Source organism: Azospirillum agricola (assembly GCF_020005195.1).
GTDB lineage: Bacteria > Pseudomonadota > Alphaproteobacteria > Azospirillales > Azospirillaceae > Azospirillum > Azospirillum agricola.
The window spans coordinates 1,030,840-1,088,510 of sequence record NZ_JAIFZR010000004.1 but is presented as its reverse complement, the minus strand read 5'-3'; the positions used below and the strand labels follow the sequence as shown (position 1 = coordinate 1,088,510).

Annotated in this window: 34 protein-coding genes (1 of these 34 running past the window's edge); 23 read left to right on the top strand and 11 right to left on the bottom strand. The window is 72.0% G+C overall.

The features are described from left to right. Positions 1-233 precede the first annotated feature (233 nt). The 11 genes from JN22_RS13480 to JN22_RS13430 all read left to right on the top strand — a co-directional run bounded on the left by JN22_RS13480 (position 234) and on the right by JN22_RS13430 (position 16,019). Positions 234-941: a Crp/Fnr family transcriptional regulator gene (locus JN22_RS13480; protein ID WP_085554394.1), complete on the top strand. Its 708-nt coding sequence runs from the start codon at positions 234-236 to the stop codon at positions 939-941. 115 nt (positions 942-1,056) lie between these two features. Further along, positions 1,057-2,523: a cytochrome c oxidase accessory protein CcoG gene (gene ccoG / locus JN22_RS13475; RefSeq protein WP_085554393.1), complete on the top strand. Its 1,467-nt coding sequence runs from the start codon at positions 1,057-1,059 to the stop codon at positions 2,521-2,523. A gap of 238 nt (positions 2,524-2,761) precedes the next feature. After that, complete coding sequence (locus JN22_RS13470; protein ID WP_143268289.1) at positions 2,762-3,073, top strand: PepSY domain-containing protein; 312 nt, start codon at positions 2,762-2,764, stop codon at positions 3,071-3,073. A 423-nt stretch (positions 3,074-3,496) separates the two neighbouring features. Next, a complete protein-coding gene (locus JN22_RS13465; RefSeq protein ID WP_085554391.1) occupies positions 3,497-4,024 on the top strand; it encodes a hypothetical protein in 528 nt (175 codons plus the stop codon). A gap of 22 nt (positions 4,025-4,046) precedes the next feature. After that, a complete protein-coding gene (locus JN22_RS13460; protein WP_085554390.1) occupies positions 4,047-5,153 on the top strand; it encodes a TRAFAC clade GTPase domain-containing protein in 1,107 nt (368 codons plus the stop codon). A gap of 33 nt (positions 5,154-5,186) precedes the next feature. After that, positions 5,187-6,986 carry a hypothetical protein gene (locus tag JN22_RS13455; RefSeq protein WP_085554389.1) on the top strand — a complete coding sequence of 600 codons (1,800 nt, stop codon included), beginning with the start codon at positions 5,187-5,189 and terminating at the stop codon, positions 6,984-6,986. Further along, a complete protein-coding gene (locus JN22_RS13450; RefSeq protein ID WP_085554388.1) occupies positions 6,983-9,085 on the top strand; it encodes a hypothetical protein in 2,103 nt (700 codons plus the stop codon). The genes JN22_RS13455 and JN22_RS13450 overlap by 4 nt, the downstream gene beginning before the upstream one ends. A 20-nt stretch (positions 9,086-9,105) precedes the next feature. Beyond that, positions 9,106-12,471 (top strand): ATP-binding protein, encoded by a 3,366-nt coding sequence (locus JN22_RS13445; RefSeq protein ID WP_085554387.1) that lies wholly within the window; start codon positions 9,106-9,108, stop codon positions 12,469-12,471. Positions 12,472-14,564: 2,093 nt separating this feature from the next. Then, positions 14,565-15,047 carry an EndoU domain-containing protein gene (locus JN22_RS13440; protein WP_179166149.1) on the top strand — a complete coding sequence of 161 codons (483 nt, stop codon included), beginning with the start codon at positions 14,565-14,567 and terminating at the stop codon, positions 15,045-15,047. 8 nt (positions 15,048-15,055) lie between these two features. After that, entirely contained in the window at positions 15,056-15,415 is a 360-nt protein-coding gene (locus JN22_RS13435; protein ID WP_143268287.1) for a hypothetical protein, read from the top strand. Positions 15,416-15,449: 34 nt separating this feature from the next. Next, positions 15,450-16,019 (top strand): hypothetical protein, encoded by a 570-nt coding sequence (locus tag JN22_RS13430; protein WP_085554385.1) that lies wholly within the window; start codon positions 15,450-15,452, stop codon positions 16,017-16,019. Between the two features lie 6 nt (positions 16,020-16,025). Here the strand turns inward: JN22_RS13430 and JN22_RS13425 are convergent, their stop codons facing one another. The 7 genes from JN22_RS13425 to JN22_RS13395 form a co-directional block, all read right to left on the bottom strand. Further along, positions 16,026-17,540 (bottom strand): S41 family peptidase, encoded by a 1,515-nt coding sequence (locus tag JN22_RS13425; RefSeq protein ID WP_085554384.1) that lies wholly within the window; start codon positions 17,538-17,540, stop codon positions 16,026-16,028. A gap of 7 nt (positions 17,541-17,547) precedes the next feature. Beyond that, complete coding sequence (locus JN22_RS13420) at positions 17,548-18,081, bottom strand: hypothetical protein (protein ID WP_085554383.1); 534 nt, start codon at positions 18,079-18,081, stop codon at positions 17,548-17,550. Between the two features lie 48 nt (positions 18,082-18,129). Further along, complete coding sequence (locus tag JN22_RS13415; protein WP_143268286.1) at positions 18,130-18,774, bottom strand: hypothetical protein; 645 nt, start codon at positions 18,772-18,774, stop codon at positions 18,130-18,132. Positions 18,775-18,802: 28 nt separating this feature from the next. Then, positions 18,803-20,701 (bottom strand): formylglycine-generating enzyme family protein, encoded by a 1,899-nt coding sequence (locus JN22_RS13410; RefSeq protein WP_085554381.1) that lies wholly within the window; start codon positions 20,699-20,701, stop codon positions 18,803-18,805. A gap of 3 nt (positions 20,702-20,704) precedes the next feature. Continuing rightward, a complete protein-coding gene (locus JN22_RS13405) occupies positions 20,705-22,600 on the bottom strand; it encodes an FtsX-like permease family protein (RefSeq protein WP_085554380.1) in 1,896 nt (631 codons plus the stop codon). Beyond that, the gene (locus JN22_RS13400; RefSeq protein ID WP_211099647.1) at positions 22,597-23,334 is read right to left on the bottom strand and encodes an ABC transporter ATP-binding protein; all 738 of its coding nucleotides are present in this window, start codon (positions 23,332-23,334) and stop codon (positions 22,597-22,599) included. The genes JN22_RS13405 and JN22_RS13400 overlap by 4 nt, the downstream gene beginning before the upstream one ends. 76 nt (positions 23,335-23,410) lie before the next feature. After that, positions 23,411-25,438, bottom strand: a complete 2,028-nt coding sequence (locus JN22_RS13395; RefSeq protein ID WP_143268285.1) for a vWA domain-containing protein — start codon at positions 25,436-25,438, stop codon at positions 23,411-23,413. Between JN22_RS13395 and JN22_RS13390 the strand changes: the two genes are divergently transcribed. The 12 genes from JN22_RS13390 (at position 25,419) to JN22_RS13335 (ending at position 41,601) form a co-directional block, all read left to right on the top strand. Then, positions 25,419-25,574, top strand: coding sequence for a hypothetical protein (locus JN22_RS13390; RefSeq protein ID WP_179166148.1), 156 nt, complete (start codon positions 25,419-25,421; stop codon positions 25,572-25,574). The two genes, JN22_RS13395 and JN22_RS13390, sit on opposite strands and share 20 nt — an antisense overlap. A gap of 321 nt (positions 25,575-25,895) precedes the next feature. After that, positions 25,896-26,600 (top strand): formylglycine-generating enzyme family protein, encoded by a 705-nt coding sequence (locus JN22_RS13385; protein WP_143268284.1) that lies wholly within the window; start codon positions 25,896-25,898, stop codon positions 26,598-26,600. 310 nt (positions 26,601-26,910) lie between these two features. Then, on the top strand, positions 26,911-32,001 hold the full coding sequence (locus JN22_RS13380) for an AAA family ATPase (RefSeq protein WP_223677704.1): 5,091 nt from the start codon (positions 26,911-26,913) through the stop codon (positions 31,999-32,001). Continuing rightward, the gene (locus tag JN22_RS13375) at positions 31,998-33,572 is read left to right on the top strand and encodes a response regulator (RefSeq protein ID WP_085554376.1); all 1,575 of its coding nucleotides are present in this window, start codon (positions 31,998-32,000) and stop codon (positions 33,570-33,572) included. Before JN22_RS13380 ends, JN22_RS13375 begins: the two co-directional genes overlap by 4 nt. Further along, a complete protein-coding gene (locus JN22_RS13370) occupies positions 33,550-34,176 on the top strand; it encodes a response regulator transcription factor (protein ID WP_085554375.1) in 627 nt (208 codons plus the stop codon). Before JN22_RS13375 ends, JN22_RS13370 begins: the two co-directional genes overlap by 23 nt. A 295-nt stretch (positions 34,177-34,471) precedes the next feature. Continuing rightward, complete coding sequence (locus JN22_RS13365; protein ID WP_223677703.1) at positions 34,472-35,332, top strand: helix-turn-helix transcriptional regulator; 861 nt, start codon at positions 34,472-34,474, stop codon at positions 35,330-35,332. A gap of 136 nt (positions 35,333-35,468) precedes the next feature. Next, complete coding sequence (locus tag JN22_RS13360) at positions 35,469-36,305, top strand: alpha/beta fold hydrolase (RefSeq protein ID WP_085554374.1); 837 nt, start codon at positions 35,469-35,471, stop codon at positions 36,303-36,305. A gap of 133 nt (positions 36,306-36,438) precedes the next feature. Beyond that, a complete protein-coding gene (locus tag JN22_RS13355) occupies positions 36,439-37,125 on the top strand; it encodes a hydrolase (protein ID WP_085554373.1) in 687 nt (228 codons plus the stop codon). A 106-nt stretch (positions 37,126-37,231) separates the two neighbouring features. Continuing rightward, entirely contained in the window at positions 37,232-37,516 is a 285-nt protein-coding gene (locus tag JN22_RS13350) for a XapX domain-containing protein (protein WP_085554372.1), read from the top strand. Between the two features lie 101 nt (positions 37,517-37,617). Then, a complete protein-coding gene (locus JN22_RS13345) occupies positions 37,618-39,477 on the top strand; it encodes an amidohydrolase (protein ID WP_223677702.1) in 1,860 nt (619 codons plus the stop codon). Between the two features lie 28 nt (positions 39,478-39,505). Next, positions 39,506-39,967, top strand: coding sequence for a DoxX family protein (locus JN22_RS13340; protein ID WP_085554370.1), 462 nt, complete (start codon positions 39,506-39,508; stop codon positions 39,965-39,967). Continuing rightward, the gene (locus JN22_RS13335) at positions 39,964-41,601 is read left to right on the top strand and encodes an MFS transporter (protein ID WP_085554369.1); all 1,638 of its coding nucleotides are present in this window, start codon (positions 39,964-39,966) and stop codon (positions 41,599-41,601) included. Before JN22_RS13340 ends, JN22_RS13335 begins: the two co-directional genes overlap by 4 nt. Positions 41,602-41,623: 22 nt before the next feature. Here the strand turns inward: JN22_RS13335 and JN22_RS13330 are convergent, their stop codons facing one another. The 4 genes from JN22_RS13330 to JN22_RS13315 form a co-directional block, all read right to left on the bottom strand. Next, positions 41,624-43,264: a cyclic peptide export ABC transporter gene (locus JN22_RS13330; protein ID WP_085554368.1), complete on the bottom strand. Its 1,641-nt coding sequence runs from the start codon at positions 43,262-43,264 to the stop codon at positions 41,624-41,626. A gap of 66 nt (positions 43,265-43,330) precedes the next feature. After that, positions 43,331-50,818: a non-ribosomal peptide synthetase gene (locus JN22_RS13325; protein ID WP_085554367.1), complete on the bottom strand. Its 7,488-nt coding sequence runs from the start codon at positions 50,816-50,818 to the stop codon at positions 43,331-43,333. Between the two features lie 73 nt (positions 50,819-50,891). Next, positions 50,892-52,823, bottom strand: coding sequence for an asparagine synthase (glutamine-hydrolyzing) (gene asnB / locus JN22_RS13320; protein ID WP_085554366.1), 1,932 nt, complete (start codon positions 52,821-52,823; stop codon positions 50,892-50,894). Between the two features lie 5 nt (positions 52,824-52,828). After that, positions 52,829-57,671, bottom strand: the 3' portion of a protein-coding gene (locus tag JN22_RS13315) for a hybrid non-ribosomal peptide synthetase/type I polyketide synthase (protein WP_085554365.1). The gene runs 9,845 nt beyond the window's last position; 4,843 of the gene's 14,688 nt are visible here — the last part of the coding sequence; the start codon falls outside the window, past its right edge; the stop codon is at positions 52,829-52,831.

The following is a 57,671-nucleotide window of genomic DNA, read 5'->3' as shown; positions in this document are numbered from 1 at the left end:
CGTTTTCCGATCGTACCGATCCATGCGGAGCATAGCGGCGCTTTCCGGGAGTCGCCAGACATTCCCATGGAAAAAATGTGGGAATACGGGCTTCGGCAGGGTCCGCGCGGCTCCCCTTCTCATCGGGGCCGCCGCTCCGGCCTTCCGGAAAGGCGGCCTTGCCAAGTGCGCGCTTGCCTGGAGGCGCGCGCTGCCGCAGGCTCCGGACCAGCACCACCGCTGGAGACCCTGTCGTGCATCGCTACCGGACGGATGCGGCTTGGCTGGGCACCGCCCGATGCCGGAACTGCGCGATACGGGATCTCGTCCTGTTCGGCGATCTGCGCGATCCCGACTTCGGCCTGATCCAGCTCCCCATCGACGAGCTGAGGATCGAGCCGGGCGCCGCGCTCTACCATGTGGGCGAGGATGGTGGGTCGCTCTACACGATCCGCAGCGGCCTGGTGAAGCTGGTGCAATTCCTGCCCGACGGGACGCAGCGCATCGTCCGGTTGCTGCGCCGCGGGGCCGTGGCCGGGCTGGAGGTGCTGGTCGGCCGGCCCTACGAGCACACGGCGGTGGTGTTGCAGGAGGCCGAGGTCTGCCAGCTCCCGCGCGCGGTGGTCGAGCGGCTGAGCAAGGAGACGCCGCGCCTCCATGCCCGGCTGATGGAGCGCTGGTACCAGTCGCTTCACCAGGCCGACGACTGGCTGACCGCGCTGTCGACCGGCAGCGCCCGCCGGCGGCTGGCCCGGCTGTTCCTGAAGCTTGCCGCGGATTGCCCCGGCGAGCCCGTCCGGCTGTCCGGCCGCGAGGATCTGGGGGCGATGCTCGGTCTCGGCATGGAAACGGCGAGCCGGACCATCGCCGAGTTCAAGCGCGCCGGACTGGTGCGCGAGACGATGCCGAACGTCTTCGTCTGCGACGGGCCGGCGCTGGAGGCCGTGGACCGGGAGGGATAGGAGGAATCCGGCCTCCGTTCCGCGCGGTTTGCGGATTCGCAAAGGCAGGGGAGCCGCGGCGGCCTAGCGTGGCGGACAACCCGCAAGGCGGGTCCGACACCAAGGACGAGCGACCATGACCGTTTCCAGCGCCAGCGAGCCGCGCGGCGATGCCGCGCCGCCCGGAGGTTCCCTCTTCGCCGAGCATGCGAAAATCTACCCCAAGTCGGTCAAGGGCACGTTCCGCCGGCTGAAATGGCTGGCGCTGGTCGTTCTGCTGACCATCTACTACGTCCTTCCGTGGCTGCGCTGGGATCGTGGCCCCGGAGCGCCGGATCAGGCGGTGCTCGCCGACATCGCGAACCGCCGCCTGTATGTCTTCTTCATCGAGCTGTGGCCGCAGCAGATCTATTACCTGACGGGCCTCCTGATCCTCGGCGCGGTCGGGCTGTTCCTCGCCACGGCGCTGGCGGGCCGCGTCTGGTGCGGCTACGCCTGCCCGCAGACGGTGTGGACCGACCTGTTCCTGTGGGTCGAGCGGCTGATCGAGGGCGACCGCGGTGCCCGCATCCGTTTGGACAAGGCCCCGTGGTCGGCCGCCAAGCTGGCGAGGAAGGCGGCCAAGCACGCCGTCTGGCTGCTGATCGCGTTCGCCACCGGCGGCGCCTGGGTCTTCTACTTCACCGACGCCCCGACGCTGGTGGGCGACGTGCTTCACGGGCGCCTGTCGTCCGACGCGCTGCCCTTCGCCGCCCTGTTCACCGCGACCACCTACCTGCTGGCCGGGATGGCGCGCGAGCAGGTGTGCGTCTACATGTGCCCGTGGCCGCGCTTCCAGGCGGCGATGGTGGACGAGGACAGCCTGATCGTCACCTACGAGGAGTGGCGCGGCGAGGGGCGCGCGCGTCTGCGCAAGTCCCAGAGCTGGGAGGAGCGCCGGTCCGAGGGGAACGGCGACTGCATCGATTGCGGGGCCTGCGTGCAGGTCTGCCCGACCGGCGTCGACATCCGCCAGGGGCCGCAACTGGCCTGCATCGGCTGCGGCCTGTGCGTCGACGCCTGCGACGACGTCATGGCGCGCATCGGCCGTCCCGGCGGGTTGATCCGTTTCGACACGCTGAACGGGCAGATCGCCCGGAGCGGAGGAGCGACGCCAAGCTTCCGCCCGATCCGGCCCCGCACCATCGTCTACGCCACGATCCTTGTCACCGTCGCCGGTCTGATGATCGCCGGGCTGCTGTTCGGGGCGCGGGTGAGCGTCAGCGTGCTGCGCGACCGGGCGCCGCTGTTCGTCTCCCTGTCGAACGGCGAGATCCAGAACGCCTACACGCTGAAGATCCTCAACATGGTCCGTGCCGGCCGGGACTATCGGTTGGAGCTCGTCGGCATTCCCGGTGCCGAGCTGAGCCTTGCCGGTGCGCCGGAGGGCGCTTCGCGCAGCCTTGCCGTTCACGCGGATCCGGACAGTGTCGCCACCCACCGCATCCTTGTCCGTGCCCGCGCGGAGGCGCTGAAGGGGGCGTCGACGCCGGTGGTGTTCGTCGTAACCCCATTGTCCGGAGACGCCGCCGTTCGGCACGAAACCGTCTTTCTCGCGCCTTGAGCCGCCATGGGCGTCCGCCGGACGGCGGTCGCCGGCGGTGCCCAAGCCGGTTGTCCAAGCCGGCTGCGCATGTTGGCGGTCCATCCCGGCGGTCTCCGCCCCGGACGTCGATGATGCGCCCGATGTCCGCGCCCCTTCACCTGAACCGAAGCTGAACGGGCCGTTCAGGGATGGTTCAAGCGCCCTGCGGCAGGATCGGCGTCATTGGATGACAACGAACCGCAAGGAAGGACGCATCATGAACGCCGTCAAGATCGCCACCGCCGCCCTGGCCACCCTCGTCCTCGGTGCGGGCGCCCATGCGCTGGCGCAGACCGCCACGCCGGCCGCCCCCGCACCGACGCAGACGCAGACCGCGTCCGTCGCGACGCCGATGGCGATTCCGGAACTGGTCAACCGGCTGTCCGGGCAGGGCTACAGCGACATCAGCGAGATCGAGCGCAAGGGCGACAAGCTCTACGAAGTCAAGGCCCGCGACGCCCAGGGGCGCAAGCTGGAGATGAAGGTGGACGCCCGCACCGCCGAGATTCTGCACAGCGAGCAGGATTGACCGTCGCCGTGCCGCTGTCCGGTCGGGCCGTCGGAGCCCGCCCGGACAGCGGCACCGTTCCGTCGCCTGTTTCCTGATGCCGGCGGACCGGCCCGTGTTGGGCCGCGCAAGGGCCCTTGGCCGATTCCGGTGGGCGCCCCAAGCCATGTTGCGCGGAATGTCCGCGCGCAGGCGAGTCGGTCAAGCCGGCCGGGCCCGGAGCCGGTGGAAGCCTCCGGCAAGGGCACAGTTCCCCCCTCGCCAGGAACCAATCCAGCCTCGGGCACAACATCCGCCTGTCAAATACTGGGTAAAAATCATACATTCGAATTCATGAATTCGAATGTATGATTAAGGAAAATATTGAAATACTTTTCATTGAAGATGAAAAAATTAGTGGATAGCATCCAGATATATTGAGCTTATCCATAGGAGACATCGCGAATGATGCCCGAGGATATCGCACGTCTGGTGCGCGAAGCCTGCTCGGAGATTGCCGAGGGCGTGACATTCGAGGACACCGGGGACGGCGAGGGGATGAGCACCGGCTTCCTGGTCGGGATGGACGGCGGCGAGGGCGAGGCGGAGTCGTTCTCCGTGACCTTCGGAATCAACGCGCCGGCCTACGAGGGCACGCAGAACCGGGAGTATCTGACCATCTCGTGGTGGATACCCGGTGAACAGATGCTCTCCGCTTCCCCGCTCGGGGATCCGGCCCTCTTCCCCATGCTGAACGAACTGAACCGTGAACCCGGCATCAAGTGCCGCCTGGATCTCGATGACAACCGCAACCTGCCGAACGATTTCATCGTCGTCGAAACGGAACTGCTGACCCATCGCCTGGATCGGCGGGCCATCGTCCATTCCCTCGACCGCCTGCTCGACTTCGTCAGCTACCACGCGGCGCAGATGCGCCGCCATCTCACCGCGGAACTCGACGGTTTGCAGACCACGGCGGCCAGCCGCGCCTGATCCTTTGCCGAAAGGGGCCATCATGAGCGCCAAGCAGCCGGCCGGGGCGGCGCCGACGCCGCCCGCGTCGCCCGCGTCGCGGCGTGTGCCGAAGGTCGGAATCGTCGGGCACAGCCAAGCGGGGAAAAGCACCTTTCTCGCCGTTCTTCTCGAGGCGCTGGTCCAGCGCGATTACCGTGTCGCCGTCGATCCGGCGAACAGCGCCTATCGCGATGAACTGACCGGATTCATCAACTTCGGCTTCTTTCCGCCGAAGACCCCGCTCGACGAGAAGCACCGCCGCGTCAGCCTGCATATTTCGAGCGACGTCCACCGCGCCGGTCTGGAGGTCGAGTTCTTCGACCACGCCGGCGAGATCTTCGAACGCGATCCCGACCGTTCGATCGCCGGCTGGTCCGAGAGCCGGCGGCAGGACATCCTGAAGGATCTTCAGGCCTGCACGGGCCTGATCGTGCTGATGGACCTCGAAGCCGACCCGGATCTGCTGCTGCGCACCTTCACCAACACCGTGGTCGACCTACAGGGGCTGCTGGTCCGGTCGGGCGGGAACGGCCAGTCGCAGCAGAAGCTGGAACTGCCGATCGCCCTGCTGTTCACCAAGGCCGACATGCTCGGCTGGCAGCGCCGCCAGCGCATCCGGGACGCGCAGCGCTGGATCACCGAGCAGAGCCGCTACCGGAAGCTGACCGATCGCGTCAACACCTACTGCGCGAACGCGCATTACTATTTCTGCTCGTCGACGGGCTGGATCGAGGGGCGCCCCAACATCTGCACCGTCGTGCGTCCCCGGCCGCTGCCCGGTTCCAGCGCGAGCCTCAACGTTCCGGAAACCGAGCTGCGCGGCGAGAACATTCCCGATCCGGCGCTGAGCGCGGGGGAGATCGCGCGGGCGGCCACGCAGGACAACAGCACGCGCCTGCGCTTCATGACGGAGCTGCCGGTGTTCAACGACCCGCTCCGGCTGATGGCCGCGTCGGATCTGAAGCGTCGGATCCCGCCCGAAGCCGACCGCCTGGGCGTCCTGACCCTGTTCGGCAGCCAGGGCGACGGCGGACGCCGCAACACCACCGTCACCGCCTGGAACATCGTCGAGCCGGTGTTGTGGGCCGCCGGCCTCGAAGCGCGGTGAGACCGGTCGCGCATCACCGCTGAAGGAGCGTCCATGAAACTCTACGCCATCCTGCCGCTGCTGGCGCTGACCGGCGTGGCGACGCTTCTTCCCGGCCTCGCGCGGGCCGACGAGCTGCTGATTTCCGGACGCAACGCCGGCGTCGAGGTGGTCGCGGCGGGCGATCCCTGGTGCGCGCGCGTTGTCCGGGTCCAGCTTCGCCTGAACCCCAAAAGCCAGCTGGTGGGGAACGTGGCGCTGCAACAGCGTGTCGTCCAGAATCTCGGCCCGCGGATCGAGGCGGACTGCCCGGCCGCCGAAAGCCTGAGAGCGGAGGCCACCGACCAGCGCGGCGCCCCCCTTCCCGGCGCGGCGCCGCTGACGGCGCAGCGGTCCGGCGGCTGGGCTCCCGTCGTCGGGCCGGCGCCCCCGCCGGCCGCGGCGCCCTCCACGGCGGCGCCCGCAGCCGCAGCCGCGCCCGCCGCGGTCCCCACGCCGCCGCCCTCCGCACCGCGTCCGGCTGCACCGGACCCCGGACCCGCCCCGTCGGCGCCCCAGGCTGCCGTCGCGGCACCGCCGCCGGTCGCCGCGCCCGCCGATCCCGCCCCCGTCACCTCCTTCGGTCTCGACTTCTGGCTGGAGATCGGCTTCGCGCTTCTGCTCGGCGGTCTGGCCCTGGGGCTGCATCTGGTTTCGACCTCGCAAACCGCGGACGCGTTCCTCGACCAGCCCCAGGCCCTCCGGTCGCTGCGCGAGGTGCTGTTCAGCCAGCGCGGCAAGGCGTCGGACGATGGGCGCAACCTGGTGTTCATTTCGGGCGACGAGATGAGCCAGGAGTTCAAGATCGCCCTGAAGCGCGGGGTCTTTCTCCATGACGGCAACATGCGCCGCTGCTGGATGGCGCATGTGCCGGTCCCGCCGGGCGCCATCGCGCGGGTCGGGGCCGCCGCCGTCTCCGGCTCCCGCATCCTGGACACCGGCCGGCTGATTACCCTGCTGGATGAGAATTTGGGGGCCGAGCTGACGGTTTCGGTCATCGAGCGCGGCGCCCGCTGGCAGGTTCCGTTGCAATCCCCGCTGGAAACCAGGGACGGCTACCGGGTCCGCCTCCATCTCGCCGTCCACAGCTGGGTGCCGGTGCCCGCCGACGATCCGAGGCTCGGCAAGCTGTTCGAGAATTACCGGCACTACCGCAGGCAGGTCGGCACCTGGGGGCTGGAGGCGTTGCAGACGGTCTTCTCCACCCGGACCTACGACGAGATCATGCGGAACGGCGACGAGACGCTGGAGCAGATCAACCGCCGCTGGCTTTCGGAGAAGCGGCGGCTGCTGCCCGATCTCGACGGGGTGGTCGAAACCCAGTTCACCGGGCTCGTCGTCAAGCCACGGCAGGAGGCCGAGGAAACCCGCTTCACCCGGATTTTCAACAAGATCAGCTCGATGGAGCGCATCCTGGACCAGCGCGTGCTCGAATCGAAGGTCCTGCTGGACCGGCTCACCGACCGCACGGTCCAGGCGATCAGCCGCATCGACGCCGCGATGGCCGCGCTGGACGGCCCGGTCGTCAAGGGCAGCGACGGGACGAGCGGCAAGCAGCCCTCCTTTGCCGAGGGCATGGTGGCGAACACCCGGCACATCGCCGGCACCATGACGCAGTCGCGCGACGGCGACGCCCTGGTCCGGCTGGTGCGCACACCGTTCCAGACCGCCAGGACGACCTTCGAGCAGGCGGCGGACGAGTACATCGCGGCATGCGCCGACCTCGCCACCGTGGTCCGCGGCGTGCGCCAGGAACAGACGCGAAGCGTCGCCAAGGAAAAGACCGCCGCCTCCAAGGCCGAGGAGTTCGCATGAGCCGCCCCCTGCCATTCTCCAGGCGGCCGTCCTGGGCGCCATCCTGGCGGGTCGACGCCGCCGTGGTCCGCTTCGCGATGACCGTGGCGCGCCTGCGCCTGTCGGTCCTGACGGTGTTCGCCGCCCTCTACGGCGTGCAGATCGTGCTGTCGGTCAAGGCTCCGGCCGAACTGGTCTGGCTGGCCCCCACGGGGGCGGCGCTGCTCGCCGCATGGGCCTTCCTGTGCTGGCAGGTCGCCCGGCGAAGCTGGCCGCGGATCGTCCATCTGGCCGATGTGATCCAGCCCTTCGGCCTCCGGGCGGCCATTCCGCTGCGGATGCGTCATCTGGCCGGTCTGGTCGCCGTCATGGCGGTTCCCGGCTGGATCGGGCTTCTGGGGGCGATCGTCTTCGCTTCGCTGGTCGTCCATTTCCCCTGGGACGGGCGGACCGCCTTCGACAGCCTGCGGGCCTCGCTGAGCGGTCTGGCCGTGCTCTTCGCCGGCTGTGCGCTGGTCGGACCGAGCGGGCTGGATCTGGTGCCGTTCCTGTCGGCTGGCGCCGCGCTCGCGGTGGCCGGCGGCCTGTACCTCGTCTCGATCGTGCTGTTCCTCGAGATCAACGACGGGCGCAAACCCGGAGGGGTCCGGATGTTCACCATCGAGCAGAGGTCGCTGGTCGGCGCGGTCCCGCCGCTGGCGCTGCTCGCCTTCCCCGACGCCGGTCTGGCCCTGGTCCTGGCCGGGGGCATGTTCGTGGTGATTCCGCTGGCCGTCCTGCTGGTGAATCTTCTCAGCCTGCGCGGGGCGCGGGCCGACGCACGCCGCAGCCTCGACACCGGGGACATCCGGATGCAGCTCAGGATCGGCGACAGCGAACTGCTGGGCCTGGAGGATGTGGTGCGCGAGAGCGACGGCTATTTCCGTCTCTGCGCCCCGCATTTCGCGCGCGTCGATCCCACCCGGGCCCGTCCGGGCGCCGGGCCGCGCGGGATCATCGGATGGATCGGCGGAGGCGACGACGGCCCACTGCCGTCCGCCCTGGGCGACGTGCTGGTCTTCCGCAATCTGGGATGCCGTCCGGGTCCCTTCCTGCGGCTGCACGACGACCGTTGCACCGCGGCGCGGCGGGCGCTGATCCAGGCGGCGCCCGACCTCGATCTGCCCGGCCTCGAACAGCTGCGCGACGAGTTCGACGACGAATGGGACGTCCGCCTGATGTCGGCCAGCGTTCCGGCGGCGGTCGGCAAGCTGCCGTGGGAGCAGCATGAGCTGGTGGTGATTCCGGCCGTGTGGGCCGGGACCCTGGTGTACCCGCCCGGCACCGGCCTGCATGACGGCGACGGCCTGCCCTGCCATCTCGACGCCGTCCAGGTGCGGGTGCAGATCCGCCCGGCGATCCTTCGGGCGGCGGCCGATCCCGACGCCGCCGATGCCGCCGGGCGGGAGCTGCTCGCCGCGCTGCTGGCCAACCACCGCCGCATCCTGCCCGGCGTCTACGAGACCATGCACACCTGTCTGGTGCGCGAGCTGCGGAGGTTCGCCCTGCCGCTGCTGTTCGAACACGAGGATCGCGAGGTTCTGGCCGAGGACACGCTGAAGAGTCTGCCGCAGACCCTGACCCGCACCGTGGTGGAGCGCCTGCCGCAGCCGCTCGCCCGGCTGGTGGAGGTGCAGGTCCTGTCGGTCGCCCAGCCGGACACGACCATCCTGTCCGACCAGCAGCGGCAGACGATCGAGCGTCTGCGGACCGTCGAGAGGAACAAGAGCATCGAGCGCTTCCGCAAGCTGAACGATCTGATGTCCGTGATCCGCGAGTATCTCTACAAGAGCTCCCCCGGCGACGGGCGGTTGGCGAAGAGCACCGAGCAGTACAGCCGGCGCCAGGGGATCGTCCTCGACATCCAGAGGGCGGCCGAGGAATGCCGCGTCACCCTCAACAGCCGTCTCCAGCAGGCGGGGGCCGGACAGGACACCGGGATGACGGACCGGGCGGTCGAGGCGATCACCGAAAGCTATCAGGAGTTCCGCGCGTCCTACCTGCACCGCAGCGCCGAGATGGAGCACGCCTTCCAGGGGATCCAGGAAGCGTTCCTCGACAAGAGCGACAGCGCGCACTGACGGCGGGAGCGGGGGCGGCCATGCGGATCATCGAGCCCGGCATCCTGGCCGGTCGCACGCCGGACGCGGGGACGCCGGCCGGGCATCCGCCCGGCGGCTGGGATCGCTGCCGCTTTCTGACCTACGCCGGCGCGACCAGCGACGCCGACCTGCGGGAGGAGGTGGTGAAGCCGGCCTGCTGGGTTTCCGGCGTCCAGCATGTCGTCTGCGGCCTGGAGGTGCCCCATCTTCCCGAGCCGTTCGCCGGCGCGCTGACCGGCGGATCGCGGGCCGAGATCCTGCGGCAGAACCGCCGCCGTTTCCACGACCAGTTCGGCCGCGTCGTCGGCGCCCTCTACACGCCGGCGGTCTACCGGGCCAACGCCCACGAATGGGACGTCGGTCACCATGTCTTCGACATCCGCCTCCTCAACAGCGCGGTCGGCGCGCGGGACGGGGCGGGCGGCTCCCCGATGGAGAGGCTGGGCAGCGTCGCCCCGACCCAGCTGCGGCTGCTGATCCTGGTGCGGGTCGCGGTGCGCCTGCCGAGCGGTTCCCCGCCGGACGAGGCGCGCCTGCGCGCGCTGGGCCGCGCCGTGGATCTGGCGCGCAAGGCGTGCCGGCAGATCCGCGCGCTGGCCCCGCGCGAGCTGACCCTGCGCGACATCCACTGGGCGTTCGACACGGCCGATTCCGCGCAATGCCCGCCCGGCCCGGCCGCCGGGCGCGACGACAGCGTCCAGTGCTGGCTGACGCCGGGGCAGGCCTGGCTCGGCCCGGCGGAGGAGGGGCTGGGCATCGCCGACATCCGGCGGTCCTACGCGCTGAACGTCCCGCTGCCGCCGCTGCGGCGCGACCGCTACATGGAGCAGTTGCAGCCGCCCGCCGGGCGGACGGGCGATGCGCTGTACGCCTTGCCCGTCCCGCTGCCGGCGACCGGCTCCTCGCTGATGGCGACGCTGGCCGCGCTGACCTCGACCAGCCGGCCGGCCGGCCTGTGCCTTCGCCTGCAACCGACGATCAAGACCGATCTGGAGGCGAAGGCGATGCACGAGCGCCTCAAGACCCTGATGGATCTGGGGATCGAGAACGCGGCGACCCGGCATCTGGCGGTCACCCTGCTCCAGGAGGAGCTGTTCCAGGCCGCCATCCAGGTGGCGTCGACCGACGCGGACGCGCTGAACGAGATCGCCGCCAGCTACACCGGCGAGAACAGGCCCGACGGCCCGACCCCGGTTCTGGAAAGCCCGCGGCGCTTCGCCCTGGTCTCGCCGCTGGCCGCGCCGGAACGGGCGGTCGCGGCGTTCAACCTGGGATTCCTGGAGTTCATGCCGTGGGGCGCGGTGTCGAACGAGCTGCACGAGCGGACGCTGCTCGCCGGCAACCGGCCGCCCCCGGCCCCCGGCCTCGCCTTCGTCGGTCAGGCGTTCGCCCTGGAAAACCAGGAGGTTTTCCTGGCGCGCGACGCCGAGTTCGACCCTCGGCTGGCGCGCCAGCGCATGCTGATCACCTTCGACGAGGCGGTCGGCCTGTGGCGGCTGCCCGTGGTGGATCCGGGTGGCCAGGCCGGGGTCGCCAGCCGCCTGCCCAACCCGTTCGAGCAGTTGCCGGAGGAGACGCCGGACGACGGCGACGCCATCAGCATGGGGGTCGTCCAGCATCGTGGGCGGGCGACCGGCCAGCATTTCCGCCTGCCGCTGATCCGGCCGAAGCGTGTCACACCGAACCTTGCCGGCGTCGGCGACCGCGTGCTGATGGTGGCGGGCTCGCCGGGATCGGGCAAGACGAACTTCTGCCTGTCCTTCCTCGGCCAGCTCTGGGACAACCGCCCGCGCGGCGGTGCCGCGCCGCGCGCCAAGTATCCCTATCTGGTGATCGATCCGACCCGCGGCAACGAGTTCCGCCAGGTGATGCGCTACGCCGGCGACGACCTGCTGATCTTCACCGTCGGCGACGGCCGCTGCTCGGGCTTCCGGTTCAACCCCTTCATCGTGCCGCGCCAGGTCAGCGTGCAGACCCATGTCAGCCGCCTGATGTCGTGCTTCAAGGCCGCCTACCACATGTGGGATCCGCTGCCGGCGATCTTCGAGATGGCCATCAAGCGCGCCTACCAGGGGCGGCGGCGGCCGCTGTGGGACAAGCGCCATCCCGGCGCGCCGTGGCTGGCGGCGGAGGATTTTCCGTCCGACCCCGGCGAGCCGTTTCCCGATCTGGACGACGTGATCGGCGCCATGGGGCGTGGTGGCGGCGGTGCCCCGGAAGAGGGGCCGGAGCTGTGGAGCGTCGACGGCCGGCCCACCGTGATGCACGAGCAGCGCGGCCTGTGGGGCGGCCAGACCGAGAACGCGGCGACCATCGTCGCCTCGACCTTCCTGCGGCTGGGCAGCCTGCGCGACAGTTTCGGCCACATCCTTGGGGTGGGGCGGGGCACCGACCCGCTGGTCGACATCGCCAAGCTGCTGGAGCGGCCGGTGGTGTTGGAGATGGGCATGGTGGGCGACAGCCAGGCCCTGTCCCTGATCATGGCCTTCCTGCTGTCCTGCCTGCGCGGCACCATCGAGACCACCGGACCGGCCCTGCGCGGCGCGGCGCGGGCCGAGGGCGGCGGCTGGCTCAACATGCTGGTCATCGAGGAGGCCCACCTCCTGCTGTCCGCCGAGGGCGGCGGCGGCGGGAAGGACGCGGGCAACTCCAAGGCGCAGGCCGCCGAGGACATCAACAACATGCTCGCCGAGGTCCGCAAGTACGGCCAGGGCGTGATGCTGCTGGACCAGCGGCCGGGGTCGCTGGTGGGTGGCGCGATCGACAACGCCTACGCCATCTGCATGCACCGCCTGAACGAGGAGAGGAGCTTCGCGCAGTTCAGCCAGCTCCTCAACCTCAGCGCCGACCAGCAGCGTTTCGCGCGGACGGAGCTGCGACCCGGCGAGATGATCACGCTGGACCGCCGCAGCGGGCTGCCGGTGCTGGTCCGCCCGCCCGACGAGGGGACCAGCGACGCCAAGCTCGACGACGCGAGCGTGCGCGAAGCGATGCTGGCGCGGCGCGAGGCGGTGCGTCTGGAGCCCGCGCCCCGGCCGGATCCGGGGCCGGCTCCGGGGCCGGATCCGAACCCCCCGGAGCGTCCGCCCGCGGCGGAACCGGATCTGCCGGCGGCGATCGTCGCGCATGGGCTGGGCGAGCGGTTCGGCAGGCTGCGCGATCAGGTGGCGGGCCTGCCGGATGAGCCTCCGAGCGGACGCGGCGCCTGGACCCTCTACGATTCGGCGGGCCGGCTCCGCTGGGAGCTGGGGCGGCATGGTGTGCGGGTCTCCACCCGCGACGTGCTGGCTCTGGCCGTGGCGGCGGCCGGCCGGCCCGACCCGCTGACCGATGCCTTGCTGGCCGCCGTGAAGGAAACCGCCTGATGCGCCCGCGCCCCCCTTCGCCCCGTCCGCCGGCCGCGCGGCCCGCGGCTGTCCGGCCACCGCCGCCACGGCCCCGCGCACGGCCGGCGGCACGCCCTTCGGCGCCACGTCCGGCGCGCCACGCCCGCGTCACCCGTTCCACGGCACGGCCAGCCGCGGCGCGCCGGCCGCAGGCGCGTCCGGCTGCCGCGCGCAGGACCACGCCGCGGCCCCCGCGGCCCCGCAACGCCCCGGTCCGTGTCCAGACGCGGCGCGGCCGGACCGTCCGGACCCGGCGGCCGGGTGCGGTGGCGACGCGCCCCCGCCCCCGACCGGCCCGCGCCCGTCCGACCCGCGCCACCCAGCCGCGCCGGGCTGGGCCACGCCCGCCCGCGCGGCGCCCGTCCGCCCGTCCCGCGGCGGCGCGAACCGCCAGACCGCCCCGGCCGGCCACTCCGGTCGCCCGTCCGGTCCATGCCCCGGCGCCCCGGCTGCGGCGCGAGCGGCAGGCCCGTGCCCAGCCCAGCCCCCGCCTGCGCGGTCCCGGCCGGACGGCGGCCCGGACGGCGAACCGGCCGCGCCAGCCCCGGCCACCCGCCGCCCGCCGTCCGGCGGCGGTTCGGCCGCACCCCCGCCCGCCGGGCGGGACGGCTGCCCGCCCGGTCCGGGCACGGTCCGTCCGTCCGTCGCGCAGCCGTCCGGTGGCGGCGCGGCCACCCCGTCCGCCCGCCGTCCGCCGGGTCGATGACAGCCGGGTGCGCGCCACGCAGCGCCCTTCGGTCAGAACGGCCCGCCCGCCCGCCCGTCCAGCGGCGCGCCGGCCGCGTCCGGCCCGGCCCAGCGTCTTGCGGCCCAGAGCCATAAGGCCGGGCTCCACACGGCAGCGACCGACGGGGCCGACGGCGCAGCGTGGGCGTGTCCGTCCGCCCCATGCCCGCCCGCCGGCCGGCCGGCCGGCGAGGATCCTTCCCTCGCAAACGCGCCGGGCGGCCACCCGGACGGTCCGCCCGCCGGCCAGCCTGCGGGCGGACCGTCCGCGCCCGGCGACGGCCAAACCCGCCCAGGCCCGCCGGGCCGTGGTCCGTTCCAACCCGGTTGCGCCGCGACGGGGCCGGACGGCGCGTCCACCGCAAGCCGCCGCGCCACGCCGCGCGTCACGGCCGTCGGCGGCGCGTCCTCCCCGGGCGGCGGTGCGGCCGGCGGCCACGCGGGGAGCCGGTGCGCGTCAGGCTCCGCCGCGCGCGCGCCAGGCACGGGGGACTGGGCAGCGGCCGGCCGTGCTGCGTCCCGCCGCCCGCCGTCCGGCGGCGGCGACCCGCCCGACCCGCGTCCGTCCCCCCCGCGTGCCACCGGCTCGCACGCCGCGCCCGCCGGGCCGGCGTCTCCCCGCGCCGTCGCAGCCGAGGCCGGCCATGGCGCAGCGGGCCCGGCCACCGGCCACGCGGGCGATCCTCGACCGCCCTCCGCCCACCCGCCAGCCGGGAGTCGCCCGGCCACGCGTGATTCCACCGCGCGCGACCCGAACCCTGGCGCCGCGGCCACGGCGGACCCGCGCCCAGGCGCGGCCGGTTGCCCGGCCGGCGCAGGCACCGCCCCCACGATCCCGGACATTGCCGCTTCGACCGCCGGCCAGCCGTGGCTCCACCGCGCCACGGGTCCGGCAGACCCGGCCGATGCCGCCTCCTCCAGGAGGGGGCCGGCAGGCGCCTGTCCGCCCGCCCGCCTCGGCCCGCCTGTCCGCCCCACGAGCGGTCGCGACCCGGATGGTCAATGCTCCCGCCCCGGAGCGTCGGGCGGCGCTGGTCACCCGCCCGCTTCCCCATCCCCGTCTGGCCACCGCGCCCGGCCCGCGCCCGCAAACCACCGCCGGCGTTTCCGCGACACGTCCGGGGCGGGCACGGCCGCCGTCCGGCATGGCCTCTCCGGTGCACGCCACCGATGGGCCGCGCCGTCCGGGCGGCACGACCGGCCCCGGTGTCGGCCCCGGTGTCGGCCATGCGACGACGGCGCCCCCGGCCGTCCCGCCGCCGGCGGCCGGCGGAGGCGGGCCACGCCCGCCGGGGGGAGGTGAGCCGCCGCCGCCGCGGGGCGGCGGTTCGCCCGGATTGGGCAGGGTGCCCCTGGCCTCCGGGACATCGGTGCGGGATGGAACGGCAACGCCCCTTCCGGCGGACATCGCTTCCTTCTTCCGTGGAATTCCACTGACACCCGCGCTGGGGCACCATATCCAGCACGCGGAAGTAAGAGGCGAAGGCAACCGGCTCGTCGGATTCCACCACGCTCCCAACGGCGTGGTGCCACGCGACATCACAACCGTGTCGCGCGAGGCGCCCGACAGGAACGGCGTGTACAGGATCGTCTACACTCATGCCTCGGCTCCCGGCGCCGGTTCCAAGGGGACGACCATGTTTCCCGACCGGATGTCGCATCAGGAGATCATGAATGCCGTCCGTCATGCCCTCGACAACCCGACCCACTGGAATGGAACATCCTACTTCGAAGGCCCGTCCGGTCATGGTTTCACCATAGGCGGCCATATCCGTGACGGCGTGATAGGAACCGCCTTCCCCATTTCCGAGACGCCGTTCAAGACATAGGTTTCACGATGCCCACGGAAAAACGACACAGCGACCTTGTGAACATCGGCGTCGACGACGCGGGAAGACTCGTTCTGTACCCAACGGAAAAATCTCGGGATAATTTTGCCGATCTTTCTCTCTATATAAAAACAGATCTAAACAACGGTATGGCTATCAAGATTATTTCGTCGGAAATGTGCTCTGTCGAGAATGGATTGAAAGAAAAATCACAATACAGTGGCGATATGTATTATACGGATATATATAAAAATAAAATAGTTGTTGGAAATCTATTCGAAGATGAACCGATATTTGCGCTGTCGTTTGATGAGATGATGGATATCATCATTGATCTGAAGAATGTCTCTGTTAAGCAGCGGCCATGATTCCCCCCTTTGTCCGGCGGAAGGTCACCCGATCATGCTCTACCTTCTCTACATCTACGTGCGCGAGATCCTCGGCCGGAATGTGACGCGGCTGGTGACGTCGGAGCTGATCGTGGCCGTGGCCGTCGGGTTCCTGTACGGGTACGGCGTGCTGACGGCGGATCTGGTCGGGCACAATGTGCCGGTCGCGCGCTTCACCGAACAGGTGCTGGCCCTTGCCGGCATCGGCCTCGGCGCCTGCCTCACCGCCGTGACCATGGCGGTCCGCCTGTCCGACGCCGATTTCGCCGACTATCTTGCGACGGAGGTGCCGTCCGCGTCGGTGAACTTCGACGCCGTGCTGTTCAAGCTGTCCTGGACCGCGGTGGTGAACTGGGCGACGCTGATCCTCAGCACCGGCGTTCTGCTGCTGTCGCCGGGCAGCGCCAGCCTGTTCGATCCCCATCTGGCGGCGGGCTGGAAGATCATCATCGCACTGCAACTCGCGCTGCTGGTCTACGGGGTCATGCTGCTCTTCGCGACGGTCCTGACCATCAGCGTCCTCGGCATCCAGCGCTGGCGCTGGCGCGAGAGCCGCCAATACGGCCGGGCCGGCGACGAATAGCGGGACTCAGCGGCGGCCCAGCCGGCGGCATTCGAAGACCGTTCCGCGCGGCCACACGCCGGAAAGCCGGCTGCACAGGGCATCCGCCTCGGCCGCGTCGGCGAAGCCCTCGATCACGACCTGCCGCAGGGCGGAACGGCCGGGAGTCCCGCCGCCCGGCGCCGGAACGATGCGCACCTCGCGCCTCTCCCCCACCGCCAGCAGCGCCGCGCGCACCTGCTCCTGCCGGGTCCGGGCGTTGCCGTCCCTGCCGAAGGCCCCGAAGCCGATCGCCATCCCGTTCCCGGCCGTGCGCCTGGCGCCGCTTTCGGGCGGTGCTCCGACCGGGGCCGCCTCGGCCGGGATTGGTTCCGGCACCGGGTCGCGAGGGAGTCCGGCGAGGATGGCCGGCAGGTCGGCGATCAGCGAGTCGGCGTGGCGGCGCTCCGGGGGCGCCGCGTGCGTCGGGGTGATGCCGGCGTGGTGGCAGCGCTCGCGGTTGCGGCCGGTCACCTCGGCGACCGGCAGCGACAGGTCGCCGCCGGTGGCGAGGTCGAAGCGCCGCAGGATCACGCATTTGCCGAAGGTGGTTTCCCCGACCACCGCCGCCCGTCCGCCGGACGCGAGCAGCAGGGCCGCGATCTCCGCCGCGCTCGCCGTCGCCGCGCCGACCAGCACGGTCACCGGCGTGCGCAGCCCGGCGGCCGGCGCCCCCGGATCCTGTGCGGCGATGATGGCGCCATCGCCGTCGCGGGTTTCCAGATGGCCGAGCGTGTCGCCCGCCGGGAAGAACAGGCCGGCGACCGCGAAGGCCGAAAAGGGGTTGCCGCCGGGGCAGTAGCGCAGGTCGAGAACCACCCGCTTCCCCGGTGCCCGCCGGATCGCCTCGGCCACCTGCCATTCCGTCTCGCCGACGACAAAGGCGTGGATGCGGATGACGATGGCGTCACCGGCCGTCCAGCTTTCCAGCGCCGGTCCCGGCTGGCTGGAAACCGGCGGCAGGGCGACGCGGAACGGCGCCCCCTCCCGCTCGTCGTCCCGCCGCAGCGTGAACTCCACCGGACCGCGCAGCCGTGGATCGCCCAGCCGCTTCACCGCCTCGCCCATCGACCGCACCGGGGTGCCGCCGACCGCCAGCAGGCGCGCCGCTTCCGGCAGGCGACGGATCGCGGCGCGGCGCGGCACCAGAAGCAGGCCGCGGCGGTCCTCGACCAGCGTGACGCCAAGGGAGACCGCCCGACGCTCCGCCCGCTCCTCCTCCGGCCGGACCGTCCCGTCGGAGATGGCGATCAGCGGATCGATCGCCGCCAGCGCCGCCGCGATGCCCCGGTCGAGGCCGTCCTGGCCGTGTGGGGGCGGGGAGTGGACGTAATGCTCCTCCAGGAGGGCGCGCACCTCCGCCGGCCGGGATTCGGCGCCGGCCGGCGGGGCCGGGCCGAGGACGCCAAGAAGAAGCGCGCCGACGACCGCGCCCAGCGAGCGCCGTCGTCTCCGGTCTCCGTCGTCCGGGCGCGGGTTCCGGACGCCGGTCAGGGCGGCCATCCCGCGCTCAGGATGTCGGAGCGGAGCGTGGCTTCATCGCCCGCTCGTAGGCTTCGGCCTGCGCCCGCAGGCCGGCGATCTTCCGCTTCGACTCGTCCAGCTGGCGGCTGCGCTCCGCCGGGTCGAGCGCCGGGTCGGCCTGGACGGCGGCGATCCACTCCTGGAGCGCCGCGATCTGGCGGTCGAGCTCCGACGCCTGCGCCGCGTTGACCGCCGCACGGTCCTGTAGGCCGCGGATCCGCCGGCGCAACGCCGCGAGGTCGCGGTCGAGCGCCGTCGCCTCGCGCGTCAACCTCGCCTTCTCCCCGGCGTGGCGGTCCCGGTCCTGCGCGAGCGACAGGGAGGCCCGCTGCTCCTCCCCCTCCCCCTCCCGGGCCTGCTGCAACTCCGCCCGCTGGGCGGCGACGTTCTCGTCATATTGGCCGGACCACAGGCCCGCCACGCCGCCGACGAACCCGCCGCGGCGGGGATCGTTGGAGACACACCCCGCCGTCAGCAGGGCAAGCCCCGCCACGGCGATCCGAACGCCCATCCGCGCCATCGCGACCCTCCCGCAAGACAATTCGCAAATCAATGGGCCGAGGCCGGCTCACCCCCGGCTGCCGACGCTGCGAACCCGGGCGGAATAGGCCTGGAGCAGCTTCTTCAGCTCGGCCTCCTGCTTGTCCAGTTGGCGCATCTCCCCCTGCCACGCGCTCAGTTCGGCGGCGTTCCTGCCCTTCTCGGCCTGGGCCTTCGCCAGCAGCGCCTTGCTTCCGGCCAGCTTTTTGCCCAACTCCTCGACCTGTTGCAGCGCCGCCTGGTGCTCGCGCTCGGTCTTCGCGCTCAGGTCCCGCTGCGAGGCGAGGATCACGCGGCCCTGCGCGGCGTCGCGCTTCTGCTTGCGGATCTCCTTGTCCAGGCGCGCGATCTCCGCCTTCAGCCGGCCGTTGTAGTCCTTGATCGCGGCGTGGCGCTGCCGGGCGAGGGTGGTTTCCGCCTTGATCATCTCCTCGGTGTCGACGTAGGCCTGCTTCTCGTCGGCGACCAGGTTGCCGATCAGCACGCCCAGGCCGAGGCCCACCGCCGCGCCGATGGCGGCGCCGTCCCCCCCGCCCGCCAGCAGCCCGATGCCGCCGCCGATCGCAGTGCCGATCGCGCCGGCCTCGACCAGGGTCTGGGTCCGGTCGCTGGTCTGGCACGCCGTCAGCGACAACGCGACGACGGCGGCGATGCAAAGCCTTGATCTCACCATTGTGCCTCTCCCTGTTCGGTGAAGCCGTTCAGTGTGTTTCCCTGTATTCCCGAGCGAGATTCATGAACTGATCGCGCCAATCGTCCGGCGAAAGGCTTCCGCCGATGATGGAAAGCGCGTGCTGCCGGGTCGCCCGCAGGGAATGGGTCTTGATGGGGTCCGAGATGCCTTTCGACGCGAAATACGCCGCCGCATCGTCATGGGCGTCGTTGATGCAGGCGGCGTCCCGGTCGCTGACGGCGGCCAGTTGCCGGACGACGTCCTCGTAGACGGTGAACTCCGTCTCGAAATCCCGGAGGCTCTGGCCGTTGCGCCGCCCCATGGTGTCGAGGGTTTCCCGCGCGTGATCGTCGAGCGTGACGGCGCCCGAACGGATGGACGCCTCCAGCTCCGTCGCGGCCGTCTCGAAATAGAGCGCTTCCAGCAGGAAGCGGATCTGGTTGTCGGCCACGCTGCTTCCCGCCCGCATCAGCATGCGGCAGAGCTGCTTGTTCTCCTCGGCGATGCGGCGATGGGCGGCGGCCAGCTTCTGCTCGACCTCCGCCACCAGCGCGTTCGCCCGGTCGCTGCGGGGCGGCGTGTTGGCGGAGGAGCGGAGCGCCTCCTCCGCCACCGCCTGGAGGCTGCGCACCGACAGGCCGAGCGGCGTGACGTCGCGGCAGCCCCTGGTCGCGGTTTCGGCCGCCAGGCTCTCCACCGTACGCACGAACCGGGTGGTCGGCTTGTTGACCGAGCCGACCACCGGCCGGATGCCGGTGAACGGATCCCGTCCCGGTCCGGCGAAGGTCGGCAGGCCCGAGGGTTCCCCCAGGGACACGCCGGAGGGATTGGCCGGCGGCAGCCACGCGTAGGGGCGGAACTCCGACCGCAGCGCGTAGGTCAGCAGGCTGCTGTCGTTCTGCCAGCTCCCGCCGCGCGCGGTGATCCCCCCGGCCTTGCCCTGGCTCATCTCGGTCAGGAACATGCCGGCCGAGAGCTCCTGGACGTTGCCCAGGATGTCGAAGAAACCGCCGGGGGAGGGCAGGCGGTCGCCGCCGATGCGCCGCACCCCGGTCACCAGATCGTCGTCGGCCACGGGGGCGCCCTCCTCGGAGCGGGAGACGGCGTAGCGGTGGAAGTCGGCCGGCTGCTGGTACGGCTGGCTCCGGGAATAGCTGCGGTCGCGCAGCGCCGGCAGCCCGCCGCGCGCCGCGTGCTCCCACTCGATCTCCGTGGGCAGGCGCAGGAAGCCGGGGGCGCCGTCCAGCGTCGCGGCGTTGGCGATGACGGTCAGGCAGGCCCGGTCGGCGTAGCACCAGCTGTTGTAGCGCTCGAAGAGCTGCTGGACCTCGGACAGCGACAGGCCGCGCGCCGGATGGGACAGCGCCAGCGTCCGGTTGGCGGCGAGCTGCTCCCGCGTCCATCCGGCGAGTTGCCGCGCCTCCGGCTGGCCCCGGGCGGCGTCCAGGCCGGCCAGGATGGACCGCAGGCCGGCGTCGATGTCGCCGTCTCCGGCGATCGCGGCGGCCTGACCCAGCGTCAGCTCGTACTTGCCGAGATAGTAGAACCAGTTCTCCGCTCCCTCGCCGGGCGGAAAGGCGCCGGCCACCGGCACCTTCTGCACCGGCGCGAACGGGTCGTTTCCGCTGCCGTTCCCCATCGTGACGAGACGGCCGCGGTCGCACCAGAAATGCGCGCCCGGCACCTCGACGCGACGGAACACCAGCTCCAGCCGCCCGCCCGGCATCGGCAGATGCAGCTCCGTCTTCGAGGGAACGGTCGAGGGGCACGGATCGAACATCATCCGGTCGCCGCCATCGGCTGGCCGGCACGCCAGCGTTTCCGCCGCCGCCGCCGCCGGCTGCGAAGCGGGGGCGGCATGCAGGGGGCGCCCGAACCCCGCCGCGGCCAGGCAGGCCAGGACACCCAGGGCGGCGCGGACGGTCATGGCTCAGGCCTCCCGAAGCGCGACGGCCGGATCGATCCGGATCGCGAACAGGCCGGCGACGAACGAACTCGCCGCGGCGACGGTGACGGTGATCACGGACGCGAGCGCCAGATGCCCGGCCGGAAGGTGGCAAAGGCTGCTGCCGGGCGGAAGGCCCAGGGTGAAGCTGGTGTTGATGACGCGGGCCAGGGCGAGGAAGGCCCCCAGCGCCAGCGCGGCGCCCATGCCGGCGATGCCGACGCCCTGGCACATCGGGAAGCAGAACATCGCTCCCTGCCGCATCCCCATCAGGCGCATCATGCCCAGGTCCTTGCGCTTGCGCTGGACCGAGGCGTAGAGGCTGGACACCATGGCCGCGATGCCGCCGGCGATGCCGACGACGGCCACCAGCCAGAACAGCCGGGTCAGACCGCGGTCCAGCATCGCCACCTTCCGGATCTCGCCGAGCTGAGCCACGGTGTCGATGCCCTCCTCCAGCAGGGCACGGTGGAGGGGCTCGACGTCGTCGATCGTCGCGGCGTAGAGGCGGAAGCCCCGGTTGCCCGCCTTGGCGAGGACGAGGCCGCGCCGCTCCGGGTCGTAGACGACCCGCCGGTCGACGCCGGTGCGCAGCATGCCGAGCAGATCGGCCGGCACGATCAGGCGGTCGCCGTCGATGCGGCCGGCGACGCGCAGCGGCACGCCGGCCGACCCGCCGGCCGACAGGTTGCCGAACCGCAGCTCGACGGTCCCGGCGTCGCCGATGTCGAGCCCCGACGGGACCAGGGCCTGGGCGATGGATGGGAAGGACACCTCCGCGTTGCGGCTGGAGAAGGCCGGCCATGGCGTGGCCGGCAGGCCGGCGCGTTCCGCCGGTTCGGGGTCGGGCGACAGGCCCACCACGGCGACCGGGTGCCGGTGCGATCCGGCGGCGGAGGTCGCCGTGATCTCCGCCGCGCCGTCGGCCTGGGGCAGGATCAGCGCACCGCGTCCGCGCAGCTGGTCGGCGACGGTGCCGAGGCTGCTCCGCTGCACCGCCCCCGCCGCGACCCGCAGCCGGTAGACCGCTTCGGTCGCCGGCACCGTCAGCCCCAGCTCGGCCGCCAGTTCCGCCCTGTCGATGCGCCCGCCCTCGGTGAAGCCGGTGCCCAGCGTCAGCCGCGCCTCGTCGGCCGGGCTCAGCGGAGCGGGCAGCAGGAGGTAGGCGCGGTCGAAGCTGGGGTAGGGGACGGGCGTCGTGCCCGTCCAGCCGCGCTGCGGAACCGCCTTGCCCTCGCGGAAGGTCTCGATGTCCTCGGCGAGGGCGAAGGGAACGTAGAGCCGCTCGATCGGGTCGGCCCGCGGGTCGAGCACGCCGGCCACCGTCAGGGCGGCGCGGACCGTCTCGCCCGCCCGCCGCTCGATCACCATCTCCAGGACGTCGCCGGCCGCCGCCCTCAGCTTTTCCGCCGCCGCGAAGCTCAGCACGCCTTCGCCCTCGGCGGGCGGGCGGGCGCCGTTGGCGGCGATCAGCGGGTCGTTCGCCGTGGTCGGCAGCAGGTCGACGAACTCCTGCCGCTCCAGGCCCGGCCGGCCGAGCAGCACGCTGGAGGCCCCGCGCAGGATGTTGGGGACGACGTAGGCGACGTCCGGGCGTTGCGCCATCCGTTCGAACCACCGGGCGTCGTACTCGCGGCTGCGGAGAGGCTCCAGCCCGCGGAACGCCGGATCCTGGACCAGGCGGGTGCGGTAGGCCTCCACCGTGCCGTGCTTCAGGCCGAGCAGCAGCAGGATGGGCGTCATCACCGCGGCGACCGCCAGCGTCATGCAGGCCGTGAGGACCCATTCATGGCGCAGGTCGGCCAGCGCCAGGGCCGGGCCGAGCAGCCACGCGCGCTTGCCGCGCGGCGTCAGGGTGCCGATGCCGGCCGCGCCGGTCATGACGGCCGGTCCGCCGGGGCTTCGACGCGGGCGCAGCGCGAGCGGACGACGCCGTCGCCGCCCGCGTCCACCGTGAAGCCGTAGATCCGGTCCGCCCGGCCGCGCACCAGCTCGATGTCGTGGGTCACCATGACGACGGTGGTGCCCGATGCGCGGGCGAGCCCTTCGATGTCGGCGACGATCCGGACGGCGCGCGCGCGGTCGACCGCCGCGGTCGGCTCGTCGGCCAGGAAGATGGCCGGGCCGTGGACGAGAGCGCGCAGGATGGCCGCGCGCTGGCGTTCGCCGCCCGACAGCGTCTGCGGCATCTTGGCGAGTTCGCGGTCGATGCCGAAGCGCGCGGCCATCTCCCTCACCCGCGCGCGGTCGGGCGGCAGGCCCAGGATGCGCAGCGGCAGCAGGATGTTGTCCTCCACCGTCAGAAAGGGCAGCAGGCCGCCGGTCTGAAGGACATAGCCGAACCGGGCGGCGCGCAGGCGGGCCAGCCTGCCATGGTCCTGCGCGCCCCAGATCCGCCGCAGGTCGCAGGGCGGATCGCCGAGGGTGAAGGCGTCGGACGCGGTCGGGCGCGACACCAGCGCCAGGATGTCGAGCAGCGTGCTCTTTCCGCAGCCGCTCTCGCCGACGATGGCGACGAACTCGCCGCGGTGGGCGTCGAACTGCGGGACATGGAGTTCGAACGCCGTTGTCGACCGTCCGGTCCCGAGACGCTTGACCAGTCTCCGCAGGGTCAAGGCGGCGGCCGGCGATCGCGTTCGGGCCGCAGGCTCCGGAGTGTCCAGGATGTGCACGGCGAATCCCTTGGCGTGTTTACGGCAGATCGGTCAGGGGGATGGCGTAGACGGCTTCCAGGTCGCTGTGCCTCGGCGAGAGCTTGTGCCAGACCGCGTCGTTGCGGATCAGGCCCTTGTAGATCCGCAGCTTCCCGTCGAGCTCCCGCTCCATGTTCACCTTGTCGTCGACCGACATGCTGGCGTAGCGGCGGGGCGTCAGCCGCTGCGCCCCGGTGCGGTAGGGCAGGGAATCGATCCAGCGCGGCAGCAGGCTGGAATCCACCGTCTCCTCGGTCGCCATCACGCTGCGGGTGACGATCCCCTGCAGTTCCTGGAAGAAGTCGGAGTCCTTCATCTTCGACCGGCGCAGCGCCGTGACCACGCGTTCGATGGCGTTGGTCAGGTCCTCCAGATCCTTTTTCTCGACCAGCAGGCGGACCTCCAGCGCCTTGCGCGACGGATCGGCCATGTCGATGTCGACCGCCCAGCCGGTCAGGTCGGTGGGCGGGGACGCGGCGTCGCCGAGATAGGCGACCAGGGCGGCGGCGAAGCTTTCGAGGCCACGGTCCCGGATGCCCGGATCGTTCGCCCCAATTCCCGCCCCAGTTCCCGCCCCGGTTCCCCCGGCAGCCGGCATGACCGGCCGGCGCAGCACCGACACATCCCCCCGGCGCACCTTTTCGATCTCGTCCTTCCACAGGGAGACGATCGCCTGCACCTCGTCGGCGATGGCCGCCCGGTTGGCCGCGGGGTCGCGCGGATTCAGCGACACGCTGGCGTAGGACGGCATGGCCGGCCCCGGATTCTGCGCCATGGCCTTGAACTGGGCTTCGGCGATCGGATGATCGGCCTCCTGGCCGACCGGCTTGATGTGCAGGGCGTTGACGAAAACCCGCCCCGTGTCGGCCTGCGACCGGACCACCTGGGCGTTGACGTCGCGGTTCTTCGCGGTTCCCTGCTGGTTGCCGCTGGCGTCGCCGAGCAGCAGGATCATACGCACCGCGTTCTCGCTCCACCGCGAGTTCACCGCCTCGAGCATCCCTTCGAACAGCGTCTCCGGCAGATCGCCGCCATCGGCCGCCTGGGCCTGGGGGTCGGTGTCGAGCGTCAGCACCAGCGTCTCGGCGTCGAACAGCCCGGTGGCGGTCCAGTTCTTCACCGTCGTGAAGCGGCAGCCGCCGCACTCCTGCGGCACGTCGGTGAAGCCGACCAGCCCGAAGCGCATGGTCGCGTGCTGATCTTTCGCCAGCGCCCGGATCATGCTGGCGACCGCGGCCTTCGCCCCGTCGAGATAGGGCTGCATGCTGCCCGTCATGTCGAGGACGAACTTGACGTCGACGTTGAGGGTGTCCGCCGCCGTGCCCGCCGTGCTTTCCGGCATCAGGGCGTCGTGCAGCAGGTCGTCGAGATCGGTGCCCGGCGCGAGGCGTCCGGTGTTCAGGTCGGTTTGCGGAATCGCGGCGGCGAGCCTCAGGTAGCGCGCGCTCCGCTCGGCGGCCTGGAAGGATTCGAAGGCGATGACGGGCAGAATGTAGAAGTTGCTCTCGATGTTGATGAACCGCTTTGGTTCCACCATCACCAGCCCGTACTTCTCCTCCAGCCTCGTCTCGGCCGCGTCGACCGCCTGGATGAGGCGGGTCACCGTCCGCGCCCGGTCCGGCGCGCTCATCACCGCCCGCACCCGGTCCAGGCTGTCGAACATCAGGACCGGCGTGCGGGGATCCATCAGGTTGTCGCCGGGGTGGGTGTAGCTGACGATCAGGGCGTGCGGCCACTCGATGGCGTTGCCGGCCTCGATCCAGCCGAAGCTGTCCCGGACGGTGTCGCCGATCCGATACCAACCCTTGGGGTGGATCGGGTCGTTCAGGTCGACCCCGCGGCGGTCGAACACGAACCAGGGATTGAACGGGGGCAGGTTGCCGCGGATGACCTTCGCGTCCCGGCTCGGTGATTCGTAGACCGTCGTCAGCGGACGGATCAGAACACGGGCCGGCAGGTCGCTGCCCCGATTGCGGCAGACCGCCTGCCCCTGCGAACAGACCATCATGGTGTCGGTCGCGGCCATGGTGTCGGTCGCGGCGCGCCCGGAAACCGGAAACGCGCCGATGAACGCCGCCACCATTCCCAAGAAGGCGAAAAGGGACAGCCTGTTCCGTAAGCCCGCGCCGGCCATCGAGTCGTGCTCCCCAATCTGGAACTGACTGAATTCGTTTGAGATTTCTATTTACCTCAATGTTCGCACGCTTATTTGATAACATTTCCCTGGAAAATACACAAAAACCATCTTGCCGAGCCCGATATTCAAGTCAAGATATGTTTTCGTCCTCTATAAAAATTCAATGAATACATTTGCATGATTTTGAATGATGCAATGTTTTGCGTAAGCGGGGAGCGTGGGAATGAGGGCTTGAACTCGGGGAAATTCTGAATTTTTTTCATGTCCAGGCGTATCCGGTTCCTGGGTCTTGCGGCAGGCATGGGGCCGGATCCGGATCGTCCCGATCAACGCGGAACCGCGGCTCATGCCGGATCAGAACGACGCGAACGCTCCCGACGCGGAGAGGGTGATCGACCTCTACCGCTCGGCCATCGCCACGGCGCGGGCGGCAAGGCGTGAGGGCGCGCTGCGTCCGGGCGAGGCGCCCGACGCGGCCTTCGCCTGGACCTCTCCCGCAAGCCGAATCGCACAGGACACGCCGGCGCGTCCGGTACCCAGGCCGCGCCGGTGGTTTCTCTCCCTTTGGCGCGCGCTTGCCGGCGGCCTGGTGACGGGGGCGTCGTCACGCCGCGCGAGGGTGAACATGGCCGCCGCGACCGTGGTGGCCGCCGCCGTCGTCGCGGCCGCCCTGCTGATTTTCGGCCGCTTCGACGAAACGCCGCTCCGTCCGCTTCCGGCGGGAGCCTTCGCCGATTGCGCGGCATGCCCGCCGCTCCGAACCATCGACGTGCCACCGGACCGCGCCGCCCACCCCAAGGCGCCCTTCGCCATCGGGGTCTACGAGGTCACGGTCGGCGAGTGGCGGTCCTGCGTGGCCGCGGGGCGATACCAGTTCGCCGACAGGAAGCTGACGCTGAAGGTTGCATGGCCGGAGCCGATCTTCCTGGTCCGGGACCAGCGCAGCCATCAGCTGGGCGGCGGTCCGCGCGACGTCCCGCTGAACGCCAACGACCGCCTGACCTCCAACTTCTGGGAACTGCGCGTCTTCGACGGCCAGCCGCAGGCGTGACGCCGGAATCGTGACGCCGGCCTCCTCGGTCCTGGCCGTCCCGCCCGCGTTCCCGATCGTCGCCGTCGACACCCCCGCGCACATCGAGGGCGCCATCGCCGCGCTCCGTGGCCTCGCCCGGCCGATGCCGCCGGAGGATTGCGTCGGCCTTCGCCGGCCGCCGTCACGGCCGCCGTCACGGTCGCCGGCCCGTTCCCGTGATGGCGGCCCGACCCCATCTTGCCTCTGTCCGGGAGACGCCCGCCATGCCAGTGTGCGCGCTGCCCCGGTGGGGAAGGGCGGTTGCGTGGGTGCGAGCATGGATCATCCGATGGACTCCGGTCCCGGCGTCACCGTTCTGGGGAGCGATGGCGAGACCCGGCTGATGCGGGTGACGCGTCCGGGCCAGCCCTTTTCCCTGCTGGTCCGGGCGGTGGAAGCGGATGGCCGGAGGGCGGCGGGTCCGGCGGCGCTCCTGCGGCGGGAGCATGATCTCGCCGGCCGTCTCGATCCCGCCTGGGCGGTCAAGCCGCTGCATCTGCTCCGCCACCGCGACCCGCCCGTTCTGACGATGGCGGATCCGGGCGGGCAGCCCCTCTGCGCGCTGGCGCTGGCGACGCTGACTCTCCAGCAGCGGCTCGCCCTCGCGGCGCGGATCGTCGAGGCGGTCGTGCCGCTGCACCGGCGCGGGCTGCTGCACCGCGATCTGCGGCCCTTCAACCTGCTGGTCGGCGACGACCGGACGGTGCGTCTGACCGGTTTCGGCCGGGCCGGGGCGCCGTCGGCCGCCCCACCGCAGGACATGGCGGAACTGCCCGCCCAGCCCGCCTACATGGCGCCGGAGCAGACCGGGCGGATGAGCCGTCCGGTCGACCGGCGGAGCGACCTCTACACGCTCGGCGTCACCCTGTACGAGCTGTTCACCGGAACGCTGCCCTTCACGGCGCGCGAGCCGACGGAGTGGGTCCATTGCCATCTGGCCCGCGCGCCCGTTCCGCCCGCGCTGGTCGATCCCGCTCTGCCGTCGGCCGTTTCCGACATCCTGCTGCGGCTGCTCGCCAAGACGGCCGAGGACCGCTACCAGAGCGCCGAGGGCCTTCTGCGCGACCTCGCCGAGACGGCGCGGCTGTGGGAAACCCAGGGCTGCGTCCCGTTCTTTCCGGTCGGCCAGCGCGACCGGCCGGAGGGGCTGGTCCAGCCGCCGGCGCTCTACGGGCGCGACGGGCCGGTGGCCGCCCTGCAAGCGGCCTTCGACCGTGTCGCCGAGCGTGGCCGGATGGGCGTCGTGCTGGTCGCCGGCCGGTCGGGCATCGGGAAATCCTCCGTCGTCCGGTCCCTGCGCGAGCAGGTCGTGCCGCCGCGCGGGCTGTTCGCCTCCGGCAAGTTCGACCAGAGCCGGCGCGACCTTCCCTACGCCAGTCTGGCCGACGCCTTCCGGGCGCTGGTCGACGGCATCCTCGGCCAGCCCGCCCCGCACCGCGACCACTGGCGGCGCGAGCTGCGCGAGGCGGTCGGCGACAACGGGGCGCTGATGACCGCCCTGATCCCCAACCTCGCTGCCCTGATCGGCGAGCCGCCACCGGTCGCGCCGCTGCCGCCGCAAGAGGCGCAGAACCGCTTCGACCGGCTGTTCCGCCGGGTGCTCCAGGTCTTCGCCCGTCCCGAGCACCCGCTCGTCCTGTTCCTCGACGACCTGCAATGGCTGGACCGCGCCACCCTCGACCTGCTCGACCGCCTGCTCGCCCATGGCGGCCCCGGCCATCTGCTGCTGGTCGGGGCCTACCGCGGCGACGAGGTGGGCGCCGGACACCCGCTGCTGGGGCTGATCGGGCGGGTGCGGACGGCCGGGCGCGACCTCGACCGCGAGGAGATCGATCTGGCGCCGCTGCCGCCCGCCGACCTGCGGCGGCTGGTCGCCGACAGCCTGGGCCGCGCGCCCGACGAGGTGGCGGCGCTCACCGACCTTCTGCACGGGCGGACGGGCGGCAACCCCTTCTTCGCGGCGCAGCTCCTGATCGCGCTGGAGCGTTCGGGCCACCTGCGCTTCGATCCGGCGGAAGGGCGCTGGGATTGGGACATCGACGCGGTCCGGGCGGCGCGGTCGGGCGACAGCGTCGCCACGCTGATGACCGAACGGCTCGGCCGCTTCCCACCGGTGACGCGGGATCTGCTGGCCCGCCTCGCCGGGCTCGGGGCGAGCGTCCGGCTCGCCACCCTGGCGCGCGCCGGCGGCCTGCCGGCCGGCGCGGTCGAACAGGCGCTGGAGCCGGTCGTCGCCGAGGGGCTGCTGCTGCGGACCGGGGAGGGGTACCGTTTCCTCCACGACCGGGTGCAGGAGGGGGCCTGCGCCCTGGTGCCGGAGGGGGAGCGGAGCGCCCTCCACCTCGCCGTCGCCCGCGCCCTGCGCGGCGGCCTCGCCGCCGGCGACGAATCCGGGGAGGGGCTGTTCGAGCTGGTCGGCCAGTACGACCGCTGCCTGTCCCTGCTCGACGATCCCGGCGAGCGGGAGGAGGTGGCGGCGCTCCACCTGGCCGCCGGGCATCGGGCCAAGGCCGCCAGCGCCCACGGGGCGGCGCTGGCCTACGCGCTGGGCGGCCTGTCCCTGCTCGACGATCCGCCGTGCCCGGACCGGCGGCGCCCGGAGCGCCCGGAACGCCAGGAACGCCAGGAACGGCTGGGCTTCGCCCTGGAGCATCTGCGCGCCGAATGCGAGTTCCTGAACGGCGACCTGCCGCTGGCGGAGCAGCGCCTCGGCGATCTCGTCGGGCGGGCCGCCACGCTGGCCGACCGCGCGGCGATCACCGCGCTGCTGGTGACCGTCCACACCGCCATCGACCGCAGCGACCGGGCGATCGGCAGTTGCCTGGCCTATCTGCGGGAGGTTGGGACCGACTGGCCGGCGCACCCGTCCGACGATCTGGTGCAGCGGGAGTACCGGCGGCTGCGGGCGTCCATCGGCGACCGGCCGATCGCCTCCCTGGCGGGGCTTCCCGCCGCCGACGATCCGGACAGCCGGGCGACGCTGGACGTGCTGGCCGCCGCGCTGCCGCCCGCCTTCTTCAGCGACCGCAATCTGGTCTGCCTGATCCTGTGCCGCATGGCCAACCTGTCGCTGGAGCGTGGCCGGAGCGACGCCTCCGCCCTCGGCTTCGCCTATCTCGGGATGGTCGCCGGCCCTTGTTTCGGCGACTACGCCGCCGGCTACGCGTTCGGCCGGCTCGGCCTCGACCTTTCGGAGCGGGAGGGGCGGACCCGCTACCGGGCACGGGTGCTGATGACCTTCGCCTACCACGTCGTGCCCTGGACGCGCGACGTCCGCAGCGAGCGGGCGCTGCTGCTGCGCGCCTTCGACGAGGCGCGCGAGGCCGGCGACGTCACCTACGGCGGTTTCACCAGCGTCACGCTGGTCACCAGCATGCTGGCGGCGGGCGACCCGCTGGCGACGGTGCAGCGGACGGCGGAGACACGGCTCGCCTATGTCCGGCAGGTCCGCTTCGGGCTATGCATCGACATCCTGACCACCCAGTTGCAGGCGTCGCGCGCCCTGCGCGGCCTGACCGACGGCCCCGGATCCTTCGACGGTCCGGATTTCGACGATGCCGCCTTCGAGGCCCGGCTGCGCGCCAACCCCAGCCTCGACATCGCTCTCTGCTGGCACTGGATCCGCGCCCTTCAGGTCCGCTGCATCGCTGGCGAGCCCGCCGCCGCCGTCGCCGCCGCCGAGCGCGCGGAACGGCTGCTGTGGACCAGCTCCGGCCATCTGGAGATGGCCGAGTTCCATTTCTACGGCGCGCTGGCGCGGGCCGGCCTGCTGGAGGGCGGCGCCCCGGACAGCCACATCCCGGACGGCCACATCCCAGACGGTGACATCCCGGATACCGGGCGCTCCCGTCACGCGGCGGCCCTGGCCGGGCATCGCGGGCAGCTGCGGGAATGGGCCGCCAACAACCCCGACGGCTTCGAGGCCCGCTTCGCTCTGGTCGAGGCGGAAGCGGCGCGGATCGACGGACGGAGCGGGGAGGCGATGCGTGGCTACGACCGCGCGGTGCGGGCGGCGCGGCGCACGGCCCTGCCGCATGTCGAGGCGCTGGCCAACGAGCGCGCCGCCGCCTTCTACCACCGCATCGGCCTGCCCACGCTCGAACTGGCCTGCCTGCGGGAGGCGCGGGCCGCCTACGGGCGATGGGGGGCGACGGCCAAGGTCCGGCAGCTCGACCGGCTGCACCCCGCCCTGGCGGCCGAGCGGGCCGAGGCGGCGCCGGAACCGCCGCGCACCCTCGACGGGGCCGATCTGGCGGCGTTGCTGGAAACCCTGCGGGCGGTGTCCGACCAGGCGAGCGTCGAACGGCTCACCACCACCCTGCTGACCCTGGTGCTGGAGCAGGCCGGCGCCAGCCGCGGGCTGCTGATCCTCGCCCGCGACGGCCGGCTGCGGGTGGAGGCGGAGGCGTCGACCGGCCTCGACGGCGTGTCCGTCCGCCTCGTGCAGGAGGACGCCGACCGGCTTGCGCTGCCGCACGCGATGATCCAGGCGGCCATCCGCGACCAGGAGACGCTGATCGTCGACGACACGCGGCTGCCCGGCCCCTTTTCGGCCGACCCCTACGTCCGCGACGCCGAGGCGCGCTCCATCCTGTGCATGCCGCTGGTCCGCCAGACGCGGGTCGTCGGCCTGCTCCATCTGGAGAACGCGCTGGCAACCCACGCCTTCACCCGCCGGCGGGTCGACGTGCTGACCCTGCTGGGCGCGCAGGCCGCCGCCTCCCTGGAGACCGCGACGCTGGAGGAGAAGGAGGCGCTGCTGAAGGAGGTCCACCACCGGGTCAAGAACAACCTGCAACTGGTCACCAGCCTGCTGAACCTCCAGGCGAACCGGATCGCGGATCCGGAGGTGGCGGCCCTGTTCGCCGACAGCCGCGACCGGGTCCGCTCGATGGCGCTGGTGCACGAGAATCTGTACCGGCTCGGCAACTTCGCGCGGGTGCCGATGCGGGCGCATCTGGAATCGGTGTGCGCCCATCTGCTGCGCGCCTACGCCCCGCGCACCGGAGCGGTCCGGCTGGACATGGAGCTGGAGGACCTGACGCTCGACCTCGACCGCGCGGTGCCCTGCGGCCTGATCGTCAACGAACTGGTGTCCAACGCGTTGAAGCACGCCTTTCCGGACGGGCGCGACGGGGTGCTGCGGGTCGCCCTTACCACCGATGGGGAGGTGTGCCGCCTGTCCGTCCGCGACGATGGCGTGGGCTTGCCCGGTGGCCGTGTTCCCGATAGGTTGGGAACCATCGGGCTTCAGCTTGTCGAGGATTTGACCGGTCAATTGCACGGAAACATGCAGCACAACCCGCGGCACGATTCCAGGGCGGGCGCCGAATTCGTCGTCGCCTTCCCTTTGAAAGGCTGGAACCGGGGGCATGAATGAGCGCGGCCCGCATCCTCATCGTTGAAGACGACCGCATCGTCGCGCGCGACATCCAGCAGCAACTTGCCCGGATGGGCCATGAGGTGGTCGCCACGTCGGCCAGCGGGGAGGACGCGATCCGGCTCGCCGGCCGTCACCAGCCGGATCTGGTGCTGATGGACATCCGGCTGGAAGGCGAGATGGACGGGATCGAGGCCGCCCGCCGGATCCGCGACACCCACCGCATCCCGATCGTCTTCCTGACCGCCTACGCCAACGACGAGACCGTGCGGCGCGCCAGCCTGACCGAACCCTTCGGCTATCTGCTGAAGCCGTTCGAGGAGCCGCAGATGCGCACCGTCATCCAGATGGCGCTCTACAAGCACGCCAGCGACGTCAAGCTGCGGATGAGCGAGCGGCGCTACGCCACGACGCTGGCCAGCATCCGCGACGGCGTCATCCTGTGCGACGGCGACGGCCGGGTCGGCTTCATGAACCGGGCGGCCGAGGCGATGACCGGCTGGACGGCGGCGGAGGCGGCCGGGCTGCCGCTCGCCACGGTCTTCGTCGCCGTGGACGAGGAGACGCAGGAGCCGCTGGAGGATTTCGCCGCGCTGGCCCTGCGCAGCGGCCCGCTCGCCCCGCCGGAGCGCCTGTCCAGGCTGCTGCCCCGCGCCGGGGCGCCGGAGTGCGCCGGGGTGGTGGCGGGCGGCGTGGTGATCGAGGAGCGCTGCTCCGCCGTCATCGACGACCGCGGGCAGGTGGCGGGCGCCATCCTGGTGTTCAGCGACCTGACCCAGCGCCGGCAGATCGCCGAGGCCTTGCGCAGGGCCGAGGCCGACCTCGCCCACATCGGCCGCCTGACCATGATGGGGGAACTGGCCACGGCCATCGCCCACGAGGTCAACCAGCCGCTGATGGCGATCGTGACCAACGCCGGCACCTGCCTGCAACATCTGTCGAAGGCGCAGCCCGATCTGGCCAAGACCCGCGCCGTGGTCGAGCGGATCGTCCGCGACGCCCAGCGGGCCGGCGACGTCGTCCGCAGCATCCACGCCCTGGCCCGCCGCACCCCGGCCGACCCCGGCTGGGTCGACATGAGCGCGCTGATCGCCGACACGCTGGCGCTGGTGCGGGCGGAACTGCGCCGCGCGCGGATCCGGGTGGAGACCGACCTGATCCAGGGGCCGCCCTGGGTTCATGGCGACCGGGTCCAGCTCCAGCAGCTTCTGCTGAACCTCGTGATGAACGCCATCGAGGCGATGGCCGCGCCGGAGATCGACGACCGGCGGCTGCGCATCACCACCGACGCCGAAGCCGCCGGCCCCGGGGGCGGCCGCATCCGTGTCCGCGTCGAGGACAGCGGCGTCGGCATCGCCGAGGCCGACGCCGAAACCCTCTTCCGGGCGCTGTACACCACCAAGCCCGACGGGCTGGGGATGGGGCTGTCGATCAGCCGTTCCATCGTCGAGCTTCACGGCGGGCGGCTGGCCGCCGGGTCCGCCGTGCCGCGCGGAAGCGTGTTCGAATTCGTGCTGCCCGTGAAGCCGCCTGCGAAATCCGGGGGGAATGATGGGAACGAAGGCCGGTGACAGCGTGACCGTCGTGATCATCGACGACGACGAGGCGGTGCGCGAGGCGCTGGAGGGGCTGCTCGACTCCGTCGGGCTGCGGGTGCGGAGCTTCGCGTCGGTGCAGCAGTACATCGATCTCGGCCCGGTCATCGATGCCGGCTGCATGGTGCTCGACGTCCGGTTGCCGGGGCGCAGCGGGCTGGATTTCCACGCCGAGCTGGCCCGCTCGCCCTCCCGCCTGCCGGTGATCCTCATCAGCGGCCACGCCGACGTGCCGATGTCGGTGCGCGCCATGAAGGCCGGGGCCTTCGAATTCCTGACCAAGCCGGTCCATCACCAAGAGCTGCTGGACGCCATCCACGCGGCGATGGCGCGGAACCGCGAGCAGCGCGACCGGGAACGCGGCCTCGCCGTCCAGCGCAGCCGCTTCGACAGCCTGACGGCGCGCGAGCGCGAGGTGGCGCTGATGGTGGTGGCCGGCCGGCGCAACAAGCAGATTGCCGGCGACCTCGGCCTCAGCGAGGCGACGGTGAAGCTGCACCGCGGGCAGGCCATGCGCAAGCTGGAGGCGCAGTCGGTCGTGGAACTGGTGCGCATCGTCGACAGCCTGACGCCGTCCTAGACCCTGCCCCCGTCCTAGACCCTGCCCCCGTCCTAGACCCCGCCCCGTCCTAGACCAAGGTCTAGGATCGCTCGCCCCAGGCATGGCGAAACCCAATCTGCGTTCAGTAGTTTTACGCAACGACCATCGCTTACCCTGCGGCATAAGGAAGCAGACGGCCGCCGGGGCCGGGCCGCCCGGACCGGGCAGGGGAGGCAAGGATGGCGACGGCGATGGCCGCAGGAAGCAATCTCGACCTGGGTTTCATTCCGGCGCCGGCCAAGCCGGAGGTGCTGATCCGCCGGCTCGGGGGGGAATGGTGGGGATCGCCCGCATCCGTTGCGACACCGACGGGCTGGGGCCGCTCGACACCCCGGCGATCGAGGACGCCTTCCTGATCAGCCACCACCTGTCGCACTTCCATTCCGAGATCAAGGTGGACGGCAAGCCGGTGGCGAGGCCGCGCGACATCGCCGGGCTCACCACCATCCACGACTTCCGGCACGACATCGCCTGCCACATGCACACCGCCTTCGACACGCTGACCTTCCATCTGCCGCGCGTCGTGCTGGAGACCATCTTCCCGGACGGCGGGCCGGAGCAGTTCGAGGATCTCGACATCGAGCCGAGCGGCTGCGTCGCCGACCCGACCATCGCCGCGATGGCGGCGGCCGTGCTGCCGGCGCTCGCCATGCCGGAACGGATCAGCCTGCTGTTCCTCGACCATGTGAGCTGCGCCCTGGCGACGCACGTCGTTGCCGCCCATGGCCGGCTTTCGGCGGTCCGGGCCGGCGGCGCGCTCGCCCCCTGGCAGGAACGGCGGGCCAAGGAGATGATCGCCGCCCGGCTGGACGGGGAGATCAGGCTGGCCGATCTGGCGGCCGAATGCCGGCTGTCGGTCGGGCATTTCGCCCGCGCCTTCCGCCAGACCACCGACACCTCCCCGCACCAATGGCTGTTGCAGCGCCGGGTCGAGCACGCCAAGACGCTGATGCGGGACGGCACCCGGACGCTGGCCGACGTCGCGCTCGCCTGCGGCTTCGCCGACCAGAGCCATTTCTCCCGCACCTTCCGCCGCCTCACCGGCGTCACGCCCCGCGCCTGGCGCCATCGCCACACGGCGGCGGGGACGAGGGCGGGCGCCGTTCCGAGGCCGGCGGACAGCCTGCCGGTCTGACCGCCCGGTGCCGCCCGGCCGGCCGCCGGAATGCGCGGAACCTTCAAAAGCCGTTCCGAAGAGGCAATCCGCCCGGCCGGCCCTTCGCTAGCATCGCCGCCACGGATCGCGCAACCGAGGCACAAGGAAGCAGGCCATGCTCCAGGGCAGCTACGTGACCACCAGGGACGGTGTCCAGATCCACGTCAAGCAGTGGGGGCCGGACAGCGGCCAGCCGGTCGTCTTCAGCCATGGCTGGCCGCTGTCCGGCGACGCCTTCGAGGACCAGATGCTGTTCCTGGCCCAGCGCGGCTACCGGACGATCGCGCACGACCGGCGCGGCCACGGGCGCTCCTCGCAGCCGGGCTTCGGCAACGACATGGACCATTACGCCGACGACCTCGCGGCCGTCACCGAGGCGCTGAACCTCAAGGGCGCCGTCCATGTCGGCCATTCCACCGGCGGCGGCGAGGTCGCCCGCTACATCGGCCGCCACGGCGTGTCGCGCGTCGCCAAGGCGGTGCTGATCGGCGCCGTCACGCCGATCATGGTGCGGACCGCCTGGAATCCGGACGGCGTGCCGCCGGAGGTGTTCGACGGCATCCGCGCCGGCGTTGCGGCCGACCGCGCCCAGTGGTTCAAGGACTTCACCCCGGCCTTCTACGGCTACAACCGTCCCGGCGCCAAGGCGTCGCAGGGCGTGATGGACAGCTTCTGGATGCAGGGGATGCAGGGCGGCCTGCTGGCGCAGTACGAGTGCGTCAAGGCCTTCTCGGAGACCGACCTGCGCGAGGATCTGAGGAAGATGATCGTGCCGACGCTGGTGCTGCACGGCGACGACGACCAGATCGTGCCGCTGGAAACCACCGGCAAGGCCGCCGCCGCCCTGCTGCCCAAGGGCACGCTGACCATCGTTCCCGGCGCCCCGCACGGCCTGTGCACCACCCACAAGGATGTGGTGAACGAGGCGCTGCTCGCCTTCCTCAAGGCCTGAGCGCCGGCGCCTCCGCTCGGTTTCCCTCTTCCACCGTCATGGCCGGCGCGAGGCCGGGCCTGGCGGCTGGATGGGCGTTTCCGCCGGCCTCCCCAATCCCGACACCCCAACCCCGACAACAAGGGACAGAGACATGACCTTCCAGGCCAAGAAGCTGCTGAACGCCGACGACACCGTCTTCCTCTTTATCGACCACCAGCCGCAGATGTCCTTCGGCGTCGTCAACATCGACCGCCAGCAGCTCAAGAACAACACGATCGCGCTGGCCAAGACGGCGAAGCTGTTCGGCGCCACCACCATCCTGACGGCGGTCGAGACCGAGAGCTTCTCCGGCTACATCTGGCCGGAGCTGATGGACGTGCTCCAGCAGACGCCGATCGAGCGCACCTCGATGAACAGCTGGGATTCCGAGGATCTGGTCGCCGCCATCAAGGCGACCGGCAAGAAGAAGCTGGTCATCGCCGCCCTGTGGACCGAGGCCTGCCTGCTGTTCCCGACGCTGTGCGCGCTGGAGGAGGGCTTCGAGGTCTACATCGTCACCGATGCGTCGGGCGGCACCTCGCAGGAATCGCACGACGCCGCCGTGCGCCGCATGGAGCAGGCCGGCGCCCAGTCGATGACCTCGGTCACCGTGCTGCTGGAGTTGCAGCGCGACTGGGCCAAGCGCGGCACCTACGACGGCGTCATGAACATCGTGCGCGAGCATTTCGGCGCCTACGGCATGGGCGTCGACTACGCCTACACCATGGTCCACAAGGCGCCGCAGCGCGGTGCCTATCCGCACAAGGTCGTCGGCGCCGCCACGCACGAGCACGCCTGACGGTTTGAGGCCCCTCTCCCCGAGGGAGGGGGGCTTCCCGCTTTTTCAAGCAACGGCTTTCGGCTTCCCCAGCCGGTCGGGTGGCCAAGACCCAGGACGGAACGCCATGATGCCCTACCTCCTTTCCCTGGGCGCCGGCCTGCTGGTCGGCGTCATCTATGCGTTGATCGGGGTGCGCTCGCCCGCCCCGCCGACGATCGCCCTGATCGGGCTGCTCGGCATGCTGGTCGGCGAGCAGGTCGTCCCGGTCGCCAAGCGGCTGCTCGCCGGACAGCCGGTGCTCGCCTTCATCCAGGGCGACTGCGCGCGCCATGTCCTCGGGCCGCAGGCTGGGAAGGGCGTACCGGCGGACCAGCGGCCCCCCGACCATTCTCCAGGGGGTCACGCATGAGCGGACCGACCCGCCGCCGGGCGATGGCCGGAGCCGCCGCGACCTCCCTGCTTGCCGCATCCCCCCTGATCTCCCTCGGATCCCGACCCGGAAGAGCCGCCATGCCGTCCACCGACCTGATTCTCGTCAACGCCAAGGTCACCACGCTCGACCGCGCCAACCCGGTCGCCGAGGCGGTGGCGATCCGCGACGGCCGCTTCCTCGCCGTCGGCAGCGAGGCCGAGGCGCGCGCCGCGGCCGCCCCCGACGCCGCCGTGATCGACGCCAAGGGGCGCCGGCTGATCCCCGGCCTGATCGACAGCCACATCCACGTCATCCGCGGCGGGCTGAACTACAACATGGAGCTGCGCTGGGACGGCGTGCCCTCGCTGGCCGACGCCATGGCGATGCTGCGCCGGCAGGTCGCCAACACGCCGGCCCCGCAATGGGTGCGCGTCGTCGGCGGCTTCACCGAGCACCAGTTCGCCGAGAAGCGCCTGCCGACCATCGAGGAGCTGAACGCCGCCGCCCCCGACACCCCGGTCTTCATCCTGCACCTCTACGACCGCGCCCTGCTCAACGCCGCCGCACTCCGCGCGGTGGGCTACGGCAAGGACACGCCCAACCCGCCGGGCGGCGAGATCGTGCGCGACGCGGCCGGCAACCCGACCGGCCTGCTGCTGGCCCAGCCCAACGCGACGATCCTCTACGCGACGCTGGCCAAGGGGCCGAAGCTGCCGCCCGAGTATCAGGTCAACTCGACCAAGCATTTCATGCGCGAGCTGAACGGGCTGGGCGTCACCAGCGTGATCGACGCCGGCGGCGGCTACCAGAACTACCCCGACGACTACGCGATCATCGAGAAACTGCACGCCGACGGCGAGATGACGCTGCGCATCGCCTACAACCTGTTCACCCAGAAGCCGAAGGAGGAGCTGTCCGACTTCGCGAGCTGGTCGAAGCAGGTCAAGCCGGGCCACGGCGACGACACCTACCGCCTGAACGGCGCCGGCGAGATGCTGGTCTATTCCGCCGCCGACTTCGAGGATTTCCGCGTCGCCCGGCCGGAGATGCCGCCGAACATGGAGGCCGAGCTTGAGCCGGTCGTCCGCCTGCTCGCCGAGAACCGCTGGCCCTGGCGCCTGCACGCCACCTACGACGAGACCATCACCCGCGCGCTCGACGTGTTCGAGAAGGTCAACCGCGACGTGCCGCTCCAGGGGCTGAACTGGTTCTTCGACCACGCCGAGACGATCAGCGACCGCAACATCGACCGCATCGCCGCACTCGGCGGCGGCATCGCCGTGCAGCACCGCATGGCCTACCAGGGTGAATATTTCGTCGAGCGCTACGGCGCCAAGGCGGCCGAGGCCACCCCGCCGGTCGCCAGGATGCTGGCCGCCGGCGTGCCGGTCGGCGCCGGCACCGACGCGACCCGCGTCGCCAGCTACAACCCGTGGGTCTCGCTGTCCTGGCTGGTCACCGGCAAGACGGTCGGCGGGCTCGGGCTCTACCCGGTCGCCAACCGGCTCGACCGCGAGACGGCGCTGCGGCTGTGGACCGAGGCCAACAGCTGGTTCTCCAACGACCAGGGCAGGAAGGGCCAGATCAAGGCCGGCCAGCTCGCCGACGCGGTGCTGCTCAGCGACGATTATTTGTCGGTGCCGGAGGACCGCATCCCGCACATCCGCTCGGTGCTGACCCTGCTGGGCGGCAAGCCGGTGCACGGCTCGGGCGACTACGGCCCGCTCGCCCCGCCGCTGCCCAAGCCGATGCCCGACTGGTCGCCGGTCGCCACCTTCGGCGGCTACCACCAGCGGCAGGACCCCAAGGCGACGCAGCGGCAGGCGGCGTCCTGCGGTTGCCAGTCCGGCTGTGCGGTGCACGGCCACGACCACGCGGCGGCGCTGGGCGCCAACGTGCCGGTGGCCGACGCCCGCAGCTTCTGGGGCGCCTTCGGCTGTGGCTGCTGGGCGGTGTGATGGCGCGGACGGGAAGGGAGGCTCTGCGATGAGCGGAACATTGGGCCGGCTGTCCGGCGATGCGGGCCATGACGGCGCCCCGGCGCCGATCGCCGGCATCCTCGACTGGCCGGGTTTGGATCTGGCGGCGCGGCTGGCGCTGGCCAGCCCCTACGCGGTCAGCGGCCTCGTGAAGCTGTTCGACTTCGGCGGGGCGACGGCGGAGACCGCCGGGCTCGGGCTCGGCTCCCCGGCGCTGGTCGCGGCGGCGGTGATCGTCACGCAGCTTGGCGGGTCGGGGTTGTTCCTGACGCGCCGCTGGTGCTGGCTCGGCGCCGGTCTGCTGGCCGGCTTCACGGTGGTGGCGACGCTGATCGCCCACGCCTTCTGGACCTTCGAGGGGCTCGACCGGGCGCGGCAGACCGCCACCTTCCTGGAGCATCTCGCCATCGTCGGCGGCTTTGCCGCCGCGGCGGCGCTGACCCACCGGCGCGGAAGGACGACCCCATGACGGCCGACGCCGCGCCCGGAACCACCCCCGGAACCGGGACGAAGCCGCCGGCCGGCGCCTTCGCGCCGCTGCGCAACCGGCTGTTCGCCGTGCTGTGGATGGCGACGGTGCTGGGCAATGTCGGCACCTTCATGCGCGACGTCGCCAGCTCCTGGCTGGTGCTGGAGCTGTCGGGCTCGCCGGCCATGGTGGCGCTGGTGCAGACGGCGGGGACGCTGCCGATCTTCCTGCTGGCGATCCCGGCCGGCGTGCTGTCGGACATCATGGACCGGCGGCGCATGTTGATCATGATCCAGATCGGGCTGGCCTGCGTCAGCCTGACCCTGGCGTTGCAGGCGGCGACCGGGACGGCCAGCGTCACCTCCATCGTCGGGCTGACCTTCCTCGGCGGCGTCGGCGCGGCGCTGATGGCGCCGGTCTGGCAATCCATCGTGCCGGAGCTGGTGCCGCGCGCCGAGCTGAAGGGGGCGGTCGCCCTCAACAGCCTGGGTGTTAACATCTCGCGCGCCATCGGCCCGGCGGCCGGCGGCGCCATCCTCACCGCCTTCGGCGCGGCGGCCACCTACGGCATGGACGTGGCGAGCTACGCCATCGTGCTGCTGACGCTGCTGTGGTGGAAGCGCCAACCCGACGCCCGCGACGAGCTGTCGGAGCAGTTCGGCGGCGCGTTGCGCGCCGGGCTGCGCTACGCCCGCGCCAGCCGCGAGCTGCACCGCGTGTTCCTGCGCGCCGGCCTGTTCTTCGCCGCCGCCAGCGCGCTCTGGGCTCTGCTGCCGATCATCGCCGGCCGCATCCTCGGCGGCGGTCCCGGCTTCTACGGCCTGCTGCTGGGCGCGGTCGGAGCCGGCGCCATCGGCGGCGCCGTGCTGCTGCCCCGCCTGCGCGCCCGGCTCGGCCAGGAGGGCATCATGCTGGCCGCCGCCCTCGCCACGGCGGCGGTGATGGGGATGCTGGCGCTCGCCCCGCCGCGCTGGGCGGCGGTGCCGATCCTGCTGGTCGCCGGCGCCGCCTGGATCGCCGTGCTGACGACGCTGAACGCCACCACCCAGGCGATCCTGCCCAACTGGGTGCGCGGGCGCGGGCTGGCGCTCTATCTGACCGTCTTCAACGGCGCGCTCACCGCCGGCAGCCTCGCCTGGGGCGTGCTGGCCGAGGCCATCGGCGTTCCGGCCACCCTGTGGGCCAGCGCCGTGGCGCTGCTCGCCGTGGCCGCCCTTCTGCGCCGCCACCACCTGCCGTCCGGCGAGGCCGACCTGACCCCGTCGAACCATTGGCCGGAGCCGGCGATCGCCGAGCCGGTCCATGGCGACCGCGGCCCGGTGCTGATCACCATCGAGTACCGCGTCGCCGCCGCCGACCACACCGCCTTCCTGACGGTGCTGCACCGCCTGGCCGAGGGACGGCGGCGCGACGGCGCCTACGCCTGGGGCGTCAGCCAGGATTCCGGCGATCCGGAGCGGGTGCTGGAATGGTTCTTCGTCGAATCCTGGGCGGAGCACCAGCGCCAGCACCGCCGGGTGTCGCACGCCGACGCCGACCTCCAGGAGGAGACGCGCGCCTTCCACCGTGGAGATGCCCCGCCGGCCGTCGCGCATTACCTGGGCTTCCACAAGCCCGGCCGCGAGGCGTCGTGACGGCAGGCCCGGTGCGTTGCGGTCAGTGCGCGACGCCGCCCAGCGGCACCGGTGACAGGCGGCCGTCCTCCATGTGCAGATGGACGTCGGCGGTGTCGAAATACTTGTCGTCGTGGGTGATGGCGAGCACGGTGATGCCGGCCCGGCGCAGGCGGGGCAGGATGACGCGGTAGAACTTCTCGCGGAAGCGCGGATCCTGGTCGGCGGCCCATTCGTCGAAGACGCAGATCGGGCGCTTCTCCAGCAGCGACACGATCAGGGCCAGCCGCTTGCGCTGGCCGCCCGACAGCCGGGTGGTGCTGAACCGCCGGTCGCGCAGGCTGGATTTGTGGCTCATCTCCAGCAGCCGGAACAGCTCGTCGGCCTCGGCCTGGTCGATGTCCGGCACGCCGTACAGCTCGGTGAACAGGTGGTTGTCGGAGAAGATGACCGAGAACATGTTGCGGTAGGCCGCCAGATTCTCCGGGCCGATGCGCTCCTCGTCGACGCGCAGGGTGCCGTCGACCGCCGGGTAGAGGCCGATCAGCAGGCGGATGAAGGTGGTCTTGCCCGACCCGTTGCCGCCGGTGATGAACACCACCGTGCCGCGCTCGATGGTCAGGTCGATGGGACCGACGGCGAAGCCGGAATCGCCGGCCGGGGCGTGGTGGCGGAAGGTCAGGCCGTCCAGCACGATCCGCCGGAAGCCGTGGAAATGGTCGGCCTGCCGGGGATCCCCGTCGCGGTCCACGTCGATGCGCGACAGCCGCTCCTCCAGCTCCAGGATGCTCTCGGCGGCGGTGTTGGCGTTTGAGAAGATGGGCAGCGCGCCGACCACCGTGGAGACCGGGCCGATCATGAACAGGCTGGCGGTGGTGGTCATCACCACCGATTCGACGTGGGACTGGCTGAGGCTCGGCACGACGAACACCATCAGGCCGGTCAGCAGGAAGAAGGTCACCTGCGACATCACGAAGTCGTTGGCGTACAGCGTCTGGGTGCGGATCTTCAGGTCCGCCACGTCGGACGACACATGGGCCACCCGCTGCGCGATCTCCAGCGAGCGGGTGGTGCTCATCTTCACCTCCTTGAAGCCGTCGAGCATGTCGGTGAATCCCTCCACCAGCTCGTTCTCACGCGCGAAGGCTTGGCGGAGCTGGGCCTTGACCTCGCCCGAGCGGGCCAGATGGATGGCGGCGCCCAGCGTGGTGAAGGCCGCCGACAGCAGGAAGGCGGCCATCGACAGGGTCAGCATGTACAGCATGGTGAAGAGCACCAGCACCGCCGACTGCACGGCGATGATGATGTTGGGGGCGGCCTGGGAGATCACCTGGGTCTCGCGGCTGAGGCCGGCGTAGATCTCCGAGCGGCCGATCTCCTCGATCTCCAGGAACTCGGCGTGGCGCGCCCGCTCCAGCAGCCGCACCCGCAGCCGGTGGATCAGATGCTCCACCTGATTGCACACATCCACCATCAGCCGCTTCTGGGTGACGACGAAGATGGCGATGGCCAGCGAGAACAGCAGCAGGTTGTGCAGGTTGGACTGCTTGCTCGACACGTTCTGGGCGGCGACGTTGATGGTTGCGAGCACGGCGGCGTTGGCCAGCCCGGAGATCGCCGCCAGCAGCAGGAAGCGGAAGCGCAGGACGTCCGCGTCGCGCCGGAAGAGGGCTAGGAGTTTCATGCGGGCCGGGATCTCCGGGAAAACACGGGAGGGAAGGGGAAGGGCCGGGAGTGTCCGGCCCCTCTTTCAGTCGGCGTGCAGCAGCGCGTCCAGATCGTCCAGGGACAGCCCCTTGTAGGTGAAGTCCGACGGCGTCGCCTCGCTGCCGCTCCGCGAGACGCAGTGGCGGGCGACCTCGGCGAGGGCCTGGAGGAACCCGTCCAGCAGCCCCTGCGCCGTCTCGCGTCCCACGGCGCTGTCGTAGTCCAGCCCGACCGTCAGCGCCCCGTCCACCACCATGGCGAGGATGTCGAGCGGGTGAGGGCGGCGGACCCGCGCGCCGAGCGTCCGGCCCGGCGCGTCCCAGTCGATGGTGAACCCCCCGTCCGGCTGGCCGCCGGCCATGACGCCGCCCATCGCCCCGCCCATCGCGCCAAGGAAGTTGAAGCCGATCTGGCCGGCCAGCGGCGCCAGACCCGGCCCGGCCGGATGGCGGGTCAGCAGGCCGTAGCTCCAGCCCCGGTCGGGGACCTGCCGCAGCGACTCCTTCACCCGCTTGACCAGCGTGCCGATGTCCCCGCTTCCGTCCGTTCCGGACTCGAGCAGGAAGGGGTAATGGGCGGTGAACCAGCCGACCGTGCGGGTCAGGTCGGGAAGCGGAGCGGCATCGCTGCCGGCGGCGGGCCATTCCCGGCCATGGGATTCCAGCGTCACCAGCGTGCGCCGGCGGTCCAGCCGGCGGCGCAGCGCCAGTGCCAGCCCGGACAGCAGCAGGTCGTCGGTCCGCGTGCCGTAGGCGCGGTGGGCCGGACCCAGCAGCAGGGCGGTGGTGTCGCGGTCCAGCCGTCCCGAGACGCTCGCCATGTCGGCCATCCGCACCGCCGCGCGGCCGGGCGGCAGGATGGCCAGCGGCTCGGGCGGGGCCACCGTCTTCCAGTAGGCCAGCGCCCCGCTCCAGCCGGCGCCGCCGGCCATGTCGGCCAGCGCCCCCGTGTAGTCGCGGTAGGAGGCGGTCTTGTCGGGAAGCGCCGGCACCGTTCCGGCCAGCGCGGCGGCGTAGGCGGTGCGGAGATCCTCCAGCAGGATGCTCCACGACACGCTGTCCACCACCAGATGGTGCGCGGTCAGCAGCAGCCGGTCGCAGGACGCGCCGCGCGCCAGCAGGGCGGCGAACAGCGGCCCGGTTTCCAGCCGGAAGCCGGCGTGCAGCCGGTCGGCGGCGGCGGCCAGTTCCGTGTCCTCGTCGGTGCCCGGTTCGGCGCCCAGCTCGACCAGCGTCAGGGACGGCCCGCCTTCGGGCGGCAGGATGACCGGGTCGGGCAGGGAAACGCCGTCCACGGCCGCCGGAAAGACCGTCCGCAGGGTGTCGTGGTGGCGCCACAGGTTGTCGAGCGCCTTGCGGACCGCCCCGGCGTCGAAGCCCGCCGTCGCCCGCAGCAGGACGCCCTGGTTGAAGTGGTGGCGGTCCTCGTCGACCGTCTCGAAGAACCAGCGCTGGATCGGCGCCAGGGGCACCGGCCCGCTCACCGGCCCCTGGTCGGCGCGCGGCTTCAGCGGTTTCACCACCGGGGCGAACTGGGCGACGCTGGGGTTCTGGAAGATGTCGCGGATCTCCGCTCCCAGCTCCAGCCCGCGCAGGCGGGAGACGATCTGGATGGCGCGGATGGAATCGCCGCCCAGCCCGAAGAAATCGTCGTCCACGCCGATGTCGTCGCGCTCCAGGATGGCCCGCCACACCTCCAGAACCACCTGTTCCACCGGGGTGGCCGGGTCGCGCCGGCTGGCCGCCGCCGGGGCGGCGGGGGCGGGTAGGGCGGCGCGGTCGACCTTGCCGTTGACGGTCACCGGCAGGGCGTCCAGCGCCACCAGATGGGCCGGCACGGCGTGGGAAGGCAGCAGGCGCGACAGGTGGCGGCGCACCGCCACCGGGGTCACCGCGTCCGCCCGAGGCACCGGGCCGGCGGCGAACAGCCGCTCGTAGAAGGGGCTGGCGCGGAAGCCGTCGCCGAAATGGGCGCTGACCACCCGGAACGGCACCGCCTCGGCGTCCTGCCGCTCGATCCGGCCGGTGACGGTGAAGTCGGGGTTGAGGCCGTTGGCGCACAGGCTGCGGGCCACGGTGAAGCGGATGCGGTCGCCCGGCCGCGCCGCAATGCCCGCTTGATCTAGGGCTTGGTCCAGCGGCAGGTAGACCGGCAGCCAGCTTCCCGGATTGTCGAGGATGTCCACCACATGGTCGCCGTCGACATGGAGCTGGAGCCAGACCAGCAGGCCGGTGATCGGCCCGGCCCGTTCCACCACCAGCTCCCCGTCATGGACGGATTCCAGCGGCACGATTCCGGTGTGGTCGAGATCCTCGAAGATCCCGGCGGTGGAGAGGATCGCCTCGCGCGGCAGGTTCTTGACGCAGATCCGCAAGTCGAAGGGGCGGCCGACCTCGGCGAAGATCCGCTCCACGTAATGGGCGGCGATGTCGGGGAAACCATAGGCGAAGCTGCCCTCCGGCAGGCTGACGGCGGCGATCCGGGTCAGGCTGCGCTGCGGCAGCATGCGGGCGGGATCCGTCAGGAAGCGACGGGCGCCGTTGATGATCTTCGCCGCCCCCTCCGAACCGCCGATGGCGCCGACGATCTCGGAGATGCAGAAATCCACCGGCTCGGGCAGCGCGATGGACTGGGCGTCGCCGTGGATCACCTCGATGCGGTCGGACAGGCCGAGCCGGGCGACGGTCTCCCGTGCCTTGCGCGCCGTGCTTTCCAGCAGGTCGATGGCGTAGACCTTGCGGGCGCCGGCCTCCAACGCCAGCCGCGCCAGGATGGCGAAGGGGCCGGTGCCGATGTCCACCACCGTGCGGCCGGGCAGATGGCGGGCGAAGGCGTCGCGGTAGCGGCGGTTGCGGCCCTCGTCGCCGGCCATGCTGGAATAGGCGACGTCGTCATAGACGAAGAACTCCGCCACCGAGGGCCACAGCTCCACCCGCGCCTCCGGGCAGTAGTAGGCGGCCAGCGCCTGGGAGCCGTCGGTCCGCGTGACGGCGGCGACGGCGCCGTCGCGCACGCCCGGAACGCCGCGGAGCGCCTCCTCGATCTCGCCCAGCTCGATGCGGTGGCCGGAGATCTTGACCTGCTCGTCGGCGCGGCCGAGGAAATCCACCGTGCCGTCGGGCCGCCAGCAGGCGAGGTCGCCGGTGCGGTACAGCCGCTCGCCCCAGGCGGCGGTGACGAAGCGGGCGGCGGTCTGCGCCTCGTCGCCCCGGTAGCCGCGGGCGAGGCCGGCGCCGCCCAGATGCACCTCGCCCGGCACTCCGACCGGCACGGCCTGACCCGCCCCGTCCAGGATGTGCAGGCTGGTGTTGGGCAGCGGCCGGCCGATGGGGACGCGGACGAGCGCGGCGTCGGCGCCGCTCACCCGGTGGATGGTGGCGCAGACCGACGCCTCGGTCGGGCCGTAGGCGTTGAAGGCGCGCAGGCGGTCGGCGTAATGGGTCAGGTCGGCGACCGGCGCTGCCTCGCCCGCCGTGATCAGCACCTTGAGGGTCGGCATCGCCGCCCGGTCCAGCGCCCGCAGGTAGGTGGGCGGCAGGGTCGCCACGGTGGTGCCGCTGGCCGCCAGGAACTCCAGGAATCGCGGCACCGATTCGATGACCGCCTTGTCCGGCAGCACGACGGCGCCCCCGGCGAACAGGGCCATGAAGAGGTTGGCCAGCGAGGCGTCGAAGGAGGGGGAGGCGAATTGCAGCACCCGGTCGCCGGCCCCCAGCCCGAAGGCCTCGATCTGGCCCAGCGCCATGTTGACGAAGCCGGCGTGCTCGACCATCACCGCCTTGGGCTGGCCGGTGGAGCCGGAGGTGAAGATGATGTAGGCCACCTCGTCCGGCGCCACGGCGGGCAGGGGAAGGTCGGGGACGGCGGTGCCGGGCTCGAGCACCGGGGCCACCGCCAGGGCCGGCGGGCTGCCGGGCGGCAGCGCGGACTCGTCGCCCGGCCGGTCGACCAGCACCAGCCGGCACCCGGCGCGCTCCAGCATGGCGGCGAGCCGGGCGGCGGGGTAGTCGGGGTCGAGCGGCACATAGACCGCGCCGGCCTTCAGGATCGCCAGCAGGGCCACCACCGATTCCACCGAGCGGTTGGCCAGCACCGCCACCCGGTCGCGCGGCTCCAGCCCATGGGCGACCAGCAGCCGGGCCAGCCGGTCGGTGGCGGCCTCCAGCGCGGCGTGATCCAGGCTGCGCGCGGCGTCCACCAGGGCCGGGCGGCCGGGGTGGCGGGCGGCGACCTCCGACAGCAGGGCGGCCATCGACAGGCGCGGGCGGTCGGCGGCCGGGCCGGCGGCGAAGCCGGCGATGGCGGCGCGCTCGGGTCCGCTCAGCAGGGGCAGGGCGCCGACCGGCGTGTGGGGGGCCAGCGCCGCACCCTCGGCCAGGGCGGTGAAGTGGCCGCAGAGCGCCGCGATCCGCGCGGCGTCGAACAGGTCGCGGTTGTAGTTGAGATCCAGCACCAGCTCCCCGCCGTCGGTCTGGAAATGGAACACCAGATCGTAGCGGCTGAAGTTCCAGGCGTTCTCCGGCCCGAACGGCCGCGCCGCCGCGCCGTCGAGGGCGAGGTCGATCGCCTCGAAGGTCTGGACCACCACCATCACGTCGAAGACCGGCGACCGGCTCATGTCGCGGGCAAGGTCCAGCTCGCCGACCAGAGTGTCGAAGGGGTAGGACTGGTGGGCCACCCCGTCGGCCACCGTGCGGCCGACCGCCGCCAGCAGGCCGGCGAAGGGGGTTTCGGGCTCCACCCGGTCGCGCAGGGCGAGCGTGTTGACGAGATAGCCGATCTGCCCGTCCAGGTCCGGATGGTCGCGCCCGGCGACCGGGCTGCCGACGATGATGTCGCGCTGGCCGCTGTAGCGGTGCAGCAGCGCCTTGGTCAGCGCGGTCAGGGTGGCGAACAGCGTGGCGCCATGGGCCTCGGCCAGATCCAGCAGGCGGCCGGTGGCCTCGGCCGGCAGGCGCAGGCGGTGGGTGGTGCCGTTGAAGGTCTGCACCGGCGGCCTCGGCCGGTCGGCGGGCAGCTCCAGCACCGGCAGCGGACCGCCGAGCCGGTCCAGCCAGTAGCGGCGGTCGGCCTCCAGGGCGCCATCCGCCAGCCGTCCGGCCTGCCACGCCGTCGCGTCGCGCTGCTGGATCGGCAGAGGGGGCAGATCGGGGTCGCGGCCCTGGGTCAGGGCGGCGTAGACCGCGGCCAGCTCGCGCACCAGCACGCCCAGCGACCAGACGTCGCTGACGATGTGGTGGATGTTGAAGAGGAACACATGGCGGGGCGCGCCGTCCCCATCGCCGTCGGGCAGCCTCGCCAGTACGGCGTGGAGCAGCGGCCCGGTTTCCAGGTCGAACACATGCTCGCGGTTGCCGGCCGCCAGCCGATGGGCCTCCTCCTCCGGCCGGGCGTGCCGGCGCAGGTCGATCGTCTCCAGCCGCCAGGGCGGGGCGGCGTGCACCACCTGACGGGCCTGCCCGTCCTCCTCGCGGAAGCTGGTGCGCAGGGATTCGTGGCGGCGGATCAGCGTCCGGAAGGCCTGCTCCAGGGCGGCGGCGTCGACCGGCCCGCGCAGCTCGTAGGCTTCGGGCAGGTTGTAGGCGGTGGGGGCGATGCCCATGCGGTCGAGACGCCACAGCCGTGCCTGGGCGGGCGAGGCCGGGTGGCTGGGGGCGTCGGGCACCCGCGCGATGGGCTTGGGAGCGGCGGCGGACGGGCTGCCGGCCCTGGTGCGGTCGATCAGGGCGGCCAGTTCGCGGATGGTGGAGTTGGCGAAGAAGTCCTTCAGCGCGACCTCGACGCCGCAGGTCTGGTAGATCTCCAGCACGGCGCGGATCGCCCGCAGGGAATCGCCACCGAAGGCGTGGAAGCGGGTGGTCACCCCGGCGTCGGCGATGCCGAACAGCCCGTTCCACACGGCGGCCAGCGCCTTCTCGGTGGCGGTCTCCGCCGGGACGTAGCCGCTTTCCTGGTAATAGAGCGCTTCCGGCCGCGGCAGGGCCTTGCGGTTCAGCTTGCCGCTGATGGTGGTCGGCAGGTCGGCCAGGGCGATGAGGGTGTGCGGCTGCATGCCGGCCGGCAGGATGCGGTCGAGCGCCGCCTTCACCGTGTCCGCCGGCAGCGGGTCGGAGGAGCCGTCGGCGCGCACGTAATAGCCGGCCAGCAGCGGGCGCTGGTCGGCGCCGGCATGGACGGCGCAGGCCGCCTGCGCCACGCCCGGCACCTGCCGCAGGGCGGCCTCGACCTCGGCCAGCTCGATGCGGATGCCGCTGATCTTGACCTGGTTGTCCTGGCGGCCCAGGCATTCGACGGTGCCGTCGGGCAGCAGGCGGCCAAGGTCGCCGGTGCGGTAGATGACGTCCGGCTTGTCGGGGCTGAGCGGATTCTGGACGAAGGCGGCGGCGGTCAGCTCGGGATCGCCGAGGTAGCCCAGGGAACGGTAGGGGGTGCGGATGTGGATCTCGCCGATCTCGCCGGCCGCGCAGGCGCGGCCCTGGTTGAGGATCAGCACGGCGGTGTTGGGCAGCGGCCTGCCGATGGGCAGCACCCGGCGCGGGTCGCCGGACAACGCGCCCACCCGGTGGAACAGCTTGGCCAGCGTGGTTTCCGAGGGGCCGTAGAGGTTGACCAGCTCGGCCCCGCCGCCGGCCACCGTCCGCCACGCCGCCACGTCGGCGCCCAGCAGCGGCTCGCCGGCCACCAGCAGATGGCGCAGATGAGGGAACGGGGCTTCGGCCGGGGCGCGGTGCTCCAGCTCCCGCACCAGCAGCCGCAGCACGGTGGGCACGCAATGGACCAGGGTCAGGCGGGAGTCCGCCATCCAGTCGACCAGCCGGTGGGGCTGGCTGCGCAGCTCGGGCGCCGGAACGCAGACGGTGCCGCCGGCCATCAGCGGCACCAGCACGTCGCGCAGGCTGACGTCGAAGGTGATGGGGGCCAGCCAGGAGCCGCGCGTCTCCGCCCCGAGCCCGAACTCGGCCAGTTCCCAGCGCAGGAAATGGCTGAGGCCGCGCTGCTGGCCGAGGATGGCCTTGGGCTGGCCGGTCGAGCCGGAGGTGAACATGACGTAGCAGCCGTCGCCCGGCCCCACGGCGATGCCGGGGTTATGGTCGGGCTGTTCTCCGGCCGGGCCGTCGGCCTCCAGGATGACCGCCTCGGCCCCGGCGGCGGCGAGGCGCGCCTCCAGGGCGGGGCGGTTGGCGGAGTCGGTCACCACCACCCGGCAGCGCGCCTTGTCCAGATAGGCGGCCAGCCGGCGTTCCGGCAGGTCGGGCGGCAGCGGCAGGAAGGCCGCCCCCGCCTTGCCGGTGCCGAGCAGGGCGGCGATGTAGCCGATGCCGGGATCGAGGAACAGCCCGACGATGCCGCCGCCCGCGCCGCCCGCCGCCCCGCCCGTCACCCCATGCGCCGCCAGCGCATGGGCGACGCGGTTGGCCTGCCGGTTCAGGGCGTCGTAGGTGATGCTCCGCCCGGCGGTCTCGACGGCGACCGCCTGGGGGCGGCTCTCGGCCTGGAACTCGAACTGCTCGAAATAGGCTTGGCGCTGCATCACACGGAAACTCCGTCAGGACTCGTAGGGCCGCCGAAGCGGGGCTCGAATGCGGAAAAATGGGGAGAGTGCCTCACCAGTCGGCCTCCATGTCCGCTCCGGCATCGGCCGGTTGCGGTTGCGGGGCGGCGGTTCCACCGAAGGCCGGCAGGTCGAAGGCGTCGAGGAACAGGCCGAAGGTCAGCACCACCATCAGCAGATCGTCCTCGAAGGTCTGGTTGAGGTCGCGCCCCGGCTCGCGGTGGAGGCGCTTGAGACGCTCGACCGTGTCGGGGTCGAAATAGCCGTCGCGGCGGATGCGCTCGGCCGACAGCAGTTCCTCCACCAGCGGGACGCCGTGGCGCAGCAGGGCGGCGCTGCTGGGGGCGACGAAGCTGAACTTCTTGCGATCGATGATCTCCGGCGGCAGGTAGCGGCGGGCCAGCCGCTTCAGCAGGTGCTTCTCCTCGCCGCCATGGACCATCAGGGCGGGCGGGATGCGGCGGGCCACCTCGATCACGCCGATGTCGAGGAAGGGGTAGCGGGCCTCGACCCCGTTGGCGAAGGCCACCCGGTCGCCGTGGTCGGCCAGCAGATGGTCGGCCATGCGCAGCTTGAAATCGAGGTAGGAGCGCTTGTGGAAGGCGTGCCGCCCGGCCAGCCGGGCGACGTCCACCGGCGGCCGGTCCAGACAGTCGAAGCCGGGGAAGCGCGCCGCCACGGCCGGGGAATAGAGGGCCCGCTTGACCTCGGCCGCCGCCAGATAGTTCTTCTCGTAGAAGAAGCCCGCGTCACCCCACAGCCGCTGGCGGAGTTGGGATTCCAGCAGGGCGTCGAGGTCGGCCGGGTCGGCGTCCGCCTCCCGGTGCTGGTCCAGCCGGTAGCCGACATAGCCGCCGAACAGCTCGTCGGCCCCCTCGCCGGTCAGCACCACCTTCAGGCCCCGGTCGCGCACCATCCCCGACAGGATCAGCGAGCAGGCGTTGTAGGATTCCCGCAGGGGCGCCTCGGCGTGGCGCACGATGTCGGCGAGATGGGCGTGGATCTGCTCCGGCCCCACGGCGGTCTCGTGGTGTAGGCTGCCCAGCCGCCGGGCCATCAGGCGCTGGTGGGGGCTCTCGTCGATGCGGCCGTCCCGGAAGGTGATGGAGAAGGTCTGGCGCCGCTCGCCGGGCGTCAGGTCGGCGGCGATGGCGGCGATCAGCGAGCTGTCCAGCCCGCCGCTGAGATAGGCGCCGACCGGCACGTCGGCCTGGAGCCGGTAGCGCACCGCCTGCCGCAGGGCGGCGTCCAACTCCTCCACCCAGGAATCCGCCGGACGGCTGTCGTCGATGGCGCCGGCCTCGGGATAGTCGAGGTCCCAATAGACCGAGCGCCGCCGCGCGCCGCTGGATTCCACCACCAGCACGGTGCCCGGCTCCAGGCTCTCCACCCCTTCGAACAGGGTGCGCGGGCTGACCGGGCCGGGGAAGGTCAGGATCTGGTCCAGCCCGGTCAGATCCACCCGTCGCGGCACCGCCGGGTGACGCAGCAGCGCCTTGATCTCCGACCCGAAGACCAGCCCCTCGGCGGTGTCGGCGAGGAACAGCGGGGCGATGCCGACATGGTCGCGGCCCAGCACCAGCCGGCGGCGGGTCAGGTCGTAGACGGCGAAGGCGAATTGCCCGTTCATGCGGGCGGCGAACTCCGGCCCGTATTCCTGGTAGAGGGCCGGCAGCACCTCGGTGTCGGCGCGGGTGCGGAAGCGGTGGCCGCGCCGCTCAAGCTCGGCGCGAAGCTCCCCGTGGTTGTAGATCTCGCCGTTGCACACCGAGACCACGGTGCCGTCGGCGCTGAAGACCGGCTGGTTGCCCGCCGCCAGATCGACGATGGCCAGCCGGCGGAAGCCCAGCCCGATGCCGGGGGCGGTGAAGAAGCCCTCGTCGTCGGGGCCGCGATGGACCAGCGCCTCGGCCATGGCCGCCAGCTGGTGGCGGGACACGGGTTCCGGGCTGCCGGGGGTGAAGAGTCCGAGAATTCCGCACATCGGCGTTACCACGCGTCCATCAGTTCGTCGTCGCCGCTGCCGTCGGGGAGGGCGGCGGCGGGCGGGGCCGGGCGGGGCGTGGCGGCGCCGTCCCCGCCGCCCAGCGTTGCCAGGGTCGCGCCGGGATCGGCCACGGCGCGGCTGGCCAGCGCGACGAACGCCCCGGCCAGCCGCTCGGCGGTCTGCGGGTCGAACAGGTCGGCGGCGTATTCCAGGGCCAGCTCGATCTCGGGCCGGTCCTCGAACATGAAGTTGAGGTCGTATTTGGCGCTGACGCTGACGTCGCGGATCGGCCGGGCCGTCACCTCCGGCAGGTCGAGCCGCAGGGGCTCGTTGTTCTGGAGGATCACCAGCACGTCGAACAGCGGCTGGCGGCCGGGCAGGCGCGGCGGGTCCAGCTCCTCGACCAGCCGGTCGAAGGGGTAGGACTGGTGGGTAAAGGCGTCCAGCGCCAGCGCCCGCTCGGCCGCCAGCAGGCCGGCGAAGCTCTGGCCGGGCGACAGGCCGAGACGCAGGGGCAGCAGGTTCAGGTGGAAGCCGATCAGTCCCTCCAACTCGACCTGGGTGCGCCCGGCCACCGGGGTGCCCAGCACGATGTCGCCGTCGCCGGAGACCAGATGGAGCTGCGCGCGCACCAGCGCCGCGAGCACGACGAACAGGGTGGTGTCATGGGCGCGGGCGAGGGCGTTGAGGGCGGCGGTCAGCGGGCGGTCGAGCCGGGCGTGGACGATGGCCCCGTCGCCGCCGGCCCGTTCCGGACGCGGCCGGTCGGTGGGCAGGGCCAGCACCGGCACGCGGTCCTCGAACAGCCCGAGCCAGAAGCGCCGCGCCACCGCCAGTCCCGGCCCGGCGGCCTCGGCTGCCTGCCAGGCGGCGTAATCCCTGTACTGGAGGGGCAGCGGCGGCAGGGTCGCGGCCAGCGCGGCGCCGGTGCGGGCGGGGTCGGCCAGGGCGGTGCGGTACAGCGCCTCCAGCTCGCGCAGCATCACCGTCACCGACCAGCCGTCCGACACCACATGGTGCATGTTCAGCAGCAGGGCGTGGCTGTGGCGTCCCTCCGGCTCCCGGGGCAGCTCCACCACCCGCACCCGCAGGAGCGGGCCGGTGCCAAGGTCGAAGACATGGCGCAGCTCGGCCTTGAGGGCGTCGTCGATGACCGCGTCGGTGCCGGCGCCGCTGTCCCGGCTGCGGTCCTCCGCCTCCAGGATGAAGCCGTTGGGCGGCGGGTCGATCACCTGACGGGCCTGGCCGTGCCGGGTGACGAAGCGGGTGCGCAGCACCTCGTGACGGACCACCAGCGCCTCGAAGGCGTGGGCCAGGGCGTCGAGCCGCAGGGGACCGTCCAGGAGGAAGCCGCCCACCATGTTGTAGCTGACCGAGTCCGGCTCCATCGACTGGAGCAGGCACAGGCGGCGCTGGGCGAAGGACAGCGGATGGCCGTCGGCGGGATCGGCCGGCGGCAGGGCGGGGGCGATGCGCCGGTCCGCCCCGTCCCCGTCCTCTTCCGTGCCGCGCGCGGCCAGCAGGTCGGCCAGGGCGCCCAGCGTCTGGGCGCTGAAGAAGTCCTTCAGGGTCAGCGGCCGCTCGAGCTGGCGGCGGATGCGGACGACCGCCTGGTTGGCCTTGAGGCTGTGGCCGCCCAGCTCGAAGAAATTGTCGCGCAGCCCGACGCGCCCGACGCCCAGCACCTCGCGCCAGATGGCGGCGACCGTCCGCTGCACCGGGGTGTGCGATTCGTCGGCAATCCCGCCCTCGCCGCCGCCGGCCGTCAGCGGCCGTCCGGCCGCCGCCAGGGCGGCGCGGTCGATCTTGCCGTTGGCGGTCAGCGGGATCGCCTCCACGCCCAGCAGGCGCGAGGGCACCATGTAGTCGGGCAGCTTGTCGGAGAGGTGGTGGACGATGTCCTCCCGCGACAGAACGGTTCCCGGTTCGGCCGCCAGATAGGCCGACAGGCTGTCGCCGTCGGGAAGCACCACGGCGTCGCGGATGCCGGCATGGGCCAGCAGCTGGCGCTCGATCTCGCCCAGCTCGATGCGGAAGCCGCGGATCTTCACCTGATGATCCAGGCGGCCCAGGTAAATCAGCTCGCCGTCCTCCGTCATCCGCCCCAAATCGCCCGAGCGGTAAAGCCGCCGGCCGGGCAGGGCCGGGTGCTCGATGAAGCGTTCGGCGGTCAGTTCGGGACGGTTCAGGTAGCCGCGCGCCACCCCGTGGCCCGTCACCAGAATCTCGCCGGTCACGCCCACCGGCAGCGGCCGCAGGGCCGGATCCACCAGCAGGACCCCGTAGGAGGGCAGCGGGGCGCCGATGACGCTGCGGCCGGCGGCGATCTCGTCGGCGCCGATGGTCTTGAACGTGACGTGCACGGTGGTCTCGGTGATGCCGTACATGTTGACCAGCCGGGTCTCCGGGTGGCGGCGGTGCCAGTCGGCCAGCCGGGCGGGCTGGAGCGCCTCGCCGCCGAAGATCACCTCGCGCAGGCGGAGAGCCGGATCGGGGTGGGCGAGCGCGGCGTCGATCAGGGCGTGGAAGGCGGTGGGGGTCTGGTTCAGCACCGTCACCCCCTCGCGCGACAGACAGTCCAGGAAGGCGGCGGCGTCCTGGGCGACACGCTTGGGCACCACCACCAGCCGGCCGCCATGGAGCAGCGCCCCGTACATCTCCCACACCGAGAAGTCGAAGCAGGGGGAGTGGAACAGGGTCCACACATCCTCCGGCCCGAAGGCGAAGGGGTGGCGGTCGTGGAACATCAGCTGCACGAGGTTGCGGTGCTCGACCATCACCCCCTTGGGCACCCCGGTGGAGCCGGAGGTGTAGATGACGTAGGCGAGGTTCTCCGGCCCGGCGGCCGGGGCGGGGTTGTCCTCGGGACCCGCCGGCTGCTCCACCAGCAGCACCGGCCGGCCGAAGCGGGCGGCTTCCCCGGCGTGGGCGGCGTCGGTGACGATCACCTCCGCGCCGGAATCCCCGACCATGAAGCGCACGCGCTCGGCCGGGTAGTCCGGGTCCATCGGCACATAGGCCCCGCCGGCCTTGAGGATGCCAAGGAAGGCGACCGGCAGCGCGATCGTGCGATCCAGATAGACCCCCGCCAGCCGGTCCGGTCCGACGCCGTGGGCGCGCAGCGCGCGCGCCAGCCGGTTGGCCTGGGCGTTGAGGGCCGCGTAGGTCAGGGACCGGTCGCCGTCGGTGACGGCGATGCGGTCGCCGTGGCGCTCCGCCGCCGCCTCGAAGGCGGTCTGGATGGTGAGGTGGCGGGGGTAGCCGGCCACCTGGGCGGCGCGGGTCAGCAGCGACTCCCGTTCCCCCTCCACCATCAGGTCGAGATCGGCCAGCGGCGTTTCGGGCGCGGCCGTCGCCGTCACCGCCAGCCGGCGGAAGCGTTCCAGGATGCGCCGGGCGCCGGCATCGTCGAACAGGTCGCGGTTGTAGACCAGGGTGGCGTCCAGCGTCCCGCCGTCGGCGTCGCGCAGGCTCAGCACCAGATCATACTTGCCCCAGCCCAGCCCGGTGTCGACGATCCGCCCACCCGCCGCCGCGAGCGCGGTCGCGCCGCCGGCGTCGTGGTGGAACAGCACGTCGAACAGGGCGGTCCGGCTCATGTCGTTCTTCGGCTTGATGGCCAGAACCACATGGTCGAAGGGCATGGCGGCGTGGGCCTCGGCCGCCCGCCGCCGGCCGGCCGACTGGCGCAGCAGGTCGGCGAATCCGGGGGCGGCGTCGAGGTCGGCGCGCAGGGTCAGCAGGTTGGCGTGGGGGCCGGCGGTCAGGTCGCCGGCCGGCTCGAACGGTTCGCCGATCACCACGTCGGCCTGTCCCGACAGACGGTGCAGCAGCCCCAGCCACAGCGCCCGCAGCGCGTCGGTGGGGCTGAACGGGGCGCCGCCGTCCCCCAGCCGCCGGGCCAGGGCGGCGACGGCGCCGGTGACGCCGGCGTCGAGGGTCAGGGCCGTCCGGCCGGCGGTGTAGGTGTGGATGGCCGGACGCGGACGGTCGGTGGGCAGCACCAGGGCCGTCAGCCCGTCCAGGCTGGCGCGCCAGAAGGCGGTGTCGGCCTCGCGGCTGTCGGCGGCGGCGGCCGGTTCGGCGAGCGCGGGCAGGACGGTGCCGGGATCGGCGCACAGGGCCGCCAGCTCGTCGAGCAGGCGGTGCAGCGTGCGCTTGTCGGCCACGGCGTGGTGGGCGGTCAGGGCGAGGAACACCGTCCCGCCGTCCTCCACGCACAAGGTGGCGCGGACCAGGGGCGCGCGGGACAGGTCGAAGGGCTCCCGGCTGGCCGCCTCCACCGCGTCCAAGCCGCCGCCGGCCGGGGCCGCGATGCGGGCCAGCGGCAGGGCGGCGCTCTCCGCCACCCGCAGCACCGGCCGCTCGCCTTCGGTGGCGACGGTCTCGGTGGCGAGGGCGGTGCGCAGGGCCGGATGGCGGGCCGCCAGCCGGGCCAGGGCCGTCTCCAGCCGGGTGGGATCGGGGGCGGCGGCCAGCCGGGCGACCACCGGCATGTTGTAGTAGGTCGGCCCCTGCGGGTAGAGGACGCCACGCTCGAAGCGGTCGACGAACCACAGCCGCTCCTGGTGGGGCGACGGTTCGGCGGCCACCGGTTCCATCGTGGCCGGTCCCGTGTTCGCCGGCCCCGTCACCACAAGCTCGGCGGCCGCCAGTTCGACCAGCGGCCGTTCGGGCTCGGCGGCGGCGGCGGTCAGCAGGGCGGCGAAGCCGGCCATCAGCCGTTCGATGCGGGAGCGGTCGAACAGGTTGGTGTTGTAGGCCGCCTTGACGGCGATGCCGTCCGGGCGGTCGGTGACGTAGAGGGTCAGGTCGAACTGGGCGGTGGCGGTGTCGATCTCCTCG

Bases quoted from the DNA above. Each gene is read 5' to 3' on its own strand.
- ccoG (WP_085554393.1), top strand. From the start codon at position 1,057: ATGACCGTTTCCAGCGCCAGCGAGCCGCGCGGCGATGCCGCGCCGCCC.
- JN22_RS13470 (WP_143268289.1), top strand. From the start codon at position 2,762: ATGAACGCCGTCAAGATCGCCACCGCCGCCCTGGCCACCCTCGTCCTC.
- JN22_RS13465 (WP_085554391.1), top strand. From the start codon at position 3,497: ATGATGCCCGAGGATATCGCACGTCTGGTGCGCGAAGCCTGCTCGGAG.
- JN22_RS13460 (WP_085554390.1), top strand. From the start codon at position 4,047: ATGAGCGCCAAGCAGCCGGCCGGGGCGGCGCCGACGCCGCCCGCGTCG.
- JN22_RS13455 (WP_085554389.1), top strand. From the start codon at position 5,187: ATGAAACTCTACGCCATCCTGCCGCTGCTGGCGCTGACCGGCGTGGCG.
- JN22_RS13450 (WP_085554388.1), top strand. From the start codon at position 6,983: ATGAGCCGCCCCCTGCCATTCTCCAGGCGGCCGTCCTGGGCGCCATCC.
- JN22_RS13445 (WP_085554387.1), top strand. From the start codon at position 9,106: ATGCGGATCATCGAGCCCGGCATCCTGGCCGGTCGCACGCCGGACGCG.
- JN22_RS13435 (WP_143268287.1), top strand. From the start codon at position 15,056: ATGCCCACGGAAAAACGACACAGCGACCTTGTGAACATCGGCGTCGAC.
- JN22_RS13430 (WP_085554385.1), top strand. From the start codon at position 15,450: ATGCTCTACCTTCTCTACATCTACGTGCGCGAGATCCTCGGCCGGAAT.
- JN22_RS13425 (WP_085554384.1), bottom strand. From the start codon at position 17,540: ATGGCCGCCCTGACCGGCGTCCGGAACCCGCGCCCGGACGACGGAGAC.
- JN22_RS13420 (WP_085554383.1), bottom strand. From the start codon at position 18,081: ATGGCGCGGATGGGCGTTCGGATCGCCGTGGCGGGGCTTGCCCTGCTG.
- JN22_RS13415 (WP_143268286.1), bottom strand. From the start codon at position 18,774: ATGGTGAGATCAAGGCTTTGCATCGCCGCCGTCGTCGCGTTGTCGCTG.
- JN22_RS13410 (WP_085554381.1), bottom strand. From the start codon at position 20,701: ATGACCGTCCGCGCCGCCCTGGGTGTCCTGGCCTGCCTGGCCGCGGCG.
- JN22_RS13405 (WP_085554380.1), bottom strand. From the start codon at position 22,600: ATGACCGGCGCGGCCGGCATCGGCACCCTGACGCCGCGCGGCAAGCGC.
- JN22_RS13390 (WP_179166148.1), top strand. From the start codon at position 25,419: ATGGTGTCGGTCGCGGCCATGGTGTCGGTCGCGGCGCGCCCGGAAACC.
- JN22_RS13395 (WP_143268285.1), bottom strand. From the start codon at position 25,438: ATGGCCGCGACCGACACCATGATGGTCTGTTCGCAGGGGCAGGCGGTC.
- JN22_RS13385 (WP_143268284.1), top strand. From the start codon at position 25,896: ATGCCGGATCAGAACGACGCGAACGCTCCCGACGCGGAGAGGGTGATC.
- JN22_RS13380 (WP_223677704.1), top strand. From the start codon at position 26,911: ATGGACTCCGGTCCCGGCGTCACCGTTCTGGGGAGCGATGGCGAGACC.
- JN22_RS13375 (WP_085554376.1), top strand. From the start codon at position 31,998: ATGAGCGCGGCCCGCATCCTCATCGTTGAAGACGACCGCATCGTCGCG.
- JN22_RS13370 (WP_085554375.1), top strand. From the start codon at position 33,550: ATGATGGGAACGAAGGCCGGTGACAGCGTGACCGTCGTGATCATCGAC.
- JN22_RS13365 (WP_223677703.1), top strand. From the start codon at position 34,472: ATGGTGGGGATCGCCCGCATCCGTTGCGACACCGACGGGCTGGGGCCG.
- JN22_RS13360 (WP_085554374.1), top strand. From the start codon at position 35,469: ATGCTCCAGGGCAGCTACGTGACCACCAGGGACGGTGTCCAGATCCAC.
- JN22_RS13355 (WP_085554373.1), top strand. From the start codon at position 36,439: ATGACCTTCCAGGCCAAGAAGCTGCTGAACGCCGACGACACCGTCTTC.
- JN22_RS13350 (WP_085554372.1), top strand. From the start codon at position 37,232: ATGATGCCCTACCTCCTTTCCCTGGGCGCCGGCCTGCTGGTCGGCGTC.
- JN22_RS13345 (WP_223677702.1), top strand. From the start codon at position 37,618: ATGCCGTCCACCGACCTGATTCTCGTCAACGCCAAGGTCACCACGCTC.
- JN22_RS13340 (WP_085554370.1), top strand. From the start codon at position 39,506: ATGAGCGGAACATTGGGCCGGCTGTCCGGCGATGCGGGCCATGACGGC.
- JN22_RS13335 (WP_085554369.1), top strand. From the start codon at position 39,964: ATGACGGCCGACGCCGCGCCCGGAACCACCCCCGGAACCGGGACGAAG.
- JN22_RS13330 (WP_085554368.1), bottom strand. From the start codon at position 43,264: ATGAAACTCCTAGCCCTCTTCCGGCGCGACGCGGACGTCCTGCGCTTC.
- JN22_RS13325 (WP_085554367.1), bottom strand. From the start codon at position 50,818: ATGCAGCGCCAAGCCTATTTCGAGCAGTTCGAGTTCCAGGCCGAGAGC.
- asnB (WP_085554366.1), bottom strand. From the start codon at position 52,823: ATGTGCGGAATTCTCGGACTCTTCACCCCCGGCAGCCCGGAACCCGTG.